Source organism: Methylotenera sp. (assembly GCF_029946165.1).
Classification (GTDB): Bacteria; Pseudomonadota; Gammaproteobacteria; order Burkholderiales; family Methylophilaceae; genus Methylotenera.
This window is the reverse complement of the sequence record NZ_JAQSDZ010000018.1, coordinates 57,672-115,342: the sequence shown is the minus strand read 5'-3', so window position 1 is coordinate 115,342 and position 57,671 is coordinate 57,672. Positions and strand designations below refer to the sequence as shown.

57 protein-coding genes and 2 tRNA genes (1 of these 59 only partly in view) are annotated in these 57,671 nt (G+C 41.7%); 23 read left to right on the top strand and 36 right to left on the bottom strand.

The annotated features are described in order from the left end of the window. The 3 genes from PSV17_RS10135 to PSV17_RS10125 all read right to left on the bottom strand — a co-directional run. Positions 1-35: the beginning of a VIT family protein gene (locus tag PSV17_RS10135; RefSeq protein ID WP_300482201.1), read on the bottom strand. 658 nt of this gene lie to the left of the window's left edge; 35 of the gene's 693 nt are visible here — the first part of the coding sequence; its start codon is at positions 33-35; the stop codon falls past the left edge of the window. A gap of 148 nt (positions 36-183) precedes the next feature. Next, on the bottom strand, positions 184-2,217 hold the full coding sequence (locus PSV17_RS10130; protein ID WP_300482199.1) for a sodium-translocating pyrophosphatase: 2,034 nt from the start codon (positions 2,215-2,217) through the stop codon (positions 184-186). Between the two features lie 300 nt (positions 2,218-2,517). Beyond that, positions 2,518-2,934, bottom strand: coding sequence for a DciA family protein (locus PSV17_RS10125; protein WP_300482197.1), 417 nt, complete (start codon positions 2,932-2,934; stop codon positions 2,518-2,520). A gap of 41 nt (positions 2,935-2,975) precedes the next feature. Between PSV17_RS10125 and PSV17_RS10120 the strand changes: the two genes are divergently transcribed. The 3 genes from PSV17_RS10120 (at position 2,976) to PSV17_RS10110 (ending at position 7,077) form a co-directional block, all read left to right on the top strand. After that, entirely contained in the window at positions 2,976-3,935 is a 960-nt protein-coding gene (locus PSV17_RS10120; protein ID WP_300482196.1) for a M23 family metallopeptidase, read from the top strand. A gap of 153 nt (positions 3,936-4,088) precedes the next feature. Further along, the gene (gene secA, locus PSV17_RS10115; RefSeq protein ID WP_300482194.1) at positions 4,089-6,812 is read left to right on the top strand and encodes a preprotein translocase subunit SecA; all 2,724 of its coding nucleotides are present in this window, start codon (positions 4,089-4,091) and stop codon (positions 6,810-6,812) included. A gap of 67 nt (positions 6,813-6,879) precedes the next feature. Beyond that, the gene (locus tag PSV17_RS10110; RefSeq protein ID WP_300482192.1) at positions 6,880-7,077 is read left to right on the top strand and encodes a DUF1289 domain-containing protein; all 198 of its coding nucleotides are present in this window, start codon (positions 6,880-6,882) and stop codon (positions 7,075-7,077) included. A 41-nt stretch (positions 7,078-7,118) separates the two neighbouring features. On the opposite strand, the gene PSV17_RS10105 is transcribed toward PSV17_RS10110, so the two are convergent. The 14 genes from PSV17_RS10105 to rsxA form a co-directional block, all read right to left on the bottom strand. Then, positions 7,119-7,880, bottom strand: a complete 762-nt coding sequence (locus PSV17_RS10105; RefSeq protein WP_300482190.1) for a putative DNA-binding domain-containing protein — start codon at positions 7,878-7,880, stop codon at positions 7,119-7,121. Beyond that, on the bottom strand, positions 7,877-8,740 hold the full coding sequence (locus tag PSV17_RS10100; RefSeq protein WP_300482188.1) for a DUF692 domain-containing protein: 864 nt from the start codon (positions 8,738-8,740) through the stop codon (positions 7,877-7,879). Before PSV17_RS10100 ends, PSV17_RS10105 begins: the two co-directional genes overlap by 4 nt. 50 nt (positions 8,741-8,790) lie before the next feature. Beyond that, entirely contained in the window at positions 8,791-9,168 is a 378-nt protein-coding gene (locus tag PSV17_RS10095; protein ID WP_300482186.1) for a hypothetical protein, read from the bottom strand. A gap of 44 nt (positions 9,169-9,212) precedes the next feature. Further along, positions 9,213-9,473, bottom strand: coding sequence for a zf-HC2 domain-containing protein (locus tag PSV17_RS10090; RefSeq protein ID WP_300482184.1), 261 nt, complete (start codon positions 9,471-9,473; stop codon positions 9,213-9,215). An 18-nt stretch (positions 9,474-9,491) separates the two neighbouring features. Beyond that, positions 9,492-10,049 (bottom strand): sigma-70 family RNA polymerase sigma factor, encoded by a 558-nt coding sequence (locus PSV17_RS10085; RefSeq protein ID WP_300482328.1) that lies wholly within the window; start codon positions 10,047-10,049, stop codon positions 9,492-9,494. 11 nt (positions 10,050-10,060) lie between these two features. Beyond that, positions 10,061-10,504, bottom strand: a complete 444-nt coding sequence (locus PSV17_RS10080) for a DUF1841 family protein (RefSeq protein ID WP_300482181.1) — start codon at positions 10,502-10,504, stop codon at positions 10,061-10,063. 64 nt (positions 10,505-10,568) lie between these two features. Further along, positions 10,569-11,657, bottom strand: coding sequence for an FIST C-terminal domain-containing protein (locus tag PSV17_RS10075; protein WP_300482179.1), 1,089 nt, complete (start codon positions 11,655-11,657; stop codon positions 10,569-10,571). Beyond that, positions 11,654-12,316, bottom strand: coding sequence for an endonuclease III (gene nth / locus PSV17_RS10070; RefSeq protein ID WP_300482177.1), 663 nt, complete (start codon positions 12,314-12,316; stop codon positions 11,654-11,656). Before nth ends, PSV17_RS10075 begins: the two co-directional genes overlap by 4 nt. A 28-nt stretch (positions 12,317-12,344) precedes the next feature. Then, on the bottom strand, positions 12,345-13,025 hold the full coding sequence (locus tag PSV17_RS10065) for an electron transport complex subunit E (RefSeq protein ID WP_300482175.1): 681 nt from the start codon (positions 13,023-13,025) through the stop codon (positions 12,345-12,347). Continuing rightward, positions 13,022-13,693 (bottom strand): electron transport complex subunit RsxG, encoded by a 672-nt coding sequence (gene rsxG, locus PSV17_RS10060; protein WP_300482173.1) that lies wholly within the window; start codon positions 13,691-13,693, stop codon positions 13,022-13,024. The genes PSV17_RS10065 and rsxG overlap by 4 nt, the downstream gene beginning before the upstream one ends. A 17-nt stretch (positions 13,694-13,710) precedes the next feature. Continuing rightward, positions 13,711-14,730, bottom strand: coding sequence for an electron transport complex subunit RsxD (rsxD, locus tag PSV17_RS10055; protein ID WP_300482171.1), 1,020 nt, complete (start codon positions 14,728-14,730; stop codon positions 13,711-13,713). A gap of 29 nt (positions 14,731-14,759) precedes the next feature. Next, positions 14,760-16,673 carry an electron transport complex subunit RsxC gene (gene rsxC / locus PSV17_RS10050; RefSeq protein WP_300482169.1) on the bottom strand — a complete coding sequence of 638 codons (1,914 nt, stop codon included), beginning with the start codon at positions 16,671-16,673 and terminating at the stop codon, positions 14,760-14,762. Positions 16,674-16,722: 49 nt separating this feature from the next. Continuing rightward, complete coding sequence (gene rsxB, locus PSV17_RS10045; protein ID WP_300482167.1) at positions 16,723-17,295, bottom strand: electron transport complex subunit RsxB; 573 nt, start codon at positions 17,293-17,295, stop codon at positions 16,723-16,725. Positions 17,296-17,345: 50 nt separating this feature from the next. Beyond that, complete coding sequence (rsxA, locus tag PSV17_RS10040; RefSeq protein WP_300482164.1) at positions 17,346-17,939, bottom strand: electron transport complex subunit RsxA; 594 nt, start codon at positions 17,937-17,939, stop codon at positions 17,346-17,348. A gap of 306 nt (positions 17,940-18,245) precedes the next feature. Here rsxA and dapA point away from each other — a divergent pair, with 306 nt between their 5' ends. Genes dapA through PSV17_RS10025 form a run of 3 tightly spaced genes read left to right on the top strand, consistent with a single transcriptional unit; the run spans position 18,246 to position 21,281 of the window. Further along, a complete protein-coding gene (gene dapA / locus PSV17_RS10035) occupies positions 18,246-19,139 on the top strand; it encodes a 4-hydroxy-tetrahydrodipicolinate synthase (protein WP_300482162.1) in 894 nt (297 codons plus the stop codon). A gap of 46 nt (positions 19,140-19,185) precedes the next feature. Next, positions 19,186-20,457: an outer membrane protein assembly factor BamC gene (bamC, locus tag PSV17_RS10030; protein ID WP_300482159.1), complete on the top strand. Its 1,272-nt coding sequence runs from the start codon at positions 19,186-19,188 to the stop codon at positions 20,455-20,457. A gap of 44 nt (positions 20,458-20,501) precedes the next feature. After that, on the top strand, positions 20,502-21,281 hold the full coding sequence (locus PSV17_RS10025) for an MBL fold metallo-hydrolase (protein ID WP_300482157.1): 780 nt from the start codon (positions 20,502-20,504) through the stop codon (positions 21,279-21,281). Positions 21,282-21,358: 77 nt separating this feature from the next. Here the strand turns inward: PSV17_RS10025 and PSV17_RS10020 are convergent, their stop codons facing one another. From PSV17_RS10020 to PSV17_RS10005, 4 genes are all read right to left on the bottom strand, one after another. Beyond that, the gene (locus PSV17_RS10020) at positions 21,359-21,586 is read right to left on the bottom strand and encodes a hypothetical protein (protein WP_300482155.1); all 228 of its coding nucleotides are present in this window, start codon (positions 21,584-21,586) and stop codon (positions 21,359-21,361) included. A gap of 201 nt (positions 21,587-21,787) precedes the next feature. Then, positions 21,788-22,642 (bottom strand): secretin N-terminal domain-containing protein, encoded by an 855-nt coding sequence (locus tag PSV17_RS10015; RefSeq protein WP_300482154.1) that lies wholly within the window; start codon positions 22,640-22,642, stop codon positions 21,788-21,790. Next, entirely contained in the window at positions 22,639-23,145 is a 507-nt protein-coding gene (locus tag PSV17_RS10010) for a hypothetical protein (protein WP_300482153.1), read from the bottom strand. The genes PSV17_RS10015 and PSV17_RS10010 overlap by 4 nt, the downstream gene beginning before the upstream one ends. Before the next feature lie 41 nt (positions 23,146-23,186). Next, a complete protein-coding gene (locus PSV17_RS10005) occupies positions 23,187-24,365 on the bottom strand; it encodes a cupin domain-containing protein (RefSeq protein WP_300482152.1) in 1,179 nt (392 codons plus the stop codon). Between the two features lie 141 nt (positions 24,366-24,506). On the opposite strand from PSV17_RS10005, the gene PSV17_RS10000 reads away from it, so the two are divergent. Next, positions 24,507-26,639 (top strand): molybdopterin oxidoreductase family protein, encoded by a 2,133-nt coding sequence (locus PSV17_RS10000; protein ID WP_300482151.1) that lies wholly within the window; start codon positions 24,507-24,509, stop codon positions 26,637-26,639. Positions 26,640-27,105: 466 nt separating this feature from the next. Beyond that, entirely contained in the window at positions 27,106-27,354 is a 249-nt protein-coding gene (locus PSV17_RS09995; RefSeq protein ID WP_300482150.1) for a hypothetical protein, read from the top strand. Positions 27,355-27,817: 463 nt separating this feature from the next. Here the strand turns inward: PSV17_RS09995 and PSV17_RS09990 are convergent, their stop codons facing one another. Beyond that, positions 27,818-29,023: a diguanylate cyclase gene (locus PSV17_RS09990; RefSeq protein WP_300482149.1), complete on the bottom strand. Its 1,206-nt coding sequence runs from the start codon at positions 29,021-29,023 to the stop codon at positions 27,818-27,820. A gap of 119 nt (positions 29,024-29,142) precedes the next feature. Here PSV17_RS09990 and PSV17_RS09985 point away from each other — a divergent pair, with 119 nt between their 5' ends. Continuing rightward, the gene (locus PSV17_RS09985; protein ID WP_300482148.1) at positions 29,143-30,159 is read left to right on the top strand and encodes a quinone-dependent dihydroorotate dehydrogenase; all 1,017 of its coding nucleotides are present in this window, start codon (positions 29,143-29,145) and stop codon (positions 30,157-30,159) included. Positions 30,160-30,183: 24 nt separating this feature from the next. After that, a complete protein-coding gene (locus PSV17_RS09980; protein WP_300482145.1) occupies positions 30,184-30,786 on the top strand; it encodes a glutathione S-transferase in 603 nt (200 codons plus the stop codon). Positions 30,787-30,822: 36 nt separating this feature from the next. Here PSV17_RS09980 and clpA read toward each other — a convergent pair whose 3' ends face one another. From clpA to tgt, 7 genes are all read right to left on the bottom strand, one after another. Beyond that, positions 30,823-33,096: an ATP-dependent Clp protease ATP-binding subunit ClpA gene (clpA, locus tag PSV17_RS09975; RefSeq protein WP_300482143.1), complete on the bottom strand. Its 2,274-nt coding sequence runs from the start codon at positions 33,094-33,096 to the stop codon at positions 30,823-30,825. 63 nt (positions 33,097-33,159) lie between these two features. Continuing rightward, positions 33,160-33,486, bottom strand: a complete 327-nt coding sequence (clpS, locus tag PSV17_RS09970) for an ATP-dependent Clp protease adapter ClpS (RefSeq protein WP_300482140.1) — start codon at positions 33,484-33,486, stop codon at positions 33,160-33,162. Between the two features lie 197 nt (positions 33,487-33,683). Then, a complete protein-coding gene (locus tag PSV17_RS09965; protein WP_300482139.1) occupies positions 33,684-34,955 on the bottom strand; it encodes an HlyC/CorC family transporter in 1,272 nt (423 codons plus the stop codon). A 116-nt stretch (positions 34,956-35,071) separates the two neighbouring features. Beyond that, on the bottom strand, positions 35,072-36,040 hold the full coding sequence (gene secF, locus PSV17_RS09960; protein WP_300482137.1) for a protein translocase subunit SecF: 969 nt from the start codon (positions 36,038-36,040) through the stop codon (positions 35,072-35,074). Between the two features lie 33 nt (positions 36,041-36,073). Continuing rightward, positions 36,074-37,918 carry a protein translocase subunit SecD gene (gene secD, locus PSV17_RS09955; protein WP_300482135.1) on the bottom strand — a complete coding sequence of 615 codons (1,845 nt, stop codon included), beginning with the start codon at positions 37,916-37,918 and terminating at the stop codon, positions 36,074-36,076. A gap of 55 nt (positions 37,919-37,973) precedes the next feature. Continuing rightward, on the bottom strand, positions 37,974-38,291 hold the full coding sequence (yajC, locus tag PSV17_RS09950) for a preprotein translocase subunit YajC (RefSeq protein ID WP_300482133.1): 318 nt from the start codon (positions 38,289-38,291) through the stop codon (positions 37,974-37,976). A 98-nt stretch (positions 38,292-38,389) separates the two neighbouring features. After that, positions 38,390-39,496 (bottom strand): tRNA guanosine(34) transglycosylase Tgt, encoded by a 1,107-nt coding sequence (gene tgt / locus PSV17_RS09945; RefSeq protein WP_300482130.1) that lies wholly within the window; start codon positions 39,494-39,496, stop codon positions 38,390-38,392. 133 nt (positions 39,497-39,629) lie between these two features. On the opposite strand from tgt, the gene PSV17_RS09940 reads away from it, so the two are divergent. The 6 genes from PSV17_RS09940 to PSV17_RS09915 all read left to right on the top strand — a co-directional run bounded on the left by PSV17_RS09940 (position 39,630) and on the right by PSV17_RS09915 (position 45,839). After that, on the top strand, positions 39,630-40,235 hold the full coding sequence (locus tag PSV17_RS09940) for a lysophospholipid acyltransferase family protein (RefSeq protein ID WP_300482128.1): 606 nt from the start codon (positions 39,630-39,632) through the stop codon (positions 40,233-40,235). Positions 40,236-40,261: 26 nt separating this feature from the next. After that, positions 40,262-41,254 (top strand): phosphatidate cytidylyltransferase, encoded by a 993-nt coding sequence (locus PSV17_RS09935; RefSeq protein ID WP_300482125.1) that lies wholly within the window; start codon positions 40,262-40,264, stop codon positions 41,252-41,254. A 53-nt stretch (positions 41,255-41,307) separates the two neighbouring features. Continuing rightward, positions 41,308-42,117, top strand: coding sequence for a CDP-diacylglycerol--serine O-phosphatidyltransferase (pssA, locus tag PSV17_RS09930; RefSeq protein WP_300482123.1), 810 nt, complete (start codon positions 41,308-41,310; stop codon positions 42,115-42,117). Between the two features lie 366 nt (positions 42,118-42,483). Then, positions 42,484-44,046 (top strand): 2-isopropylmalate synthase, encoded by a 1,563-nt coding sequence (locus PSV17_RS09925; protein ID WP_300482325.1) that lies wholly within the window; start codon positions 42,484-42,486, stop codon positions 44,044-44,046. 174 nt (positions 44,047-44,220) lie between these two features. Continuing rightward, positions 44,221-45,111, top strand: a complete 891-nt coding sequence (yedA, locus tag PSV17_RS09920) for a drug/metabolite exporter YedA (RefSeq protein WP_300482323.1) — start codon at positions 44,221-44,223, stop codon at positions 45,109-45,111. Between the two features lie 56 nt (positions 45,112-45,167). Next, positions 45,168-45,839: an HAD family hydrolase gene (locus tag PSV17_RS09915; protein ID WP_300482121.1), complete on the top strand. Its 672-nt coding sequence runs from the start codon at positions 45,168-45,170 to the stop codon at positions 45,837-45,839. A gap of 15 nt (positions 45,840-45,854) precedes the next feature. On the opposite strand, the gene ccsA is transcribed toward PSV17_RS09915, so the two are convergent. After that, positions 45,855-46,661: a cytochrome c biogenesis protein CcsA gene (gene ccsA / locus PSV17_RS09910; RefSeq protein ID WP_300482118.1), complete on the bottom strand. Its 807-nt coding sequence runs from the start codon at positions 46,659-46,661 to the stop codon at positions 45,855-45,857. Positions 46,662-46,742: 81 nt separating this feature from the next. On the opposite strand from ccsA, the gene ffh reads away from it, so the two are divergent. The 7 genes from ffh (at position 46,743) to PSV17_RS09875 (ending at position 51,998) form a co-directional block, all read left to right on the top strand. Beyond that, on the top strand, positions 46,743-48,107 hold the full coding sequence (gene ffh / locus PSV17_RS09905; RefSeq protein WP_300482115.1) for a signal recognition particle protein: 1,365 nt from the start codon (positions 46,743-46,745) through the stop codon (positions 48,105-48,107). A gap of 259 nt (positions 48,108-48,366) precedes the next feature. Beyond that, positions 48,367-48,442, top strand: a tRNA-Lys gene (locus PSV17_RS09900). Between the two features lie 136 nt (positions 48,443-48,578). Beyond that, positions 48,579-48,654, top strand: a tRNA-Lys gene (locus PSV17_RS09895). A gap of 261 nt (positions 48,655-48,915) precedes the next feature. Then, a complete protein-coding gene (locus tag PSV17_RS09890) occupies positions 48,916-49,221 on the top strand; it encodes a DUF4031 domain-containing protein (protein WP_300482112.1) in 306 nt (101 codons plus the stop codon). Between the two features lie 49 nt (positions 49,222-49,270). After that, positions 49,271-50,260, top strand: coding sequence for a thymidylate synthase (locus tag PSV17_RS09885; RefSeq protein WP_300482110.1), 990 nt, complete (start codon positions 49,271-49,273; stop codon positions 50,258-50,260). Beyond that, the gene (locus PSV17_RS09880; protein WP_300482108.1) at positions 50,253-51,059 is read left to right on the top strand and encodes a hypothetical protein; all 807 of its coding nucleotides are present in this window, start codon (positions 50,253-50,255) and stop codon (positions 51,057-51,059) included. Before PSV17_RS09885 ends, PSV17_RS09880 begins: the two co-directional genes overlap by 8 nt. Beyond that, the gene (locus PSV17_RS09875; protein WP_300482105.1) at positions 51,060-51,998 is read left to right on the top strand and encodes a hypothetical protein; all 939 of its coding nucleotides are present in this window, start codon (positions 51,060-51,062) and stop codon (positions 51,996-51,998) included. On the opposite strand, the gene PSV17_RS09870 is transcribed toward PSV17_RS09875, so the two are convergent. The 6 genes from PSV17_RS09870 to PSV17_RS09845 form a co-directional block, all read right to left on the bottom strand. Beyond that, positions 51,979-53,085, bottom strand: a complete 1,107-nt coding sequence (locus PSV17_RS09870) for an ImmA/IrrE family metallo-endopeptidase (RefSeq protein WP_300482103.1) — start codon at positions 53,083-53,085, stop codon at positions 51,979-51,981. The genes PSV17_RS09875 and PSV17_RS09870 overlap by 20 nt on opposite strands. Further along, on the bottom strand, positions 53,078-53,410 hold the full coding sequence (locus PSV17_RS09865) for a hypothetical protein (protein WP_300482102.1): 333 nt from the start codon (positions 53,408-53,410) through the stop codon (positions 53,078-53,080). The genes PSV17_RS09870 and PSV17_RS09865 overlap by 8 nt, the downstream gene beginning before the upstream one ends. Positions 53,411-53,511: 101 nt before the next feature. After that, the gene (locus PSV17_RS09860; RefSeq protein ID WP_300482100.1) at positions 53,512-55,314 is read right to left on the bottom strand and encodes a replication endonuclease; all 1,803 of its coding nucleotides are present in this window, start codon (positions 55,312-55,314) and stop codon (positions 53,512-53,514) included. A 1-nt stretch (position 55,315) separates the two neighbouring features. Then, on the bottom strand, positions 55,316-55,519 hold the full coding sequence (locus PSV17_RS09855) for a helix-turn-helix domain-containing protein (RefSeq protein ID WP_300482099.1): 204 nt from the start codon (positions 55,517-55,519) through the stop codon (positions 55,316-55,318). Positions 55,520-55,646: 127 nt separating this feature from the next. Next, positions 55,647-56,324, bottom strand: a complete 678-nt coding sequence (locus tag PSV17_RS09850) for a hypothetical protein (protein WP_300482097.1) — start codon at positions 56,322-56,324, stop codon at positions 55,647-55,649. Continuing rightward, positions 56,317-57,552 (bottom strand): integrase family protein, encoded by a 1,236-nt coding sequence (locus PSV17_RS09845; RefSeq protein WP_300482095.1) that lies wholly within the window; start codon positions 57,550-57,552, stop codon positions 56,317-56,319. Before PSV17_RS09845 ends, PSV17_RS09850 begins: the two co-directional genes overlap by 8 nt. Positions 57,553-57,671 lie beyond the last annotated feature (119 nt).

The window sequence follows — 57,671 nt, the reverse complement described above, 5'->3', positions numbered from 1 at the left end:
ATATGATGTGAGCGATGATATTCAGAATGTCTCAAGTAGTTTTCCTAATTTAACGGTGATGACGTTATGTGCATCATCTTTCATTCAATGCTATCGATTAGCCATTTTATCGTAGTCTATTAAAAAGGCGACCGAAGCCGCCTTTTTATTAATCAATGATTTTATTGACTACAGTTAATTAACTTACATATGTAGCAATGGCACAATTAATAAAGCCACAATATTGATGATTTTAATCAACGGATTTATTGCCGGGCCAGCTGTATCTTTGTAAGGGTCGCCAACAGTGTCGCCAGTCACAGCCGCTTTATGTGCTTCTGAACCTTTGCCGCCGTGGTTGCCATCTTCGATGTATTTCTTGGCATTATCCCAAGCACCGCCGCCAGTACACATTGAAATCGCAACGAATAGCCCTGTCACAATTGTACCCATTAATAGACCACCTAATGCAACAGGGCCAAGCAATAGACCAACAGCCACTGGTACAGCGACTGGTAAGAGGGATGGAATCATCATTTCTTTAATCGCGGCAGTGGTGAGCATATCTACGGCTTTGCCGTATTCTGGTTTAGCTGTGCCTTCCATAATGCCCTTGATTTCGCGGAACTGGCGGCGTACTTCTTCAACCACAGCACCCGCTGCGCGGCCAACGGCTTCCATCGCCATCGCAGCGAACAAAAACGGGATTAAACCACCAATAAACAAGCCAATAATCACCATTGGGTCGCTTAGGTCAAACTTAACGTCTATGCCTGAACCTTGTAGTTTGTGCGTGTAATCTGCAAACAACACCAATGCTGCTAAGCCAGCAGAGCCGATTGCATAACCTTTAGTCACGGCTTTGGTCGTATTGCCAACCGCATCTAAGGGGTCAGTCACATCACGCACTTCTGGAGGTAGGCCAGCCATTTCAGCAATGCCACCTGCATTGTCGGTGATTGGGCCATAAGCGTCTAACGCTACAACAATACCTGCCATGCTGAGCATGGAAGTTGCCGCAATTGCGATGCCGTATAAGCCACCTAAATAATGTGACACAAAAATCGCCACGCAAACTGAAAGTACTGGCCAAGCAGTAGACTTCATGGAAACACCAATACCCGCAATGATGTTTGTCGCGTGACCAGTTGTTGAAGACTGTGCAATGTGTTTAACCGGCGCGTAATCAGTACCAGTGTAATATTCGGTAATCCACACTAACGCGGCGGTGAGGACTAAACCTACTGCACAAGCACCAAATAATTGATTTGCAGAGATAGCTAAATCGCCAGCCATTAAGCCTTCAGGGAACATTTTCATTGTTACAAAGTAAAATGCAGTCAAAGATAAAGTGCCCGCTACGGCTAAGCCTTTATATAAAGCTGGCATTACATTTTTCATACCAGGTGAGGCTTTAACAAAGAAGCAACCAATGATAGAAGCCACAATAGAAACAGCCGCGAGCATCAAAGGGTAGAGCGTGCCATTGGCGCCAGCGTTACTGAGTAGTAGGCTGCCTAACACCATAGTCGCGATTAAGGTCACTGCATAAGTTTCAAACAAATCGGCGGCCATGCCTGCGCAATCGCCCACGTTATCACCCACGTTATCCGCAATCACTGCTGGGTTACGCGGATCGTCTTCTGGAATACCTGCTTCCACTTTTCCCACTAAATCCGCGCCCACATCAGCGCCCTTGGTAAATATACCTCCACCAAGCCGTGCAAATATGGAGATAAGTGATGAGCCAAAAGCTAAACCAATGAGCGGATTCAGGTCTGTTGCAGCTTCGCCACCCAAATACCAGTAGAAGCCTGCCACGCCAAGTAAGCCTAAACCAACTACCAACATACCTGTGATTGCGCCGCCTTTAAATGCTACATCTAGTGCAGGTGCAATTCCGCCAGTCGCGGCTTGTGCTGTGCGCACATTAGCTTTTACTGACACGTTCATGCCGATGAAGCCGCAGGCACCAGATAAAAAAGCACCGATAACAAAGCCAATAGCCGTGGTGATATTAAGAAATACGCCAATTAAAATGGCTAGAATAATGCCGACGATAGTGATGGTTTTATATTGGCGAGCTAAATATGCCGCTGCCCCCTGTTGAATTGCGCTTGCGATTTCTTGCATACGCGCATTGCCTGCTGGTAAATTACTAATCCATTTACTCATTACTACACCGTATAACACCGCTAGAATAGCGGCACCGACGGCAATCATTAGTGGTGCTGACATGACTTCTCCCTATCTAAATTTTTATAAATCGCTAACTTAAAACAATATTTAAAAACTAAATTTAAAATGTTAAAAATAAAACAAATACAAATTTAAGACTAAGTGCCAAAAACCTTACCAAAACTGATGCTGCAATTTACTTCAATCAAGTGACATTTAAATAATGTAAATAATTTGTAACAACGGGCCATTATTGCACTATTAAGCGCGGCTAACAACCTATAGATTTAAGACGATTTTTTGGCTATTTAGAGATGGGAAAGGGGCGGGGAAAATTCTAGAAACTGGGTGATTAAACTTTCACTTAGCTTTTGTAGCTAATCTGGCTAGCGCCTCACCAAGCGGGGTGCCAGATAGCTTTTCTGAGAGTTGATTTAGCTCTGTTGCCGCATGCGAACTCAGCTTCTTAATGCGTTTTGCTTTAGGAGGCGGGGTAGATTTTACTTGCACTTTTACCTGAATTGAAGTAACTTCACACCCTTGGTTTTCTAGCTTAATCAATAGGCTAGGTATAAAAAGTTTAATTTTTGCAGCAACTGCATTGTTGTCAGCAAATAAATTAAATTGTTTATTTTTAATGCTGCTTGCATGGCTGAATTGGGCCAAATTATCAGGCGCAACCGCTTTCCAGATTTCTTGTGCAGCTTGAGCCTCTAAGTTGCGCGCATTTAAAGCAATTAGCTCGGGTTGTTTAAGTAAAGAGTTAAACTGACGCATTATGATCGGTACGAGTCACTGGAGTGGTAATTAGGGCTGCTATGAATATCATTTTTGTCTCAAATAACATGGCGAAAGCAAAAACGCTATCAACGCTACATGTAGGCTTGTTAGCGCTGTTACTGATATCGTTACCAGTATTGATCATGCTATTCCTGATTGTGCCACAGGAGCCTGCAACGCAACAAGGGGATAAATCATTGATCCCCTCAAAACTTAAGCTTGCGTTAGGCATTAATAATCCACAAAAACATTTAGATGCCTATGCGCTACAACTAGGCGAGTTGCAGGCACGTATTATGCGCCTAGATGCGCAAAGTGAACGCCTTGCTAAAATGGCGGGTGAAAAAAAGCCTGCATTAGAAAAAATAATACCCATAAGCCATAATCTAGACACCAATAGCTCAAACTCCAATAATTCAAACTCTAAGAATAGTAAAGCTGACCCTGCTAGCCGCGGAGGGCCGTTGGTGCTTAATGCACCAATAACTGAGTTAGATTTACAACAAAAAATTACCGAAACTATGGCTAAGATTGATTTTGATACAGAATATCTAAGCGATATAGAAGCGAAATTATTACAACAGGGCGTTTTAAAGGACATGTTACCAAACAGAAGCCCTGTGAATGCGGTATTTAATTCGTCAAGCTATGGCTGGCGTATCGATCCATTCAATGGCAATAAAGCTTTTCACGAAGGCTTAGATTTCTCCGCAGAAGTGGGTACTCCTATCTATGCGGCAGCAGGGGGAATGGTCACAACTGCAGAACGTACATCAGATTATGGTAACATTGTCAAAGTTGATCATGGGTCTGGTTTAGAAACCCGTTATGCCCATGCTTCAAAACTTATGGTTAAAGTTGGTAGTCGTGTTGAAAAAGGCCAGATTGTAGCATTGGTAGGAAGTACAGGGCGCTCTACAGGGGCGCATTTACATTATGAAATTAGGTTAAATGGTAATGCGCTGGATCCTAGAAAATATCTTAAAGCTAGCAATTGAATTTATAAGAATAAGCCCCATATATGACGCAGTTAACTGTTAACAAAGTATCTTAAAACTAAAATAAAGAAATTGCACTTTGCTGTGCAGCTTACAAAAAATATCCTTCATTAAAAAAGCAATTATCCTCTCAAGTCGAAAGTCACTCATTTCATGATATCTACGTTGTTCAAAAAATTATTTGGTAGCCGTAACGACAGGTTGGTTAAGCAGTACGCGCAAAAAGTACAGCAAATTAATGCGCTAGAGCCTGCCATGCAAGCTTTATCAGATGAGGCTTTAAAAGCTAAAACTGAGGAGTTTAAGCAGCGTTATGCCAAAGGTGAGACTTTAGACCAATTAATGCCAGAAGCGTTTGCCGTGGTGCGTGAGGGTGGTAAACGTGCGCTCGGTATGCGTCATTTTGATGTGCAAATGATAGGCGGCATGGTGCTTAATGCAGGCAAAATCGGCGAGATGCGTACTGGTGAAGGTAAAACTTTATGTGCGACATTGCCAGTTTATCTCAATGCATTAGCGGGTAAGGGCGTTCATGTAGTGACGGTGAATGACTATCTGGCTAAGCGGGATGCCGAGTGGATGGGCAAGCTTTACAACTTTGTAGGTCTTTCAATCGGCATCAATTTATCGCAAATGCCAACGGACTTAAAGCGCGCAGCTTATGCGGCGGATATCACTTACGGAACTAACAATGAGTACGGTTTTGACTATCTGCGCGATAACATGGTGCACAGAAGTGAAGATCGGGTTCAACGCGGTTTAAGCTATGCCTTGATTGATGAAGTTGATTCGATTTTAATCGATGAAGCACGCACACCGCTGATTATCTCAGGTCAAGCTGATGACAGTATTGCGCTTTACAATCAAATTAATGTGGTTGCAGCTAAACTAGTTGCACAAACTGAAGAAGAGGGCGCTGGCGATTTCTGGGTAGATGAAAAAGGCCAAAATGTCGTCATGTCTGAAGAAGGTCATGAGCACGCTGAAAACCTTCTGACAGAAGCTGGTTTGCTCGCCGAAGGTTCAAGTTTGTATGAAGCTTCTAACATTACTTTAGTCCATCATTTATATGCATCATTGCGTGCGCGTAACCTTTATCATAGAGATCAACATTATGTTGTCCGTGATGGTGAAATTACGATTGTGGATGAAATCAATGGCCGTATGATGCCAGGTCGTCGCTGGTCAGATGGCTTGCATCAAGCGGTTGAAGCAAAAGAAGGCGTTGAAATTCAAAAAGAAAACCAGACGCTGGCTTCTATCACATTCCAAAACTACTTCCGTATGTATACCAAACTCTCTGGTATGACAGGTACTGCGGATACAGAAGCTTATGAATTTAATCAGATTTATGCGTTAGAAACAGTGGTAATTCCAACGCACCGCCCTATGTTGCGTAAAGACAATATGGATAAAGTATATCGTACCGCGCAAGAGAAATATGCTGCGGTTATTTTAGACATTAAAGACTGCCAAAGTCGCGGTCAACCCGTGCTGGTAGGTACAACTTCTATTGAAAACTCAGAGCTGATTTCTAAGTTATTGAATGCTGAAAAGTTAGAACACCAAGTGTTAAATGCGAAACAACATGAGCGTGAGGCGCATATTATTGCCCAAGCTGGTCGTGCTGGTGTGATTACGATTGCCACTAATATGGCTGGTCGCGGTACCGATATTGTTTTAGGCGGCAATCCTGAGGCTGACATAGAAGCAGTTAAGCACGATGCAGCGATTAGCGATTCTGAAAAAGAAACTCGAATAGCGCAACTTAAAGCAGAATGGCAACAACGCCACGAAGCGGTTTTGGCTGCTGGCGGCTTACATATTGCAGGTACTGAGCGTCATGAGTCACGTCGTGTAGATAATCAGTTGCGTGGTCGTTCTGGTCGTCAAGGGGATGCGGGTTCAAGTCGTTTTTACCTTTCATTAGAAGATCAATTACTACGCATTTTCGCTTCTGATCGCGTTTCAGCGATTATGGAAAAACTCAATATGCCTGAGGGCGAAGCCATTGAGCATCCGTGGGTCACGCGTGCGATTGAAAATGCACAGCGTAAAGTTGAAGGTCGTAACTTTGATATTCGTAAGCAATTGCTTGAGTACGATGATGTGGCCAATGATCAGCGTAAAGTGATTTACGAGCAACGTAATGAGTTATTAGAAGCAGCTGACGTTGCTGACACCATTAAAGCGATGCGTGAAGACGTGCTTACCAGCTTGATTGCAACCCACATTCCACCGAATAGCGTTGAAGAACAATGGGATATTCCAAGTCTAGAGCGTGAACTAAAAGCAGAGGCAAATTTAGATATTCCTTTACAAAAAATGCTGGAAGAAAACCCAGATTTGCATGAAGAAACTCTACGTGAGCGCGTAATTGAAACAGCAAATAGCGCCTACGTTGAGAAAGAGCAACAGGCAAGCCCAGATGTAATGCGTCAATTTGAGCGTTCTGTGATGTTACAAAGCTTGGATAATCATTGGCGTGAGCATTTGGCTGCACTAGACCATTTACGTCAAGGTATTCATTTGCGCTCATATGCCCAAAAAAATCCTAAGCAAGAGTATAAGCGTGAAGCATTTGAGTTATTTGAAGGTTTACTCAATACAGTGAAGAGCGAAGTTACCAAAGTGACTATGCTTGTTCAAGTGAAAACTGAGGCTGATGTTGAGGCGGTAGAAAACCCAGTGGAATTAGAAAACGTACATTATCAGCACGCTGATTATGACGAAGCTTTAGCAAATTCAGACGACAATGAAGCCCAATTAGCTAGCGGTCAGCCAGTTATTCGCGATGGGGTGAAAGTCGGCCGTAATGACCCATGCCCATGCGGATCTGGCAAAAAATATAAACAATGTCATGGCATACTGAGTTAATTAAAAGTTAAGTTAATCAAAGTTAAGTTAATCACAGCCACTCAAAATACTGAAAAGCGTTAAATTTATGTCTGATAATATACAAGCAGAAGTGAAATCACCGTGTATTGGCGTTTGTGCAATGGATGAGGAAAGTGGTTTGTGTCATGGCTGCTACCGCACTATCGATGAAATTAAAGCTTGGTGGGATATGGGACAAGCAGCGCAAAAAGACTTGCTGGTGACGCTTGAAGAAAGGCAGATGCAGCAAGTGAGCTTTGATTAGTTAGGCTTTTACATTTTAGTTAATTATAAGTCTCAACTATTTCAATACACACCTAGAATCACACCTTGGCTTCTTAAATCTTCCAATATATCTAAGCCAAACTGAATAATACTTTCAGTTTCGGCTGGATTCATCTCTCTCGCAAGCACAGTGAGTGCTTGCTCACAATTCAGCTTATCTTGCTTTAGTAATTCTATTAACCTGTACGTAATGGTATTAAGCTCTATAAACTTCACTTCAAAGTTTGTATTTCTAAAGACTAAAAGTTGTGAGTTCACTTTGTCTTTTGGCTTATAGCGTGGCGATATTTTTTGCACAGCATATTCGTAATTGAGTAGCTGCATTGTCTGTGCAAATGCAGGCTGACTCAACCGTAAATCACCTATTGCATTGATATTACGTTGATCTATTTCTTCCTTCATCGTTGAAACAAGCAACTCAACCCATTCGTAATGACAAAGGCTAATTAAATAAACCGGGAAACTTTCTGGCGTAACTGCGTTAACTTTAGACAAGTACGCAAGGAACTCTTCGGGAATCTTTCTAAAAATGGGTGTAGCTGAAGAGTGATCACTAAAGAACCCGCGGATTAACTTGTGCCATCCACGCTTGCCGATGACCTTTTGCGCGACAGGAAAACAAGCTGAAACTGATTCAAAGAGGTTGTTGAATACAATCTCTTTATACACATCCATGCCATTGGCTTTTACATTTTTTGGCCTAGGTTGATTGAGTGGGTCACGGATATGCGAAGTGAATGCTAGTTGGTAATGCTGAAAACTAAGCAGGTCTTTAGTTGTCATTTTGCATGCCGTTGATAGTCAGCAATTTTGTTCACTTCACGCATTAGCACTGGCAAAGGTGGAATATTATTGTCGCGTTCTAAACAAGTGGGGAATGCGCCAAACAGTTGGTAAGCTTCTTCAAGTAATGCCCATACGGGGTCTATCACGTCGGTGCCATGGGTATCAATCAATAAGTCTGGCGCTTGCTGATAATGCCCCGCCATGTGCGCGTAAATGATACGTTCGCCTGGTATGCCGCGCAAAAATTCATGTGCATCAAAGCCGAAATTAACGCTATTCACGTAAATATTATTGATGTCTAAGTGTAATAAACAGTCAGCCTCAGTCAACACGGCTTTAATAAAAGTCAATTCATCCATCGTTGATATCGGTGCTTGAACATAAAAAGAAGCATTTTCTATGGCGATGCGCTGACCAAGGATATCTTGAGTTTGACGTATGCGTTTAGCAACATAGTGCACGGCTTCTTCAGTAAACGGGATTGGTAACAAGTCATATAGATAGCCTTGCTCACCTTTGTAGCCGTCAGTTGAGTAGCTTAAGTGTTCGGTATAAAGCGGAATATGATATTGCGATAGAAATTGCTTCACTTGGGTTAAGAATTTAGTGTCGAGTGGCGCTAGGCCGCCAAGAGAAAGGCATAAACCATGGCAAACAATTGGGTAGCGTTCAGCAAACCAATCAAGTTGTTTGGCTGCTTTGCCACCAATATCTATCCAGTTTTCTGGCGCAATTTCAACGAAATTTAGATTGGCAATGGAGATATCACCAAAAGCGGCTTGGATTTGAGGAATAAGCTCGCGCTTTAGCCCCACGCCCACGCCGTTAATACTGTTGTTGATTGATTGATTAAACATAAAATATTAACTGCTGAAACAACTAAGTTTCAGCAGTTAATAAATCAATATTATTTTGCTTTGTTTTTCATTTCAGCACTACAGTTACCATCTTTCATTTTTTCAGCGCTACAAGAACCCTCATGAGCTTTTTCTGCAGAAGCTTTCATCTCAGCACTGCAATTGCCGTCCTTCATCTTGTCAGCACTGCATGAGCCTTCTTTTGCTTTGTCAGCTTCTGTCTTTTTCACTGATTTTTTGCTGGCCCCACATTTACCAGTACTACATTTGCCATCTTTCATTTTGGTATCGGCCTCAGCCACTTGATAACCAGATGATAATGATTTTGCCGCAAATGGATTTTGCGCTGCAGCCACTGAAGTTGTTGCGATTGATAAAGCGAATGCGCCGCTAAGTGCAAGAGCGATGGTTTTTTGTGTGTTGTTCATGATAATTCCTTTAAAAATTAAATGATAAAACTTAAAATAAGCGTTTAAAGATGATTAGAATTAATTGCCTGATTAATTCTGGCTTTTGCATCTACAGTAAGTTGTACAGAGGTGTCATTTTCAGTTTCATGTCTCATGCGACGAATTGAACTTTTAATTAATCGTAATTGCCGATTAAAGTTAGTGCAAGCATCACACATCAAAAGATGAAACTTCAATTTCATGCGGTCTGACCATGACAATGGGTTGTCTAATGATTGCGAGATAATCTGGCTGGCTTGTTTACAGCTAAGCATTAATTTCATTTTATGATATCCATAAGACTAGCTAGTAATCCAATTTATTTCCAAACATTTCCTTAACCCCATTCGAGCTCTATACAACATCACCCAAGCATTGGTCGCGGTAATATCAAGTTCCTTACAAATATTTTCATTTTCCACTTCATGCACATCACGCATCATAAAAATAGCCGCTAATTTAGCAGGCAGTTTGTCTATACAGCCACTTAGAATACTAAGAAATTGTTTTTGCTCAAGTGCATTTTCTGGCATATCTAGGGTTTGAGGTTTATCCAGCCAATGACCGCTCTTGTCAAAAAAGTCATCCATACTGGTGTCTGACGCATCTAAATCTATTAAGTCTGAAAGCGGTTGTTCGCGAATTTGTTTACGTTGCAAATCAATGATTTTATGTTTAAGTATGCCCGTCAACCAAGTTCTAGCGGATGAATCACCTTCAAAACTATTACTCTTAATCGCAGCTAGCAAGGTTTCTTGTACCGCGTCTTCAGCCTGATGAGGGTCGCGTAGCCTTGCTAAGGCAAAGCGATATAGATAATCGCCATGGTCATTTAGCCAGTCATTGACATTTTTATTCATTAAGTTTTCACTCATGTCATTAGTCCTGACCTTTGTTTGAGCAATTTCAGATAATGTTCGGAATCTAAAGCTTGATTATTCCGCTGTGAATGCCAAATGGTTTCGGCTAGGCAATCAATTAAGTCATGATACGCAAGATGCGTATCGTTGTGTTGCTGACGTAATTTATCATAAATCTGCGTGATGCCTATAGGCTGGTTGATGCTAATTTGTTCTATCACGGACAAGTGCAGGGTGATATGCAGGAAAGGATTGGTCTCGCCCATTTCAGGAAAATATTGTTGGTGCATGAAGCGCTCTGGCGAATCCAATATCACATGATATTCAGGATGCATTTGTATGACTTCTACCGCGATTTTTTCTAAATCGGTCAGGCTTAATTGCTGCTTGAATTTGGACCAAGCATCAAACAAAAATTGACGGGCTTGATCGCGGGTAGGGTTATATAAACTCATAAAATTTTAAATGTGACTGTGAAATAGGCTTTTTATAAATTACATTTATAGGCATAGACTTAAACTAGGAGCCTGTGTTTTCTGCAAACAAACTGAGCACAGCCGAGTATGGCAGAAGTTGGTTTTTACCAGCAATATTAGCAATCTCACCGTTACCATAAAACCCTATCAAGGGCATATTGGGTAGTTGTTGGGCAATCACTCTTAAGTCATGATCTACGCCATCGTAAAAAGGTCCGCGACCTAAACAAGAGAACAATAACCCAAATGTTGGCGTCGTGCCTAGCGCTTGAGTTAATTGTTGCGTTGTTAATACTAGATCAGCCTCAGCAACTCCTTGGTCGCGTATACCCCAACTTAAAAATTGCCCTGTGTTAAGTGGCTGCGCTAAGGTAATGCAGCCAGTATTTTCATCAATACTGATTAAGTTGGTTTGGTCAAATTCACCCTGGTTAATGGCTTCCGCATCTTCAGCATAAACGGCCATCATTAAGTGTAGCGGGATTGGTTCATTGCCTTTGCTATGCGTCTTCCACGCGTTTTTTAATGAGGTTAGCGGTGAATGATTGTCTATCAGTGCAATGTCAAAATCATTAATTTTCTGAATTTGCTTAGGCTCAGTGAGTATTTTAAAACCATGAGAGGCTTTGCTTACTAGTTTCACACCTGAAATGAAGGCGTCGACTTTACCTGTATTACCACCTTTAGCATTTTGCCAGACCGAGAAAGGCCCTTGCCCGACAGCATCACCAGATATTCCGCCATAACGTGCATTACCATCATTTAACCACGTGCTATTAATCGCATTTGGCGCGCTGATGGTTAATAAAGTTTGTTCTGGCTGATGATGCTTTGCAGTTTGTATACTCACATCACCCCCAAACACCATGACAGCAGCTGCGGGTGAATCTAATACCCAATCCTCATCTGTGAATATCCCTGTGGCTGAGCAGCCAAACACCTGCGTGCAGTTTGCGGCTTTGGCTGCGGCAGTAATAGCGGGTTGTGGGTCATCGGCAAATTCAGAAGTTAATAGTAGCAACACACTTGAGGCAACGGTAATGTCCGCCTTTAGCATTGCTTTGGAAACGGCTTCAGCCACCAAAGCAGGGCTGGCTTTATTGCCGAGTACTAGGCTGGTGGCGACTTTCATGGCTGAATTATATATGCTGATGAAGGAGCATATTCTTTAGCTTCGTATTCGCATAAGTCTTGAATACAACACTCGGCACATTTTGGTTTACGCGCCGTGCAAACATAGCGCCCATGCAAGATGAGTAAATGATGGGCATCGTGCATAAATTTTTTAGGTATTGTTTTTAGATACTTCATTTCAACTTCTAAAACAGTTTTCCCCGTTGCCAGTTTAATGCGATTCCCCAGTCTGAATAAATGCGTATCTACGGCTATGGTAGGCTCGCCAAAGGCAGTATTTAGAAGGACATTGGCCGTTTTTCTACCTACACCAGGCAAGGCCTCTAAAGCTTTACGATTATTTGGTACTTGCGAAGCATGCTGTGAAATAAGCATTTGGCAGGTTGCAAGCACGTTCTTTGCCTTGGCGTGATACAAACCTATCGTTTTAATATAATGCTCTAAGCCATCTACACCTAAGGCTAGAATACTTTCTGGGGTATTGGCAACGGCGAACAATTTATCAGTGGCAAGATTTACACCTTTATCAGTCGCCTGAGCAGATAATATCACCGCAATTAGCAACTCAAAGGTAGAGCTATGTTTAAGTTCAGTAGATGGGTTCGGTATAGCTGCACTTAGGCGCTTAAAAATTTCAAAGCGTTTTTGCTCGTTCATAAATTAATGCTAGTAATTGCTTGTGTATCTAATGGCTAAGTGCAGGTTTTAGATTGAGCTTAGGAGTACTCACATTGGCTGCTTTTCTAATTTCAATCCAATTTCGTAACGCAATCAATATACCTAAACCTAAAAAGGCGCCAGGTGGCAACACGGCTAATAATAGCCCGTGGTAGTCAGGGAGAATGTAAAGATGATTAGGCATGGTGCTGAATATTAAATCCAAGCCAGATAATATCGTGCCTTTACCGACGAACTCACGCATAGCTCCTAATAAACCGAGTACGAAAGTCAAGCCAATGCCCATCATAAAACCATCCAGTATTGATGGCACAGGTGCGTTTTTAGCGGCAAAAGATTCAACCCGAGCCAATACTATGCAGTTCACTACAATGAGTGGAATAAAGATGCCTAATACTTTGTGCAATGGGTGGGCAAAGGCGTTAATGGATAAATCAATCACGGTTACGAGTGCTGCAATGACCAAAATAAAAACTGGTACGCGGATTTCGTTAGGTACAAATTTACGCACTGGAGAAACCGAACCATTGGACGCAGCCATGACTAATGCGGTAGCCAAGCCTAAACTTATTCCATTCACAGCGCTCGTGGTCACGGCTAAGGTCGGGCATAAACCCAGCAACTGCACTACGCCAGCGTTTTGCTTCCATAAACCATTGATGGTGATTTCTTTATAGAGGTCGCTCATGGCTTATCCTTAATGATCTTTAATTGATCTTTTGATTCAATTTTAGCAACTGCAAAAAGTGTTGTTTTATTCGCCTCATAAAATTGCAACGCTTTATAAACAGCTTTCACAACTGCGCGCGGTGTGATGGTTGCACCGACCATATAATCAAATTTACCACCATCTTTTTTCACTTGCCATTGGTTGTCCGCTGTGTTATTGACCGATTCATTATCGAATAGTTTTATCCAGTTGCCATGAGCAATGTCGATATAATCCCCTAATCCAGGGGTTTCTTTATGCGTTAATACGCGCACTCCGCTGACTGAGCCATCTGCACGAATCGCAATCAGTAGCTTAATGTCACCAGCATAGCCATCGTGCGCAATTGCTTCTAATATGACGCCAGCTGTTTGGTTGTTGAGTTTTGCAATGTTAGCCACCGTTGGTTGATGATTGCCCAATAGTGTATTAGGCGCAATTTCAACACTATCTTTTAATAAATCATTATCGTAAGTACCTTCAGGCAATATTTGTTTAAACAGTGCCAAGCGTGCTTCTTTTTCGCTTGCTTCGATAGGCGCGCGTGTAATATCAAATACAAAAGCAAGCATTGCAGTGCCCACAAAGGCAAAAGCCACCAACGTGATGGCGGTTTTAACTGCATGTTTAAAGATGGTTTCTTGCATACTGTTTTATGCCCAGACTATTTTTTATGACCAAAGACGCGAGGTTGTGTATGTGCATCAATCAATGGAACGCACATATTCATTAATAGCACCGCAAACGCCACACCATCTGGGTAACCACCGAATACGCGTATTAAATAAGTAAGTGTGCCAACCCCTGCCGCAAAGTAGAGCTTGCCACGCGGGGTTGTTGGCCCGCTGATTGGATCGGTAATAATGAAAAACGCACATAGCATAGAGGCGCCGCTCATTAAGTGAAATAGAGGGTCAGCATAATGAGCAGGGTTAATGGCATAAAACGCCAGTGAGATGGTCGCTAAAGCCCCTAGAAATGCCGTCGGTAAGTGCCAGCTAATAATGCGTTGCTGTATTAAGTACAAACCTCCAAGCAAATAAGCGCCTGTTACAATCTCGCCACCTTTTGCGCCAAATTGGCCAAATATAGGCGCTTGTGTAATGCTTGCCACTTCATGCTTGAGCATCAATTGCGTTTTTAAGTAGTCAAGCGGTGTGGCGGAGGTTATCGCATCGACTTTAATCTCATTTGGCAGCACTTGGCTAAAGATATAATTCAACTGCTGCATAAAACTTAGCGGATGTTCTGCTAATAATAAGGGTGCTGGCCACTTAGTCATAATCAATGGAAAAGAAATTAGCAATACCGCATAGCCGACCATAGCAGGATTAAACGGGTTGTAACCTAAGCCGCCGTATAGTTGTTTACCGACAATAATCGCAAAAAGGGTACCGACAACGACTAACCACCAAGGCGCTAATGGTGGCAATGCCAGGGCTAATAACCATGCAGTTACTACTGCACTCATGTCCATCAAATAAGGTTTAATTGGGCGTTGGCGAACTTTAAGCAACACGGCTTCTGCCACTAAAGCCGTGCTTGTCGCAATAGTAATTGACACTAAAATGCCACCGCCGTAAATCCATGTGTAGGCAATAATACCTGGCACCAGCGCCAGCAGCACTTTGAGCATAATCATGCTGACAGAGGGTGAGTCGGTAATGTAGGGTGAGCGGTTCAAATGATTATCCTATTAATTCTGGCTTTTGCTTATTCAGACTTTTTAGTTTCGGTAGTCAGTTTTACTTTTTCGCGGATTGCATCAGTTTCATTAATTTCTGCCTGAACAGCCGCACTTACGTTTTCTACATTTTTAGGTGCTACGCCAGCTTGAACAGCCGCTAGTTTTTGCGCTTTTGCGCGTTCAATCGCAGCGGCGATAAGTGCTTGCTTATCCTGTTTGGCTTTCAGTTCTGCGGCTTCTACCTCTGGCGTTTTCTCTACTTCAGTGGGCGCCTCTTTCTGTTTTGGCGATTCTACTGCATTCGCTGAGGCTAATTTCTGCGCTTTAGCACGAGCAATCGCTGCGGCAATGGCGGCTTGTTTATCAGTGGGTGCAGTGGTATTCGCTTCAGCATTCTGATTTTCTAAAGGCTTCTCTTTAGTGGTTTCCACTGAAGAGGGTTCACTCGATTTAGCTTCCGCTTTGCCAGCTTGCGCACGTTCAGCATGTTTTTGTGCGCGCTCTAATTTTTCACGTTCAATTCTCGCTAATCTAAAGTCATTGCGCTCGCGTGCTAAATCGGCGGCTTCTTTGGCTTTATCTAAGGCAATAATTTCACTTTTTGCATAGCGATAATATTGTACTAATGGAATATCACTTGGGCATACATAAGAGCAGCAGCCACATTCTATGCAGTCAAATAAATTATAGTCGCGTGCTTTTTCAAAATTATCTGCCTTTGAAAACCAATACAACTCTTGCGGTTGCAGGTTAACTGGGCACGCATCTGCACAACGCGCACAACGTATGCAGGGCATAGCTGGTGGTGGTGGTGCAAATAAATCTGGTGCGGCAGCAATAATACAGTTTGCCGCTTTAGTAATTGGCACTTGCTCGTTAGGTAAATCAAAGCCCATCATTGGGCCGCCCATGATGAAATGCGTAGTATTAGATTTAGCACCACCAGCCGCGGCTATCAATGAATGCAGTGGAGTACCAAATAACACCTCAAAATTTTGCGGTTTAGCAACATTGCCAGTTATCGTCACTATGCGCTTAATAGATGGCTCACCAAATTCAAAATAGCGATAAATCGCCAACACTGTAGCAATGTTAAATACCTGTATGCCAACATCCGTCGAGCGTTTGTCGTTCGGAATTTCAATATCAAGTAGCAAATGAATCAAACGTCGCGCATCGCCACTCGGATAAAGCGTGGGCACCACTTTAACTTGCATACTTTTACCAACGCAGGCATTTGTCATTGCGCTGGCTGCTTGAGATTTATTATCTTCAACGCCGATGATGCATTTCTCCGCGCCTAGCAAATGCTGTACGATTTCAATGCCTACGACCACTTGGTCTGCACGTTCGCGCATCAGCATGTCATCACAAGTGATATAAGGTTCGCATTCAGCTGCGTTAATCACTAAAGTATGTACGTTAGACTTGCCGTTTGTAAGCAATTTAATGTGCGTCGGGAACGTTGCTCCTCCCAGCCCTACAATGCCCGATGAACGTAGGCTATCAACCAATAATTTTTTGTCGGTATTTCTCCAATCCAAAGGCTGTAATTTCGCCCAAGTATCTTTGCCATCTGGCGTTAGCGTGATACACATATCAGGCAGACCAGATGGATGAGGAATAATTTGTTCGCTTATAGCGGAAATCGTGCCAGAAGTAGGCGCATGAATCGCGGCAGATACCGTACCTTCTGGTTCGGCTAGCATTTGACCTTTTAGGACAAAGTCGCCTACTTGCACCAAAACTTTAGGAATATAGCCTACATGCTGGCGTAACGGTAATACAAGTTGTTCCGGAATGGCAAGCTCGGCGATAGGCAGCGTGGTTGACTCCGCTTTATGATCCTGCGGATGCACGCCACCATTGAATTTAAAGACATCTTTATTGCTAGAGACGCCGCGAATTAAATTGCTCGCAAAGTTGATAATTGCATTCATGCTTAGTTTTATTTGTATTTTCTGGTATTAATTTCTAATGATTGCAGTTTTAGTTGGCGTTATTCGCCCCAAAAGGCACGGCTATAATTGGTATTACAGGATATTTCCATTTCCAATTATCAGGATTTTCAGCAATTGGTTCCATCGAAATGCAATCCACTGGGCAAGGCGCTACACACAATTCACAACCAGTGCATTCGGATGCGATGATGGTGTGCATGTGTTTCGCTGCACCCAAAATTGCATCTACAGGACAAGCTTGTATGCATAAAGTACAACCGATACAGATATCTTCATCAATGAAGGCCACCGCTTTAGGCTTCTCTACACCATTGGCAGCGTTAATAGGTTTGTATTCCACGCCCATTAAATCGGCCAATGCATGTGCGCCAGCATCACCGCCTGGTGGGCATTGGTTAATGTCAGCCTCACCCGCGGCAATTGCGGTAGCATAAGGCTTGCAGCCCGGATAGCCGCATTGTCCGCATTGGGTCTGTGGCAGAATTGCGTCGATACGCGCGACCAACGGGTCGCCCTCTACCTTGAATAGCAAAGCGGCAATGCCTAATAAAGTGCCGAGCACCAAAGCAAGGCCAAGCATAATGTAAAGTGAAATTAACATGTAGATATTTTTAAGTACTTGGTTTTTAACTGATATTTAGCTTAATTGACCTAATATTTATCTAGCCCAGCAAAACCCATGAAAGCTAAACTCATTAAAGCAGCAGTTACCATGGCAATTGCAGAACCTTTTAAAACAATCGGTACATCCGCTGCTTCCAGTCTTTCACGCATGGAAGCAAATAAAATAAGTACCAGTGAAAATCCAATGGCGCCGCCCAAACCAAAAAGTAAAGATTCGAGGAAACTATGGCTAGCTTGAGCATTCAATAATGGAATGCCCAGCACCGCGCAGTTGGTGGTGATTAAAGGTAAAAATATACCCAAGCCCTGATAAAGCGGCGGGAAATTTTTTTCCATAATCATTTCGGTAAGCTGCACCACGCTAGCGATGATGACAATAAAAGAGAGCGTACGCAGGTACTGCAAATTGTTTGGTTCAAGTAGGTACTGATTAACGCCCCAGCTGGTCATGGAGCCTATACTTAATACAAATGCGGTCGCACCAGCCATACCTATTGACGCTTCAAGTTTTTTTGAAACGCCCATAAATGGACAAAGCCCTAAAATTTTAACCAGTACAATGTTGTTTACAAGCACTGTACCAATCAAGATCATAATGTAATGGTGGAAATCAAAAGTCATGTGAGCTTCTGTGCAATACTAAATAAGTGAATCTGAGTATTAATAAAATGAGTGCGAATTATACCTCGTTTAGGCCTTGTTCGTGCACCGTAAAGCGGTTGCTAAAACAGCGGTGTCGCTAATATGACGACTAATATAGCGCTAAGTTTTGCGATTAACAAAGCATCAGTAATTATACAGATATAACGATATGGAATAATTATTAGCAATCAGCAAATTAGCGGGTAAATAAGTTTGCATATAGAAGCTGTTTATTTACTGAACTTTTAAGTTAAAATACTGAATTACTAATAGTTTAGGTTTGCTATGCTGCAAGGTAGTTCAGTCGCTCAAGGTAGTCTAGTTGCTATCGTTACGCCTATGTTCGAAGACGGGCGTTTAGATATACCTTCTTTGAATGCGTTGATTGATTATCATATTGATCAAGGTACAGATGGTATTGTCATTGTAGGCACTACAGGTGAATCACCTACGGTAGATTTTGATGAACACTGTTTGCTGATAGAAACGGCAGTAAGCCAAGTGAATGGTCGAGTGCCAGTCATTGCTGGTACAGGTGCAAATTCAACTAAAGAAGCCATTGAGCTCACCCAAAAAGCCAAAGAGCTTGGCGTAGATGCATGTTTGCTGGTTGCGCCTTACTACAACAAACCCACGCAAGAAGGCTTATATCAGCATTTTATGGCCATCGCCAATGCCGTGGATATTCCGCAAATTCTATATAACGTGCCAGGTCGCACGGGCTGTGATATTGCCAATGACACAACAATTCGTTTAGCGACGCATAAAAATATTATCGGTATTAAAGATGCCACAGGTGGCATCGAACGCGGTACGGATTTAATCTTACGCGCGCCAAAAGACTTTGCTGTGTTAAGTGGCGATGATGCTACAGCGATGTCTTTAATGTTGCTTGGTGGCAAAGGTGTGATTACAGTCACTGGTAACGTAGCGCCCAAGTTAATGCACGAAATGTGTGTTGCAGCTGTGGCGGGAGATGCAATCACAGCGCGCGAAATTAATGCTAAGCTATTTCCCTTACATCAAAAATTATTTATTGAGGCTAACCCTATTCCAGTTAAATGGGTATTAGCACAAATGGGCTTAATTAAAATGGGTATTCGCTTACCTATGGTGCATTTGTCAGCGCAATATCATGATGTTTTACGCAATGCCAGCAAACCATCCGGTATTTTATAAGAAATATTTTTTACATAAAGCAAAATCGTTTTCTCAAGAGGTCTGAATGAAACAAATGCATATCCAGCGTACAGCCATTTACTTGCTACTCACTGCCACTTTAGTCGGCTGTGACTCTATTCCATTTATCAATAACGAGTCAGATTATAAGGGTGCCAGCAGATCTAAACCATTAGAAGTGCCGCCAGATTTAACAGCTAGCCCAGTCAGTGATGCATATTCTATTCCTGGCAATACTAGCTATTCAGCTTATAGCCAAGCACAAGATAGCCAAGAAGTGGGGGTTGAAAAGGTCTTAACGAATCCTGATGGAGTGAGATTAGAAAGAGCTGGTGCGCAGCGTTGGTTAGTCGTCAACGCACCTGCTGAAAAAATATGGCCAGTAATACGCGAATTCTGGACCGACCAAGGATTTGCTGTGCGTTCAGAAGATGCACAAATTGGTGTGATGGAAACTGAATGGATTGATGCGGACGCCATTAAAAAAGATGATTCAGGCAATATGGGTGAAAAATTTGATAAATGGCTAGATAGACTTTCTGGTTTAGCGGATAAGAAAAAATTCCGTACACGTTTAGATAGGGGTGATGAATCAAATACCACTGAAATCTACATGACTCATCGTTCAGTGAATGCTGCGCCTGATGATGGTAAGAATCGTGTGCAAACGCAACTAGGTGAAATTGACACTGGTTATAGAGCTGATGCAAAATCTGCAAAATCTGCCCCTACTGCCGATGCCAGAGATGCAGAATTAGATGCCGAATTATTAAGACGCTTAATGGTAAAACTTGGCGTTGAAGAACAAAAATCCAAAACTATTTTGGCGCAAGCTAGCACACCAAAACGTGCTAGTGTGGTAAAGGAGCCTGATGGTAGCGCAACATTAAACTTAAATGACGCTTTTGACCGCGCATGGCGCCGAGTCGGTTTAGCTTTAGACAGAGTGGGTTTTGTCATTGAAGATAAGGATCGTTCGAATGGTTTGTTCTTTGTACGTTATGCTGATGTAGATATCGACGATACGCCAAAGCAAAAGAAAGGCTTGTTCGAAACCTTGAAGTTCTGGGGTGACGATGAAAAAGAAGCTTCAGGGGCTACTAAAGAGGCAAAAGAAGAAAAAAGTATGGTTGAAAAACTAAAGTTCTGGGGTAATGATGATAAACAAAAAACTAACCCAGAAAAACAATACCGCATTTATGTAGCTGATGCTGAAAATGCTGGTACTAAGGTAACAGTAGTGGATAAAGACGGTGGGCGAGTTAAAACGACTACAGCTAACCGTATTATTGCGCTAATGTACGAGCAGTTGAAATAGCTTTATCAGGATTCTGTCCTCGATAAAGTTCTGATAAATAGACGATGCGCTTTGCTTCGCTGGGTAGCGGCAGTGCTGGCAATGCGCTAGTCGTAGAAATCAATCAAACTAGACTCATGTTGGATTGTGGGTTTAGTATTAAAGAAACGCTCGCTAGATTAACGCGCTTAAATCTACAACCAGATGATTTGGCTGGCATCGTCATTACCCATGAACATGATGACCACGCTGGCGGCGCGTTTAAATTTGCCGCTAAGTACAAAATTCCTGTGTGGCTCACTTATGGCACACTCAAAATGTCTACTCGATATATCCCCGCACAACATGATCTTCAATTAAATGTTGTGGATAGCCATAGTGAGTTCTCTATAGGTGATATTCATGTTCTGCCATACCCCGTGCCGCATGATGCGCGTGAACCAATGCAATGCGTATTTTCTGATGGTAACCACAAGTTAGGCGTACTCACAGATGTTGGTCGCACCACGCCGCATATCACTGAAAAATTAAGTGGTTGTAACGCGCTAGTGCTGGAATGTAACCATGATGCCAGTATGTTGCAATCTGGGCCATATAGCTGGGCGCTCAAAAAGCGTGTTGGTGGTGATTTTGGACATCTTGAAAATCAAGATTCGGCAAATTTATTATCAAAATTAGATAATAGTCAGTTACAGCATATTTTGGCTGCACACCTCAGTGCAAAAAACAATACACCAGCACTTGCTAAATCTAGCTTGGCAAATGTATTAGGTTGCCAAGACGATTGGATTGGAATTGCTGATCAGGTACAAGGTTTTAATTGGCGAGAGATTATTAAGAGCTAAAGAGCGTAAATACAGAAACTATAATCACAAAAAAGCCGACTAAAAGTCGGCTTTTGTCACTTCTGACTAGAAGCTAATTACTTAGCAGCTTCGGCAGCAGCAGCTTCAGCAGCAGCAGGAGCTGCAGCTTCAGCGGCAGCAGGTGCAGCTTCAGCAGCAGCTTCAGGAGCAGCAGCTTCAGCAGCAGCAGGTGCGGCCGCTTCAGCAGCAGCTTCAGCTTCAGCAGATGGAGTTTCAGCAGCTTTTTCGCCACAAGCAGTTAAAGCAAGAGCTAATAATGCAGCAAGTAAAATAGAACGTGTCATTTTTATTCCTTAAGGTTTATAACTAGTTAAAAAACTTTTTTCGATAACCGCTTAAAAGTTTTACCTAATTAGCTATACCGAGTGGCACAAATTTTACCAGTTTTTTTTTAAAAAACCAGTGTCTTTCAATAAGAAAACGACAAAATTTCCAACAAAATGTATTATTTTCACAACATTTAATAAATTTGTATCTATTTTTCCCTATTCAACACGAATAGACAATGCATTGCTCTGAGATTGACCTATATTTTGTTTACTTAAAATAGTTCGACTCACTTCATCTTTTTGTTGCATGATGCCACCTAAATCCAGCCATTCACCACGATTTACTCTTACAATGGTACTGAGCTCCTCAAAGTCTATGTAACTATTTTGGTTGAGTTGCGCAATTCTTGGTGTGATTTGTAATTCGATTTGATTCCCAATGCTACGAGGCCGCACAGAAAACCCAGTGCTGATGTCTACAAATTCGGTGGTACGTTGGATGCTTGCATAGCGTCGCGTGAGTGTGATCCATTCTTGAGTATATGGTATAGATTGCCCAACTCGTATAAACGCGCTCCCCCCATCCAGCACATTAATAAACTGGTTGCCGTTTTTGCGAATGCTGCTTTGATTGTTTTCAATATCAAGCTGAACGCCATCCGCAGTATTTCTGGGATATCTATTTGTGCCTATGGTCGCGTTACCTATGCGTTTGCGACCACTCACAGCAAAATTTTCATCGTTAGTTTGGAGATTATTTTGGTGGCTTACGGTAATTTTCAGATTCTCACGCTCAACATCCAATGTAGAGATCATTTGTTCTATTTCTATCATCTTCTCTGGGCTAGCCCGAATGATTAAGTGGTTTTGCATGCCAGTTGCCGTACCATCACTACCAACTAGAGGTTGAATGATAGGCAGAATATCTTCTGCAAAATGATGTTGTAAGTCAATAATCTTAAACTCGGTTGCAGCGAATGCATTGAGTGAGAACAATGAGAGCGTTAATAAGGAGCTCGCAAGCGAAAGAATTCGAGCGCATTTGCCAGTTGCTAAATTAAGTAGTTTCATAAACCCAGCCTTGAAATAGTGACGACATCTTGCGTAGCTTCAAGCAACTCTTTAAATCTAGTATTGAGTAAGCTTGCGGTCGCAAGGTCATCCAAGCTATATCGAAAGCGGGCTTGGTCGATATGAATGCGTTTAACGTAATGTTTATCATCCGCCAATATGAAACAGTCTTTAGCATGTTTTGCCGTTTGATTAGTTTCGTACACGGTCATTTTGTGTCCGTAAATGGTGAGTAAATCTAGCAAACGAGGGCATTTATTCTGAAAAAATCCAGTGTCTTGTAAAACAATCGTTAATTGATTGCTTGGGCTTTTATTTAAGAACTGCTGAAACAACTCATGTTTTTGTTTGCTGGCAAAATCTCCATGACTGAGATCTTGGTCAAAAATCAATAGTTCGTGCTCTGCAGTGGCTAAAATAAGATTAATGGCTTCAGCGTAAAGATGTTCGCCGACTATAACCTGATCGGGAGTGAGCTCGATATTAATATTGTTAATCGTCATAGGTTTAAATGTCTTAATTTGCCTGAGTTAATTTGAATAACTTATAAATAATCAAAACTCAGGTAACCAGCAATATACCAATCATAAAGTTGTTGTAGCAATGGCGCATCTTGAATATTGCTAGCTTCAAGATGACGGTTGTCGGCAAGCTTGGTTAGAATGCTTGCTGGCTCGCCAGTCCATTTGCTAGCTTCGCCATTGAGGTAAAAGTTATCTGCGGAAAATAGCATTTGGCTTTTTAAATCCAGCGAGATGCCAACTTTGGCTAGTTTCTCACTAAAGTTACGCATAGACATTTTTTTATTCGGTTCAAACATCACATCAACTTTAGGTTCAGAAAGATAGGTCCCTAGAAAGTCAGCAATTACTTGATCTGACCATTTAATTTTACTTAAATTCTCACTGACTTTCACAATCATTTCTTTGCCGATTTCGGCAGCATGGTCTTGTAGTTTTAAATCAGCATCATCATAAATGCCATCTAAAACTAGCTTATCCTGATTCAATTGGTCTTGCATAAAACCTAAAAACTCTGTGGCAAGTTCTTGATTTTTTGGGGCGCGAAAGCCTATGGAGTAAGTCATACAGTCAATGCCATCCGCTGTGACCGCAATGCCCCAATGTGCGAGATGTGGCGGCAAATATAATAGGTCGCCAGCTTCAACTAGCCACTCTTGCGCAGTATCGAAATTTTTCAAAATACGTAATGGCGCGCCTTCTACTAAACTTAAATCCGTTTGCTCGCTAATACGCCAAATGCGCTTGCCTTGACCTTGCAATAGAAACACATCATAACTATCAAAATGCGGGCCTACGCCGCCGCCATTGGGCGCGTAGCTCACCATTAAGTCATCAAGCCTAGCATGTGGAATAAAATCGAACTGCTGCAATAACGCAGCGCCTGCGGGTAAGTGATGGTTTACGCTTTGTACCAGTAAAGTCCAATTGTTTTCAGGCGTTGGTTTTTCAGTTAAGTTAGCAAAATCATCTTCATCAAATGGACCAAAGTCCGCAAGCCATTTCCCTTTTTTATATTTAACAATGCGAGATTGCACCTCGTCTTCGCAAGCCAAACCAGCAAGTTCATCAGGCGTTAGTAAGCCCGTGAAGTTTGGAATGGCATTTTTAATGAGCAAAGGTTTTTTTTGCCAATATTCTGCTAGAAATGCCTCTGGCGTTAAGCCACCCAATAATTGCAATGGATTGTTTTTTGTTTTCATTTGTATAAAGTTTACTTAATTATTTAGTTGATAATTATGCCATTGCATTGCTATACAGGTTGGTATATATTGACTGAAATGCAAAAATAAAAGTGATTAAATCTTAGCAAGTTGCCTGACATAATCTTTATGGAGAGAAGTATGAACGCACCAGCAGATGTATCAACTAAAACCTTTCACGGCGGTTGTCCGCACGATTGCCCAGACACTTGCAGCATGGTCTATACCGTTAAAGATAACAAGCTTATCTCAGTCACAGGCAATAAAGACCATCCCATGACGCGCGGTGGTTTATGCGTCAAACTCAAAGATTACGAAAAACGTCATTATCACCCAGATCGTTTGCTCTACCCACTTAAACGCACAGGCGCTAAAGGTAGCAAGCAATTCAAACGCATTACTTGGGATGAGGCGCTGACTGAAATTACCAGTAAATGGAAAGCGATTATCGCCACCGATGGCCCACACGCCATTATGCCCAACAGCTACTTGGGCAATCAAGGATTAGTGCATGGTCTCAACGGTGGCGATGCCTTTTTTAACCGCATGGGTGCAACTGTTTGCGAACGCACTTTTTGCGGTGAAGGTTCCTGTACGGCATGGTTATTAACCGTTGGTCCAACTGCCGGCGTTGACCCTGAAAGTTTTAGCCATTCTAAATATATTGTTATTTGGGCGTGTAACTCAGTAAGTACTAATTTACATCACTGGCACATTATTCACGAGGCGCAAAAGCGTGGCGCCAAAGTCGTGGTGGTTGATTCTTATGCGTCTAAAACTGCAAAAGAAGCTGATTGGCACATTGCGCCAAAACCTGGCACAGATGGCGCACTCGCTATGGCGATGATGCACGTGATTATTGCAGAAGGTTTAGTTGACCAAGATTACGTGGATAACTACACCGTGGGTTACAAAGAACTGGCTGAACGTGCTAAAACACGTACGCCAGAATGGGCGGCAGAAATTACTGGGATTTCAGCGGATGATATTCGTAAATTTGCACGAGAATATGCCACCACGCCACCAGCGGCGATTCGCTTAGGCGTAGCGCTTGAAAGAAGCTACGGCGGTAGTCAAGCCATTCGAGCGGTCACATGCTTACCCGCATTGATAGGCGCATGGCGTCACGTGGGTGGTGGCGCTTTGCAGTTCCCCGTATGGGAGCATCCCTATAAGTTTGATGTGATTTCTCGCCCAGACTTAATCCCGGAAGGCACGCCAGTTGTTAACAATTTACAGTTAGGTCGCGTACTTACTGGTGAAACCAAGCTTAATACGCCGATTAAATCGATGATGGTATGGAATACCAACCCCATTACCCAAGCGCCCGAAACCGATAAAATCATTAAAGGTTTAGAGCGTGAAGATTTATTCACTGTGGTCGCAGAACATTTTATGTCTGACACCGCAGCCTATGCCGATATTGTGCTGCCAGCCGCGATGGGTGCGGAGATGGAGGACATGGTGCTGTCATGGGGGCATTTATACTTAACTTATAATGAAAAATGCATAGACCCACCGGGCGAGGCGCTTCCTAATAATGAAATCTTCAGGCAGCTTGCTAAGCGCATGGGCTATGAAGATGATAATTTCAAATGGAACGATACCGAATGCCTAGAAAACTACGTGGATTGGGCTTCACCCACCTGCGAAGGCATCGATTTAGATTATCTACGCCAACATGGTTTCGCACGTCTAAAAGCCTTCGGTGATAAAGATACGCGTGCGCGGCATGCCAAAGGTGAGTTTCCAACGCCTAGCGGTAAATGCCACTTCATTGCAGAAGGCGCTAAAAACTTTGTAGCAGGGCCCTTCCGTCAAATGTACGAAGGCTTTCAACCAGGTGAGGATATAGACCCATTACCTGATTACGTTGCATCGCGCGAAACGCCAGCCAGCAACCCAGCATTAGCGGCTAAGTATCCTTTGAATATTATTTCGCCTAAAAGTCATGGCTTTTTAAACTCATGCTATGCCAATGTGGCGGAGAAAATTAAGGGGCAGGGTGAGCAGTTCGTCATGATTAATCAGCAAGATGCTACGGCACGTAATATTAAAGCGGGTGATGTGGTGAAGGTGTTTAATGACCGAGGTGCGTTTGAGGGCTTGGCGAGAATTTCGGATGATGTGAATGCGGGGATTATTGTGGCAACGCTTGGATATTGGCGTCAATTGAATAATGGTACGGTGAATTGTATTAGTTCAGCGGAGTTTGGGGATATGGGGCATTCGACTACGTTTAGTGATAATTTGGTGGAGGTGGCGCTGGGGTAGGAAAGCGGGCTGATTAAGCCCGCATCGTTCAACTTACCTAGAAACTAGGTGCTGAGCGCCAGTGTTGGCAAACATATTCTAACTTGCCGAAGCGAGTTCTTACATATTGGCATACTGGAATTATTTTGCTTTTTTGCATTGTAATCTCCTTAAAAAGCTAAGGACAAATTGGCTTGTATTTTGAAATCAATGGTGTAACATTGATTTCGCGTTAGTACAATGCGCTGGCAGTCCTAGAACCAGCTATTAATACAAAGGTTCAGAGCTTTGTATTAATCCAGCCTAAGCTATTTCATGATGGCTTAGGCTTTTCTAAATCTCCTTCATTTAAAAAATCACTGGGTAAATCAATATCTTGTGTAGTGCTTACAATTTATGCCTTTATATTGTGTACGTCAATGGTAATTTATCAAATAATATGCACTATTTAAGAGCATTATTTAGCTAAGGAAAATGCAATACTCAATTGGAATATGTCGCTTTCGCGCGACTAGCGAGTTTCTTTCTTTTGCGTAGCCAAAAGAAAGAAACCAAAGAAAAGGCTACCCCCTCCCGCTTAATTCCTGTTCTGCTGAGCTTCATGGGCGGCAATCGGAAACTCGCTGCGCTCAAACAGCCGCTTGCCGAAAGCTCCCATGAAACTGAGCAGAACAGGCGCGGTAGCATGGGATTTAAGGTAAAAATCATGAGGTTGTGGATTTATTTGAATTTCTGAAACCTCGCCATTTCATTGTATTTCCCCTTTACGCCACGCTGAGCAACGCAGACATAAAGGGGCATTCAGCAAGCGGCTGTTTGAGCGTAAGCTAGTTTTCACATCAGAACAATTGCTTTAGCAATTCGTGATGATGGGGATGACCTTTACGGTTACCGATTGCTGCCTTTGTGTTGAGTAGCGCAAGGAAGCCTTTAGGCAGTGGTGTTGGGGTGCCGTTTTCTTGGGTTACTTTTGGCGCCAAGGTCGCTGTGTAACAGCGGGCACTTGGCGGACATGCCAAGTACTGGTACTTTTTAGGCAGTTAAAAGAAAGTGACTAGCTGTCGGGCTACCCCCGACATGGTTCAATCAGTTCGAAATATTGCAAAAGCCACTGGATTTTTTCCTGCTAGGAAATGTCAGTAAGTGTTTGCGCTACTCAGTTGGCTGATATTTGGTGCATCTTAAACATTCCGTCATTCTTAGTGGTGTGCGGAATCTAACGGCTTGTAGTTCTGAGCTGCTGCTTTATTTAAGAATACGACTTTATTCTTACCTGAATTTTTGGCGTGATACATCGCTTTGTCAGCGGCCATCATGAGCTTTTTAGGAGTGAATGCATCTGAGCGGTGAATGGCGACGCCGATACTTACGCCTACTGATAACATGGAATTTTCAACTGGAATCGGGTTTTTTAATGCATTGATAAGTCGGTTGGCTAATGTTTCTAGCTCGTCTTTGTCTTTGAATTTTGGCACGATTAAAGTAAATTCATCGCCGCCTAAGCGCGCTAAAGCGTCTTGTTCCCTTAAACAACTTTGGAATAGTTGGCTGACGGTAATGAGAAGTTGGTCGCCGATTTCATGGCTGTATTGGTCGTTGACGGTTTTAAAATTATCTAAGTCCATGTAGAAAATGGCATATTTCTGTTTTTCAATAATGGCATTATCGTGAATGTGATGTAGCTTGTTTTCAAATCCACGTCGGTTTAATAAATTAGTGAGTGGGTCATGGGTGGCTTGATGGCTGAGATGATCAACCTTGTTTGAGCTAGATAAAATAACTTTAAATAGGTGTAGTGTATGTAAGTATGAAAATAATAAAACACCAAAAATCACTAGCGCCAGTGTTACACCCGCAATGATGCTGTCACGGATGGTCGTTTGCATGTGTATATTAAGTACATTTCGACGTTCTAGCAGAATTACATCTGCTTTCATCAATGCTAGGCGGATGTTATCCATGACTACTCTGCCACGGTCTTTAGATAAGCTGAGGTGCGAGGCGTAAGATCCTGCATTCAATTGTACTGAGGTGCTAGCTTCTATAATGCTAAATTTGTCATCAGACAGTCGCTGAATTTTCTCTACAATTGGTGTTAGCGCAGGGAACTCGTGACCGTCTTTAGTCAGGTCATCTATAGTTTTATACGCTTGAATTTTACTTTCTTTGTAATGCTCAAGAAAGGTGGCATTATTTGTGATTAAATAGCCGCGCTGGCTGGTTTCAGCATCTAATATAGCGCTTCTTAAAGTGATAATATTGAAGCGTTGCTTGTCGATAAAATCTTTATTCTTTTCGATTCTATTCAAATTGTACATCGTATAAAAAAGACTGAGCATGACCACACTAATTAATAGTGACGCTGCAAGAAGCGGGTAGATGATCTCTTTCTTATAATTCAACATGAGTAACTTGGGAAGTTAAGGTTAGCATTTCAGTAATTTTAATTATAATAGCGCTTAGCTAAATGTGATTTCCCTGATATCAGCAATTTTACCTATCAATTCATGAGATTAAGCACAATATGAACATATACGCCATGGCAAAACCTTTGTTGTTTTGCTTAGATGCCGAGGTCGCGCATGATCTCACTATTAAGAGCTTAAAGCTAGCGAGCAAATTACAGTTAACGCAATGCTTAAATCAGGCGACTATATGCCAGCCAAGATCAGTCATGGGACTTACATTCCCTAATCCTGTTGGCTTGGCCGCGGGTTTGGATAAAAATGGTACGGTGGTTGATGGAATGGCAGCCTTAGGCTTTGGTTTTATTGAAGTGGGTACGGTGACACCACGCCCGCAACCAGGTAACCCTAAGCCACGTTTGTTTCGGGTAAAAGAAGCGCAAGGTATTGTGAACCGCTTTGGTTTTAATAATTTGGGCGTGGATAACTTAATTGAGAATGTTAAGGCCGCTAAATACAAAGGCGTGCTCGGCATTAATATAGGTAAAAACTTTGATACGCCGATTGAAAATGCCGTGGATGATTATTTGATTTGCATGCGTAAAGTCTATGCGCATGCGAGTTATATCACCGTGAATATTTCATCACCAAACACAAAAAATTTACGTGCTTTGCAAGAAAAAGAGGCGCTATCTCAGTTGCTGGCTACGCTCAAATTAGAGCAAACCAAGCTTGCAGATCAGCATGGCAAGTATGTGCCTATCACCTTAAAAATTGCACCAGATTTAGAGCTTGAACAAGTAAATGAAATTGCTGATTTGCTGATACAACATAAGATCGACGGCGTGATTGCCACTAACACCACTTTATCTCGCGAAATGGTGCAGGGCATGGAACATGCTGATGAAACAGGGGGTTTATCTGGTGCGCCAGTACGTGAGAAATCAACGTTGGTGATTCAGCAATTATCGCAACGCTTACAAGGAGCTTTGCCGATTATTGGCGTGGGTGGCATTTTGAGTGGTGCTGATGCGGTTGAAAAAATCGCAGTGGGGGCAGATCTAGTGCAAGTGTATAGCGGGCTGATTTATAAAGGGCCTAGGCTAGTGCATGATATTTGCAGAACACTTGGTTAACTTACTGCAACATTTAAAAGTGTAATGGCTCTACCAATATTATATTCATACCGCCGTTGCCCTTACGCCATGCGTGCGCGTATGGCACTTAAGCTGGCTGGAGTTAATGTTGAGATTCGTGAAATTTCACTACGTGACAAACCAGCACACATGCTGCAAGTTTCACCTAAAGCCACCGTGCCTGTATTGGTGCTACAAGATGGCACCGTGATTGAACAGAGCTTGGATATTATGCATTGGGCACTGCAGCAGCATGCGCTAGGAGCTAATGTTTATGCGGGTGCTGACGCACTTATTTCGCAGAATGATACGGCGTTTAAACAGGCTTTGGATGCTTACAAATACCCTGAGCGTTACCCAAGTAAAACGCAGATAGAGCATCGGGCGGATGGTGAAGTTTTTTTGTTGAAGCTTGAAAATTTGCTGCTTGAACATCTTTATTTATTTTGCGAAACGCCTAGCTTGGCCGATATTGCAATTTTCCCCTTTGTTCGGCAGTTTGCTGGGGTTGATACTGCTTGGTTTGAAATGGCGCCTTACCCAAAACTGCAGCTTTGGCTGAACAGACTCGTTCAATCTGAATTGTTTATTAGCGTCATGGAAAAACAGCCAACTTATATTGAATAAGTTGGCTGTTATTTTTTTGCTAAAAGTTAAGTAAAACTAAACTTCGGCTAACGCACTTTCTGAAGGTGTTTTATCATCAACAAAGATTAATTTCACTTCATCTTTGCTGTCAATATCCACATGCACGCTGCCGCCGTTAGCTAGTTTTCCAAACAATAATTCGTCGGCAAGCGCCTTGCGAATCGTATCTTGAATCAATCTAGCCATTGGCCTTGCGCCCATTAATGGATCAAAGCCTTTTTTGCCTAAGTAAGCTTTCAAGGCATCGCTAAAAGTCACTTCTACTTTTTTGTCGTGCAATTGGTCTTCTAATTGAATTAAGAATTTATCAACAACACGAATGATAATGTCTTGTGATAAGCCAGCAAATGACACGGTTGCATCTAAACGGTTACGGAACTCTGGTGAGAATAAGCGTTTAATATCTGCTTGCTCATCGCCTGCTTGTTTGGCATTGGTAAAGCCAATATTCGCTTTAGACAAGTTCTCAGCACCAGCATTAGTGGTCATGATAATCGTAACGTTTCTAAAGTCAGCTTTGCGACCGTTGTTATCAGTGAGCGTGCCGTTATCCATCACTTGCAACAGAATGTTGAAAATATCAGGATGTGCTTTTTCAATCTCATCAAGCAACAATACGCAATATGGATGCTTAGTTATCGCCTCGGTCATCAAGCCGCCTTGCTCAAAACCTACATAGCCAGGAGGAGCACCAATCAAGCGGCTCACGGCATGGCGTTCCATATATTCACTCATGTCGAAGCGAATCAACTCAATGCCCATGATATAGGCTAACTGTTTAGCTACTTCGGTTTTACCCACGCCAGTCGGGCCACTGAATAAGAAGCTACCAACCGGTTTATTATTGCCACCTAAGCCGCTACGTGCCATTTTAACGGCTGATGTCAGTGCTTCAATGGCTTTATCTTGACCAAACACTACGGCTTTCAAATCGCGCTCTAAAGTTTTAAGTGCGCTTCTGTCATCCGCAGAAATATTTTTGGGCGGAATACGCGCAATTTTCGCGATAATATCTTCAATCTCTTTGATACCAATCACTTTTTTCTGTTTAGATTTTGGCAAGATACGTTGCGCAGCGCCAGCTTCATCAATCACATCAATGGCTTTATCGGGCAAGTGACGGTCATTAATGTATTTAGCAGAAAGCTCTGCGGCTGTAGTTAATGCAGAAGCAGAATATTTCACGCTGTGATGTTCTTCAAACCTTGATTTCAAGCCTTTTAGAATCTCAATAGTTTCAGCCACACTAGGTTCCGTCACATCCACTTTTTGGAAGCGGCGTGAGAGCGCATGGTCTTTCTCAAAAATACCGCGATACTCTTGGTAAGTGGTTGCGCCTATGCACTTGAGCGAACCATTTGATAAGGCTGGTTTTAACAAGTTGCTGGCATCTAAAGTGCCGCCGCTGGCTGAACCTGCGCCAATCAATGTATGAATTTCGTCAATAAACAAAATCGCATCTGGGTTTTCAGCAAGCTGCTTCATGACTGCTTTTAAGCGTTGTTCAAAGTCGCCACGGTATTTAGTCCCAGCGAGTAAAGCGCCCATATCCAAGGAATAAACAGTGGCATTAGCCAATACTTCAGGAATATCTTTTTCCACTATACGACGCGCTAAGCCTTCAGCAATCGCAGTTTTACCTACACCAGCCTCACCCACTAATAATGGATTATTTTTACGGCGACGGCATAAGGTTTGTACAACACGTTCAAGTTCTGGTGCACGGCCAATAAGCGGGTCAATTTTGCCTGCTGCCACTTGTGCATTTAAATTGAGTGTGTAATTTTCAAGCGCGCCAGCCGGCGAAGCCTCAACATCAACTTCAGTATCTGCGCCTTCAGGTTTAGCAGTTTCGCCAATTTTAGATACGCCATGTGAAATGAAATTCACCACGTCTAAACGCGTTACGCCTTGTTGATGCAAGAAAAATACCGCATGGGAATCTTTTTCACCAAAAATTGCGACCAACACGTTTGCGCCAGTCACTTCTTTTTTACCAGAAGATTGTACGTGTAACATTGCACGCTGAATCACGCGCTGAAAACCTAAGGTAGGTTGTGTATCAACATCCTCTTGGCCGTCCACAGTTGGCGTGTGTTCTTCAATGTATTGGTTTAGTTCGGTGCGTAGCACTTCTAGCTTCGCACCGCATGCCCGCATCACTTCGGCTGCGGTTGGGTTGTCAATCATGGCAAGTAGCAAATGCTCAACCGTAATGAGCTCATGACGCTTTTGTCTAGCGTCCATAAATGCCATGTGAAGGCTTACTTCTAACTCTTGAGCAATCATTTCATAACCCTCTAATTTTAAATTCCATAAATCAATTTGCAGTGTCTTGCTAGAAAGTAGATGCTAAGCTGGCTCTGTTACGCACTGCAAAGGATGTTGCTGGTCTCTTGCGTAGCTAAGAACTTGGTTCATCTTGGTTTCTGCAATATCTTGTGTGTATACTCCACACACTGCTAAGCCTTCTGTATGTACTTTGAGCATAATTTGCGTCGCTTGTTCACGACTTTTGTTAAAAAATCGTTCTATACATTCAACGACAAATTCCATAGGGGTATAGTCATCGTTTAACAGTAAAACATTAAACATTGGCGGCAACTTTGGCTTTGCCACCTCAGGTTTAAGTGCAACATCATTTTCAAAGGGGTTAGCGCTTTTTTGTAGCTTTGTCATATGAATCTATTTTGTACCAAACCACAGAAATTTCAAGCCCAATTTCATTAGGGTTATCTTAAATCATTAAATAAAATTCATTACATGGAATAAACATGCTAAATAGGGGCTGATTGCAAGCCATTAATTTATGTAAATAGATGAGCTGGTAGAAGTGCTGAGCGGGGTAGTGAGAGATAAGTGAAATAAAAGATGGATTAAGGGTAAATTTTAACGCTTTTAACAATGCGGTCTTGCGTTTGGATGATTTCAATCACATGCGTACCAACTTTAAAACTGGTGTTAGATTCTGGAATATCCTCAAAATGCTCTAGAATGAGTCCATTAAGCGTGCGCGGGCCTTCAAGAGGTAGGTTTAGATTTAGTTTTTTATTCAGGTCGCGTAGCGAGCTGCTACCGTCAACTATCCATCCACCATCTTCATCTTTGCGGTAACTGCCTAAGCGAGAAGGCGATTGCGTTGTAAAGTCGCCTATCATTTCTTCTAAAATATCTTCTAGCGTCACTAAACCTTTAAATTCACCATATTCATCTACCACCAGCGCTACGCGTTGTTGTTTTTCTTGAAATTGTTGTATTTGCGTATAAAGCGGGGTGCCTGAAGGCACAAAGTAAGGTTCAGTAATCACTTCGCGTAATGTTTCTTTATCAAAATCATCACTCTCATGGTGCGAACGCAACTGTGACATTACTTTACGCAGATGCAGTATGCCAATAATCTCTTCTTGCTCACCTTGTCGAACGGGTAAGCGCGTATGTTGGCTGTTCGAAATCTGCTGCATAATTTGATCTAGTGGAGCATCAAAATCAATACTTTCTACCATTGTATGAGCGGTCATCACATCGTCGACGGTAATTTTTTCTAAATCGAAGAGGTTTAATAAAATCGATCTATGCTTTTTAGGAATGAAGTGACCAGCATCAGTCACAATGCTACGCAACTCTTCTGTTGTGACAGCGTGATGGACTTCTGCAAAATTGGCTTTCATGCCCAATAAATACATAAAGCCCCTAACAAAAAGATTAACGAACGAAACGATAGGGTTAAATAGCCAAAGCAAAGGATAAAGCAAATAGCTACAAGCAAACGCAAATTTTTCAGGATGGGCAGCGGCAATGACCTTAGGGGATATTTCGCTAAACACTAATATGATGAATGTTATGGCAAGTGAGCCCACTGCAAGCACATATTCGCCCTCCCCAAACAACTTGTGACTGATGACTACTTCTAAGGCGGATGAACCTACAATACAAAGCGTATTGCCTAATAGAATGACGCCTAATAATTTGTCCGTTTTGGACAGTAAAACGCTAGCTAGCCGTGCGCCACGATGACCTTGTCTTGCCAAATGCTTCATCCGATAACGGTTGACTGACATAAGGCTGGTTTCTGAAATTGAGAAAAAAGCACTACAAAGCAGTAGCAATACTAGAATGCCAAACTGCGAGCTTAAGGAAATATTATCCAAAGGGATCTACCAAAGGGTGTCTTTTGAGTGGGAAAAGAGAGTGTATATGGCGGGGGGATAAGAAATCAAGTGCAATTTTTCTGCACTTGATTGTTTATTTAAAGTTTATAAAAAGCTTAGGATGCGAATTCAGAAGGATCTGGCTCAACTACTACTTCTTTTTTTGCGCCTTCTTTTTTCTCAACATCACCAATTAAGTTGGCACGATTAACGCCTAACCACATGGCGATTGGGCAAGCAACCAATACTGATGAGTAAATGCCGAACAAAATACCAATTGTTAGTGCTAATGCAAAGTTATGCAAGACTTCGCCGCCGAACAATAGCATTGAGCCAACCATAGTCTGTGTCATGGTGTGAGTAATAATTGTACGTGACATCGTGCGAGTAATCGCGTTATCAATGACTTGAACCACGCTAGCTTTACGCATTTTGCGGAAGTTTTCGCGTACTCGGTCAAACACCACGACTGATTCATTCACTGAATAGCCTAGCACAGCAAGAATCGCGGCCAATACCGTTAGGTTGAATTCCCATTGAAAGAACGCAAAGAAGCCTAAAATAATCACCACGTCATGCATGTTAGCGATAATCGCAGCCACCGCGAAGCGCCATTCAAAACGTAACCACAAATAAAGCATGATGCCTAAGCTGACGAAAAATAGTGCTAACGCACCGTTTTCATAAAGTTCATCACCCACTTGAGCGCCCACAGCTTCTACACGGCGAATTTCAGCAGTAGCATCTGCTGCTACTAATGCCGTTTTCACTTCCTCTGAAAGTTTAGCCACTGAAACGCCAGCTTTAGCAGGTAAGCGAATCAATACATCATGGCTTGAGCCGAAGTTTTGTACTGTGGCTTCTTTTAAACCTATGCTATCTACCGCTTTGCGAACACTATCCAAATTCGCCGCTTTCGGATAGTTCACTTCCATTACCGTGCCGCCAGTGAAATCTACGCCAAAATTTAAGCCGCGAGTGGCTAAAAATAAAACGGCCAATATGAAAGTCACTAATGAAATTGCGGTCGTTAGGCGACCGTAACTCATAAAGGGAATATCTTTTTTGATTCTAAATAATTCCATAGTATTTACTCTAATCTTTTAAAAAGTTTGCGCTTAAGCTTTGTAGATTTGACCAATTGACAGCTTGGTAAGCTTACGGCGATAACCGTAAATGAAGTTTACCAATGCACGAGATACCAGCACAGCACTAAACATGGAAGTCAAAATACCCAACACGTGAACTACCGCAAAGCCTTTAATTGGGCCTGTACCAAACATGAATAAGGCCAAACCTGCAATCAACGTCGTTACGTTTGAGTCTAAAATGGTATCCCATGCGCGCTCGTATCCAGCATGAATGCTAGCTTGTGGCGTGTTGCCATTACGCATTTCTTCACGAATACGTTCGTTAATTAACACGTTAGCATCAATTGCCATACCAAGTGCTAGGGCAATCGCCGCCAAGCCTGGCAGGGTAAGGGTTGCTTGTAACATAGATAAAATCGCAACCAGAAGTAGCAGGTTAATCGCTAGCGCTGTTACTGAAACTGCACCAAATGCTAAGTAGTAAACAATCATCATCACTGCAATTGCGGCAAACCCCCATAGCGTTGAATGGATGCCGCGAGTGATATTGTCTTGTCCCATACTAGGGCCAACGGTACGTTCTTCAACGATATCCATAGGCGCTGCAAGCGCACCAGCACGCAGCAGTAAGGCAACGTCAGTAGCTTCTTGTGTGTTTGCCATACCTGAAATTTGTACACGACCACCACCAATTTCTTCGTTAATTGTTGGAGCGGTAATCACCTCGGTACTGCCTTTTTCAATTAGCAATATCGCCATGCGTTTGCCCACGTTTTCACGAGTCACTTGCTGAAAAATACGTGCACCGCGAGCATCTAAGGTAACATTAACGGTTGATCTGCCTGATTGACCATCTACGCCTGGGCCTGCATCAGTAATGTAATCACCAGTTAGTACTACGTTCTTTTTAACCAAAACTGCGCGACCATCACGATCTTTAAATACATCGTCCCCTATCGGAGCTTGACCTTTTTCAGCTTTTTCTAATGTAGCCGCATCGCTTTTTTCTTCATCAACCATACGAATTTCTAGTGTCGCAGTACGACCTAAAATTTCTTTCGCTTTTGCAGTATCTTGTACGCCAGGCAACTGGACAACTACGCGGTCAGCACCTTGTTGTTGAATGATGGGTTCCGCTACCCCTAATTCGTTGATACGATTATGTAGTGTTTGAATATTTTGTTTAATAGCAAAATCTTGAATTGATTTTTGCTCAACTAAATTAAGTGAAGCCTTTAAAGTTTTTTCTTCGCCAATGGTTGATTCTTCAAGTGTTAAGTTAGGATATTCTTTTGCAATCAGTGCTCGGGCTTTAGTTAACTCATCCGTGTTATTAAAACGAATTTGCACTGTCTCACCTTCGCGCGATACGCCAACGTAAGAAATACGCTCTTTACGCAGTGCAATTTTGAAATCACCTACAAAACGTTCAGCCGCTTTACTTAATGCGGCTTTCATATCTACTTGCATTAAAAAGTGCACGCCACCACGTAAATCTAAACCCAAGTACATAGGTTTAGCACCCAAGCTACGCAACCAGTCTGGTGATCGAGAAAGTAAGTTTAACGCAACTGTGTAATCAGAGCCTAAATTTGCTTGAAGCACATCTTTAGCGCGGATTTGAGTATCGGTGTTATTAAAGCGGGCTTTAACACCACGTGCATCTTGATATACGCCATCGTATTCGATTTTCTCTTGCTTAAAAATATCCTCAACTTTGCTCAGTAAAGCTGAATCAAGCTTGGTGGTACTTTTGGCAGGAGTGATCTGTACGGCTGGAGATTCACCAAAGAAATTTGGAATCGTGTAAATCAGCCCAATCAAAATCATGACTGCAACAAGGATGTTTTTCCACATTGGATAGCGGTTCATAGTTAGCTCTATTTAATAACGTTGTGGTGTTGAAAAAGGCTTAAATCTGTAGTGGTTAAATGCTCTTAATCGTACCTTTTGGTAGAGCGCTTTGTACCGCTTGTTTTTGCACAGTAATTTCAGTATTAGCGGCAATCTCAAGGCTCACAAAAGACTCGGTTACTTTAGTCACTTTGCCTACAATGCCGCCGCTGGTTACCACTTCATCACCTTTTTGCAAAGCGGTAATCATTTCGCGCTGTACTTTTGCTGCTTTCATTTGCGGACGAATGATCATGAAGAAAAACAATACAAAAATAACAACGAGTGGAAGAAAACTCATTAAATCGCTACCTGTTGTAGCGCTTGCTGCGTATGCATTTGAAATAAACACGTTGAACTCTCTTTAAAAATGAACTGGATATTGTAAAAATTAGCTTCGGATTTTAGCACAGACTGTTATTTATTGCAGACTCGTCACTCTAGCGTTATTTAGGTATTGAGCTGAGTGCGCTTAATTGCAAATTCTGTTTTAAATGCCTCAAATGTGCCAGCTTCAATCGCGCTACGCATACTTTGCATCAGCACTTGGTAGTAATGCAGATTGTGTATGGTGTTTAAGCGTGCGCCTAGAATTTCACCTACTCTGTGTAAGTGGTGCAAATAAGCACGGCTAAAGTTTTGGCAGGTGTAGCAAGTGCAATCAGCATCTAAGGGTTGGGTGTCAGTTTTATAGCGAGTATTTTTAATTTTTACGTCGCCATATTGCGTGAATAGCCAGCCATTGCGCGCGTTGCGAGTTGGCATCACGCAGTCGAACATATCAATCCCTTGCGAAACTGCTGCGACTAAATCTTCAGGTGTGCCTACACCCATTAGGTAGCGCGGTTTGTTTTGCGGCATTTTAGGCGCGGTGTGCGCGAGAATGCGCAACATATCTTCTTTAGGCTCGCCTACGGATAAACCGCCAATAGCAAAGCCATCAAAATCAATTTCAGTTAAACCAGCTAGCGAAACATCGCGTAACTCTTCGTACATGCCGCCTTGAATAATACCGAATAGTGCGTTGCTATTGCCTTGGTGTGCGTCTTTGCTGCGTTTTGCCCAGCGCAGCGAAAGCTGCATTGAATCGTTAGCTTCTTTTAATGTCGCTGGAAACGGCGTGCATTCGTCAAAAATCATCACGATGTCACTATTTAACACTTTTTGAATGCGCATAGACTCTTCTGGCGTTAAAAAGCAGGTATCGCCATTGATTGGGCTTTTAAACTTTACGCCTTCTTCAGTGATTTTACGCATCGCGCCTAAGCTGAATACTTGAAACCCGCCAGAATCGGTCAGTATTGGGCCATCCCAGCCCATGAATTTATGCAATCCGCCATGCGCTGCAATCACTTCTAGGCCTGGGCGTAGCCACAGGTGAAAAGTGTTGCCTAAAACGATGTGCGCATCAATTTCTTCAAGCTCGAGTGGTGACATAGCTTTAACCGTGCCGTATGTGCCCACTGGCATAAAGGCTGGGGTTTGCACATCGCCGTGCGCTAAGTGAACAGTGCCGCGGCGGGCAAGGCCATCTTGTTTGTGTAAGGTAAATTGCATGGTAAGGCTATATTTGAACCGTCTTTTAAGAACCCGCGATTTTATCACAAGCCTTTGCTATACTCATTTTTGTATCAATAAACCACAATAAAAAGCTATAAAAATTCAATGTTGATTCATTAACTTAGCCAATATGCTCATAAATATTACCCGATTAGCCATGATAGCTTTAGTTAGGCTATTAGTCGGCGCTCATCCGCGCTGGGTGGGTGCTGCGCCTAGTTTTGCACAAAGTATTTATTTTACTAATCACACTAGTCATTTAGATACACTGGCTTTATGGGTCGCATTACCTGCAAATATTCGCGCAAAAACCAGACCAGTAGCCGCTAAGGATTACTGGGGGCGCGGCAAAGTTAAACAATTTATTGCATTAAAAGTGCTGAATGCAGTGTTAATTGAGCGGGAAGTTTCGCGCCATAGTGATCCATTAGCGCCGCTACTAGCCGCACTTGCAGCGGGTGATTCTTTGATTCTTTTTCCAGAAGGCACTCGTAAGGCGCAGGCTGAACCTAGCGATTTTAAAGGTGGTTTGTATCATTTGGCAGAGGCCTTTCCTGAGGTGAAACTCATCCCTGTTTATTTGGATACACTGCATCGCAGCATGCCTAAGGGTAGTTATTTACCGGTACCGTTAATTTGTACGGTGCGTTTCGGTGCCACTCTTACATGGCAAGCAGATGAGCATAAAAAGACATTTTTAACGCGCGCTCGTGCTGCAATACTGAGTTTGATTTAGGGTAAATTATTTATGAGAGTAGAAATATGTTAACTGAGCTTGCTAACACGCTTGTAACGCTAGACCCAACACATAAATTTTATTGGCTTATTAGTGCGGTAGCTACATTATTGCTTGTTGCTTCCATTATTGGTTGGGCGCTAAAGCGCAAGACATTAGCCAAAAATAACCCGTTAGAAAAATCTTTAAAGCTGATTAATAACCTTGTTTCTAGGGTGAATGCTTGGTGGGTAATGGTGGCAATTCTTGTTATAGCCTTTTTGGCAGGCAAGTTGGGCACCATTATTCTATTTGGTTTTATTTCGTATTTTGCACTGCGTGAGTTTATGACACTTACACCAACGCGCGCAGGCGATCATCGCACCTTATCGTTGGCTTTCTTTCTGTTAATACCTTTACATTATTATTTGATTTACTCCGATTGGTACGGCTTGTTTAGTGTGCTGATTCCGGTTTATGCTTTTTTATTGATGCCTTCAATTTCAGTGCTAGCGCAGGACACTGAGCATTTCTTAGAGCGTGCAGCCAAAATTCAATGGGGCGTGATGATTGCCATATATTGCATCAGCCATGCACCCGCCTTGCTTTTGCTAACAATTACAAACTTTGAAGGTCAAAATACCTTACTGTTGTTTTACTTTTTGCTAATCGTTCAATTGAGCGATGTGTTGCAATATGTCTTCGGTAACTTGTTTGGTAAAACAAAAGTTGCACCTATCGTTAGCCCGAATAAGACGCTGGAAGGTCTGATTGGCGGGGGTTTATCTACGATTTTAGTCGGAACTGGTTTATGGTGGATTACGCCATTTACACCAATACAAAGCGCAGGCATGGCTACGGTTATCGTAACGATGGGCTTTTTGGGCGGCTTAGTAATGTCTGCCATTAAACGAAGTTTAGGTGCTAAGGATTGGGGTAATATGATAGAAGGTCACGGCGGCATGTTAGATAGAATGGATTCAGTGAGTTTTGCTGCGCCAGTTTTCTTTCACTTAGTGCGTTATTATTTTACGCCTTAAGTAAAAAGTGTTTATTATTACAACTCAACTTAATTTATTGAAGATTTCCACGCATGGCTGAACCTAACGACAAGATTGAATATAGCGAGAAAACAAAGCGTAGAGACAGCGATAGCGCCACATTGCGCCAACGCGGCATTTATTTATTGCCAAATTTGTTTACTTCCGCTGCACTGTTTTCAGGTTTTTTTGCCATTGTGCAGGCCATGAATGGAAACTTTGAGCTTGCCGCAATTGCGGTATTTGTAGCGATGGTATTAGATGGCCTAGATGGTCGTGTAGCCCGCATGACTAATACTCAAAGCGCTTTTGGTGCAGAATATGATAGCCTTTCAGATATGGTGTCTTTTGGCGTGGCACCTGCACTTATTCTATATATATGGGCATTAAAGCCGTTGGGTAAACTGGGCTGGCTTGCGGCTTTTACTTATTGTGCTTGTGCTGCCTTGCGATTAGCTAGATTTAACACTAAATTAGAAGATGATAATCAAGATAAACGCTATTTTCAAGGCTTACCAAGCCCTGGCGCAGCTGCGTTGCTGGCTGGCTTTGTATGGGTTTCATACGAATACGGCGTGAGTGGCCGCGATGTGTTCTTTGGTGTATTGCAATGGAAATGGATGGCTTGGGGTTTAACTATATTTGCTGGCCTTTCTATGGTGAGTGATTTACGCTATTACAGTGGTAAAGACATCAACCTAAAAGAAAGCGTGCCATTTTTTGTTATTTTGGCCATTATGTTGGTGATAGTGTTGATTTCATACAGCCCGCCAGAGGTCTTGTTGTTCGTGATGGCCTCTTATGCGTTGTCAGGTTACGTCATGTGGGTAATGGAAAAATTTGAGAAAGTTAAACCTGAGTAAATCGTTAGCTACGTATTTTGGGATTTCGCAAAACACTAGTGATTTGAACTTGAGTCAGTCAAATTAATCACTTGCACAACTTTGTAAAAAATACTATATTTCTATCACTATGTTTATTTCACATATTTCATCAGTTATTTATGCGGCTAGCGTTATCGCTAGCGCATTGTTATTGCGTAAACTTTTTGCGTTACGTACTGCTGCGCTCCGTAGCAACAACCTGCGCTAGCGCGCAAACTAAACCCCCACACCCCATTGTATTAAATGCCGTTGCGTAATAATCGCAGCGAAATGCTATTATTTGTGCTCAATGCATTTGAGTTAAATAGCGCTAAAATTAAACAGAATAAAAGATAGGTAATGACCATGAACACAGCGATGAATCAAGTAGCTAAACAAGATCAAATTATTATTTTTGACACCACTTTGCGCGATGGCGAACAAAGCCCAGGCGCCGCAATGACCAAAGAGGAAAAAATCCGTATTGCGCGTCAACTTGAAAAATTGGGAGTTAACGTGATTGAAGCAGGCTTTGCCGCTGCAAGCCCAGGTGATTTTGAATCGATTTCTGAAATCGCCAAAATCATTAAAAACTCAACGGTTTGTTCTTTGGCTCGAGCGAGTGAAAATGATGTGCGACGTGCAGGCGAAGCGATTAAACATGCCGCAAGTGGCCGCATTCATACATTTATTGCTACCAGCAAAATTCACATGGAAAACAAATTGCGCATGACAGAAGACCAAGTGGTCGAGCGTGCCGTGCAAGCTGTTAAATGGGCGTTGGAGTATACCAAAGACGTAGAGTTTTCAGCCGAAGATGCAGTTCGCTCAGAGATGGACTTTTTAGTACGCGTGTTTGATGCGGTTATTGAGGCGGGTGCAACGACTATTAACGTACCAGATACAGTTGGCTATTCAATCCCCGCACCTTGGGGCGAGCGCATGGCAACATTAATTAAGCGCGTGAAAAATAGCGACAAAGTGGTGTGGTCTACGCATTGCCATAACGATTTGGGCATGGCTGTGGCTAACTCATTGGCCGCAGTAATGAATGGTGCACGCCAAGTGGAATGTACCATTAACGGCTTGGGTGAGCGCGCGGGCAACGCCAGTTTAGAAGAAGTTGTGATGGCGATTAAAACCCGTAGTGATGTTTTTAATTTAACTACGCGTATTGATGCAACGCAAATCGTAGCAGCTAGTAAATTGGTTTCAAGCATTACAGGTTACCCTGTGCAACCAAACAAGGCGATTGTGGGTGCAAATGCCTTTGCCCATGAAAGCGGCATCCATCAAGATGGCGTGTTGAAGCACCGCGAGACTTACGAAATTATGCGTGCGGAAGATGTGGGCTGGAATGCTAATAAATTAACCTTGGGCAAATTGTCTGGCAGAAATGCTTTTAGAACTCGCTTGAAAGAATTGGGCATTGAGTTGGCCAGTGAAGACGCTTTAAATGCCGCTTTCGCAAGATTTAAAAATTTGGCCGATAAAAAATCAGAAATATTTGATGAAGACTTGCACGCCTTGGTGAGCGATGAGTTTGTTCAAGAGGCCTCAGAAAATTACAAATTAGTTTACTTACAAGTGACTTCACAAACAGGAGAAGTGCCTCATGCTTTTGTGACCATTTCAGATAATGCTACAGAAAAGAAAGCCGAAGCCGACGGTGGCGGCCCTGTAGATGCAACCTTTAAAGCCATTGAAAATATAGTGAATAGTGGTGCAGAGTTGCAGTTATATTCAGTTAATAACATCACCAGCGGCACGGATGCGCAAGGTGAAGTGACAGTTCGTTTGGCTAAAGGAGGGCGTATTGTAAACGGGCAGGGCGCCGATACGGATATTGTGATTGCCTCAGCGAAAGCCTATTTAAATGGCTTGAATAAACTTTACACGAAATCTGAGAAACTTAATCCGCAGTTGTAACGAGGGTTTAGTACGAGCATAGTGTTTGTTGTAGGCGCTTGCTGTATCAATAAGTAATGTTTACGGTTAAGCGCCTTGTCTTTGCTCTGGTTTAGCATTCAGTACGTGAATAAAGTTTCCATGCTATATGCACCTATCAAATTTATTGGTAGGAATATTTTGAAAAAAATCGATTTGTCTTATAAAAATCAAACCTTATTAATCATATCTAGCCTCTTTTGTACCTACTTTTTCTGGGGTGCAACTTATCTTGCTATTCGCTTTGCCATTGAAAGTTTTCCACCATTTCTAATGGTGGGGCTACGCTTTACCTTGGCTGGTGCAATATTGTTTGTGGTGATGCGTTTGTTAGGTAGCCCAATGCCCACTTTAGGCCAATGGCGTGGTGCGGCAGTTATAGGTCTTTTGCTACCTGTGTTGGGTAATGGTACGGTGACACATGTTCAATTAACCGTATCTTCCAGCGTTGCGGCGCTTTCAATTGCCACTGCGCCTATATGGATGGCGATTTTCTCATCATTTTTTGGGCACAAAATTACCCGTCAGGAATGGCTTGGCATTGCAGTCGGCTTTGTCGGCATCGTGTTATTAAACTTGGGCGGTAGTTTTAAAGGCGATATTACGAGTGCCTTGTTATTAATGTTTGCTGCGGCGAGTTGGTCTTTTGGTTCTGTATGGGGTAAGCGCTTACCTATGCCACAAGGCTTAATGGGCGCGGCTTGCCAAATGCTATGTGGTGGGTTAATCGCCTTTGCGCTAAGTTTAGGTTTTGGTGAAACTTGGCCAAATCACATAAGTGATAAATCATGGTTAGCCATGTTATTTTTAGTGGTGTTAGGCTCTTTGGTGACGTATAGCGCTTTTCAATATCTACTTAAAACAGTGCGCACCTTAGTGGCGAGTAGCAATACTTTTGTTAACCCTGTAGTGGCGTTCATTGTTGGTATTTGGTTTGCGAACGAGCAGGTCACTACCAATGAATATATAGCGCTGGCAATTATTCTGGTTGGCGTTTTCTTAGTGCTTTCTGCAAGCAGTGAATCGGAAACTAGCAAAGAAGTTTAATTAGCCTTTAGCTTATAAAATTTAATTTACAAAGATTTTTAAAAAAGACCTTAAATATGAAACAAAATTTAGCACTATTTGATTTAGACAACACTTTGCTTGCAGGCGATAGCGATTACAACTGGAGCTTATTTTTAATCAGTGAAGGTTTGCTTGATGCAAAAACACATCAAGATCGTAACGAGCAGTTTTATCAAGATTATAAAAATGGCTCCTTGAATATTACAGAATTTTTAGCATTTCAGTTAAAGCCACTTTCAGAGCATTCTAAAAAATTCTTAGATGAACTGCATGTGAAATATATGGATAAAGTGATTCGCCCAATGATGACAAAGAAAGCGCAAACCTTGGTAGATAAGCATAAAGCCGCAGGTGATTTGTGCGTAATCATTACCGCCACCAATAGCTTTGTCACAAAACCAATCGCCACAGCTTACGGCATTGAACATTTACTTGGCAGCGACCCTGAAATGGTGAATGGTGAATATACGGGTGGCGTAACTGGCGTGCCGACTTTCAAAGAAGGTAAAGTCATTCGCCTTAATCAGTGGTTAGAGGCGCGCGCTAGCAAATTAAGCGATTACGAAGTTAGCTATTTTTACAGTGATTCGCACAATGATTTACCATTGATGCAGTTGGTGACCAACCCAGTTGCGGTAGATGCAGACGAGATATTAACAGCATATGCAAAAGAACAAGCTTGGCCAGAGATCAGCCTGCGTGACTAGTTGTTAATCAGCATATTATCTACCAAGTACCACTTCAAGTATGAATTTACTGCCGACATAAGCCAGTACTAGCAACATAAAGCCAGTTAAGGTCCAGCGGATAGCTTTCATACCACGCCAGCCATAGTTGAAACGCCCATATAAAAGGGCGCCATAAATAATCCAGCTGGCAATTGAAAATACGGTTTTGTGATTAAACTGCATTGGTTTGCCAAAAATCTGCTCAGAAAATAAAATACCGCTAATGAGCGTAACCGTTAGCAGAATAAACCCTAAGGTAATGATTCTAAATAACAAAGTTTCCATTACCATTAATGGTGGAAAACTCGGAAATTTGAATAGGGTCGGCTTGTTATGCAAAGCACGTTCGGCAAATGTCATGAGCAAAGCATGAAATGTGGCGAATGTGAAAAGGCTATAGGCCAGTAGCGCAATCGCGATATGGGCTAAAAATAAGGGAGACTCAGCCACTGGCATGAAATGACTTACAGAATTGGTAGCTGGTAAAACTGCGAAAACAGCTGCGGGTGGTAAAACAAATGCTTGCAAACTGGTTAACTCATGTTTCAAATCAGCTAGCCAGTAAATTAATACAGTTAACCAAGCAATGGCTGACAACATATTAAAGAAACCTAAATTGAAGTATTGTTCAAAAATCACCTGATAGATCAACCATCCATGAATGATTAATCCTAGCGTTATCATGGCTGAATGCAGCTTAAGAGATTGTGAATTGTCTGTTGTTTTGGCGGTGCGCCAAAAGTCAGCTGCTACCGCGATATAAATAACGAAAACGACTAAATATGGAATTAAATTTTGCATAACGTGATTATGGCGCAAATATGCTGTAAATATAATAGGTTGATGTAAAATCGAGTATCTAATGATTTGTAAGAGAATGCAATGCTAGAAAATCTAACCGACCGCCTACAGGGCGTCATCAAAAATTTACGTGGTCAAGCTAGGCTCACAGAAGAAAACATCACCGACGCGATGCGTGAAGTGCGTATGGCGCTGCTCGAGGCCGATGTTGCCTTGCCTGTGGTTAAAGAGTTTATTGCACAAGTTAAACTACGCGCGCAGGGTCAAGAGGTATTGCAAAGTCTAACGCCAGGGCAGGCAGTTATTCAGGTAGTACATGACGAACTTACTGAGTTAATGGGTAAGGCAAATGTAGGCTTGAATCTAGCAGTGGTTGCCCCAGCAATTATTTTGATGGCTGGTTTGCAAGGCTCAGGTAAAACTACCACTTCAGCCAAGCTTGCAAAATTACTAAAAGAGCAAAAAAAGAAAGTGCTACTTGCCAGTGCTGACGTATACCGCCCAGCTGCGATAGAGCAGCTTAAAACGTTGGCCAAGCAATTAGAGGTTGATTGCTTTGACAGCAATGCCACTCAAAAGCCAGCAGATATTGCTACCGCGGCCTTAGATTTCGCTAAGCGCGGATATTACGATGTCATTATTTTCGATACCGCAGGTCGCTTAGGTATTGATGAAGCCATGATGGCGGAAATTAAAGCGCTACACACATTACTTAACCCGATTGAAACGCTGTTTGTGGTCGATGCCATGCAGGGTCAAGATGCCGTCAATACTGCTAAAGCCTTTGGCGACACATTGCCGCTGACGGGTGTCATACTCACCAAGTTGGATGGTGACTCACGCGGCGGTGCTGCTTTATCTGTACGCCACATAACGGGCAAGCCAATTAAATTTGTCGGTGTAAGTGAAAAGGTAGATGGACTAGAGCCGTTTCACCCAGAGCGTATGGCGTCACGCATACTGGGCATGGGCGATGTGCTGAGCTTAATTGAACAAGCGCATAAAAATGTCGACATGGCGGAGGCACAAAAACTCGCCGATAAAGTTAAATCTGGTAAAAACTTTGATTTGGATGACTTTAAGGCTCAAATGTCACAAATGCGTAAAATGGGTGGCATGGGCGCACTGATGGATAAAATGCCCGCGCAGATGGCGGGTATGGCGAATAAAATGAATCCAGACGATGCAGATAAAGCAGTTCGCCGCATAGAGGGCATTATTAACAGCATGACGCCCCTAGAGCGCCGCAAACCAGAGCTGATTAAGGCAACCCGCAAGAAACGCATTGCAGACGGCTCAGGCGTGCAAGTGCAAGAAGTGAACCGTTTGCTCAAACAGTTTGAAGAAACGCAAAAAATGATGAAAATGTTCGCAAAAGGCGGCATGGCTAAAATGATGCGTAGCATGGGAAATTTAATGGGCGGAAAAATGCCCGGCATGCGATAGCCAGCAATAGTTAACTATACGTTAGAAATTAGAGCAAATATCATGCGATATTTGCTCTAAACGTATATTCGGCGGGGTTTATGGCGTGGTTCTCATTAATAATATAAAAAGTTTACATAAATTGCTAATTTAGCATTGACCAAGTACTAAGTTTCTAGCATAATTGCGCCCTTTCGTAAGTGATGCTTTATTAATAACAAAGTAGCTCTGAGAAATACCAGAAACACAGAATTACCCATTAAGTAGTTAGTTTCACAATGGGGCGTTAGCTCAGCTGGTAGAGCAGCGGACTTTTAATCCGTTTGTCGTGGGTTCGATCCCCGCACGCCCTACCAATTCAAAGCCTAGTCAGAAATGACTAGGCTTTTTTGTTATGCAGATTAGGTTTGTTAATAGATATGCTATTAATATCTTATGCAAACAGTTAACTTCTAATTTTGGTATAATGCCAGCTGGTTTTAATAGTTATTTGGGGTGTTAGCTCAGCTGGTAGAGCAGCGGACTCTTAATCCGTTTGTCGCGAGTTCGATCCTCGCACGCCCTACCAATAAAATCAATAAGTTAGCTTTTAATTGGCCTTCCATTTTATTTTCTAGTAGCCACATAGTAGCCTAAATTCTTTAGGCTGCTATACGTTATCTTTTGCAAATAAATTTCCCCGTTAAACTCAAGATCTTCGTAAAATTATCAATAATGCAGCTCTTGCCAAAATGCTTGATATTAATTAATGGAATTGGAACTCATATAGCAGGCTAGAAGTATGGATATGTTAAAGTTACTTAAGAATAAGAATAAAGAGAGTTAATCAATGGCTATATATATTGATAATGTTCAAATTAAATGGCGTGGTAGGAAGTGGTGTCATATGGTGGCGGATTCAATTGATGAACTTCAGTCTTTTGCAAAAGCCCTTAGTTTGAAACCTGAATGGTTTCAAACTGATGCATCTTATCCCCATTATGATGTCACAACTGAAACTCGCATTTTCGCATTAAAGCTAGGCGCAATAGAAGGTGAAAGAAAGGATATTATTAGATGCGCTAAGCTTCTTAAATTTGAGCAAGATCAAACAAGAGTTGCGACGCCTCCGCCATTTCAAGAAATGCTATTTTAGTAAATTTTACGTTTCCATCAATATGAACACAATAATAAAGACATCATGAATGTTCAATAAGGCCAAAATTTTAGATGATTTAATGAGGGAAACTTTTGAACTTTTATTAAAATCAAGAAGTAAAATAAAAGCCACCAAAGGAGAAACTCATGAAATATCAGGAATACTTCTTCAACTTGACAATCCAAATGCAAGAATAAGTCGGACAGAAATTAAAGGTACAATATTTAGCTGTCTGGGAGAGTTGCTTTGGTATCTTTCAGGTACTAATGACCTTGGATTTATAGAGTACTACTTATCTATCTATCGAAAGTTTTCTGATGATGGGGAAACTTTAAATGGAGCGTATGGGCCAAGAGTTTTTGGGAGTGATAGAAAAGGACAATTTTTTTCAGTTTTAAATCTGCTTAGTAAGAAACCAACAACTAGACAGGCTGTTATACAAGTTTTTGGATTTGGTGATCTAGTTGGTAACTCTCTGGATATCCCATGTACATGCACACTCCAGTTCCTCATTCGAGATGAACGCCTACATTTGTCCGTTACAATGAGATCAAATGATGCATATAAGGGTCTTCCACACGATATTTTTGCATTTACTATGTTTCAAGAAATCATGGCTCGCTCATTAGGACTTCCAGTTGGCCAATATAAACATTATGTAGGTAGTTTACATTTATATACTACGGATTTTGAAAGCGTTCATAAGTATATTGCAGAAGATTGGCAATCAAATGTTCCCATGCCTAGAATGCCTGAAGGCAACCCTTGGACTTCAATAGAAAAGCTTCTGGAAATTGAAAAAGCCATAAGACTGGGTGTACCTTTTGACGACAAGGTGCTTGATGAGCTTGATAATTACTGGGCTGATTTTGCTAGGATTCTGATTATATTTAGGCTAACAAAAACTGCGGGTAGTATTATGGTTGCTCGAAAATATATAAAAAATATGTCATCAGATGTTTATTTAACCTATTTGAAGAAGAAAGTTGATAAGTTAGAACAAAAAGGAGATACACAAAGTGATCTCTTTGTATGAAAATAATTGGGAAGGTTTGCTCCAGAAGCTAACATATCAGCTCACAGATGAGTCAGTAAAAGAATTATCAATTATTCCATTCGCATCCCCTATTATTTCTTTTGGAGACTATAAGAGTTCAATTGTTGCAACTATGGGGTTAAATCCAAGTGATAAAGAATTTTTAGATGCACTTGGGGGAGAGCTTTCTGGAATTGCTAGAAGGTTTCATACTCTAAGCTCACTTGGCTTAAATCATTGGGGTGATGCATCATCTGAGCATCTCACTCTAATACAAAATTCTTGTGAGAGCTACTTTTCAAACAATCCCTACAATATATGGTTTCGAGATATGGAAAACATAATATCTGGAACTGGCTTTTCACTTTATAAAAATAAAGCCTGTCATCTTGATTTGATACCATACGCCACTTACCAAAAATGGGGAAAGCTCGGTAAAGAAAAAAAGAACTCGCTATTAGGCCTTTCTAAAGTATTTCTTGAGAATGTTCTGGTCGGCTCTAGCATCAAGTTAATCGTACTTAATGGACAGAGTGTGGTGGATGGTTTCCAGAAGTTGGCAAATATTCAATATGAAACTAAGTCTATGTCTGATTGGACGCTATATCAAAAGAACAATAAATATGTAAATGGTGTATCGTTTAGATCTAAAATTAACAACTGCAACTTCCCAACCTTAAATAGAGAAATACTTGTTCTCGGGTTTAATCATAATTTACAAAGTAGCTTTGGAGTATCTTCACAAGTTAAGGCGTCGATAAAAAACTGGATTACTGAATCATTTAAAGAAAGCAAATAGATGAGAAATAGAGATATACCTTTATATCAAGAATTAAGTAATTCTCTTAATCTTTTTGAGGCGGAAAAACAATTGTTGGAGGGAATAGTTAGTCAAGAAAATAGACACGCTTTTTTGCTTCAAATTATAGATAGTATACGAAGAGTTAAATACTATCAGTATATACAATCCCGGACTATGTCAGCTAGTCAAGCATCGTTTAGAGAGGATTTTGATCCATTAAAAGCGGCTGTTTACCACTCCCAATCTGGTAATTTAGATGAGGCATTTTGGTTGATTTTTTTAGCTACCCATTTTGGAAAGAATGGACGTACGGCTTGGAAATTGATTAGAGATGTTTATTGGGCATTAGGTGAAGGATATTGTTGGAGCTGGCAAAGGGTTAGTCAAAATCCTAATTACTTTACTGATTGGCTTAGAAGTAATTATGACAATTTAAAAAATGATGGTGTAGCAAGAAATTTTGGTAATCATCGTAAATATGAAACGCTTAGGCCAACATCTGCTAGATCTACATGGAGAGTAGTTAATAGTTATATTAGTTGGATTGGGCAAACAAGATCTCATCAAGCATTTTTAGAGGTTTTTTATAATTCGGTTGGTAACGATAGTAAGCAGTTATTTCAAGCTATGTATAACTCAATGAGTTCAGTACTATCCTTTGCAAGGACAGGGAAATTTGATTTTCTAACCACATTGTCCAATTTGAATATTGTTCCAATTACAGCTGATTCTACTTACTTGAAGGGGGCGACTGGTCCGCTAAGAGGAGCAAAGCTACTTTTTGGAGGCTCAGTTTTGTGTAATTTACGCGCTGGCGAACTCGAGGTAATGAACAATAGCTTAGATGAGTACTTAGGTGTTGGAATGCAGGTGCTAGAGGATTCAATGTGTAATTGGCAAAAAAGCCCAAGTCATTTTATTGCATTTCGTGGTTAGGTGAATCACCAAACCAATTGTACTTAATTTTAAGGTTGTTAAATTGACCAAATCTTAACTTACCACTCTTCTGAAGTTGACCTACAACTATTCCTCTAGATATATTTAATTTTCTGGAGTATCTAATAATTGCTATGTGACTTGCAGATATTTTTTGTAACTCATCCTGATGTTCTTTAGGAATTAAAGTTTCATATGCAAAATCATTTGCTTCAGTTTCTTGAGCAGATAAATTGTCATTCTCGAAAATTATTTGATTTCCATGAAGTATTAAATGGCCAGCCTCATGAAAAAAAGCGAACCAAAATTGATCATCACTTAGGTATCTGAAACTAAGGATTAAAATTGCTTTGTTAGGATTGATTATTTTTGCAGCACCGCTAGCTCGACAGCCTTTTGGAGTCTTTACAACTGCAATCGCTACTCCACAAGAAGCAGCAATCTCTCTTAATTTAGGTAAAAAAATTTGTGGATTTGGCTCTCTAGTTAATTCCTTGATGTCAGATAACTTTTTATGAAATAACTCTAAATCTAAATTTTCTGTTTCTATTTCTGAGGCTATTATTTCTGCTTGTATAAGCCACGTTGCAGTCGCCCCAAATTCTTGCTTATGAGAATTTGACTTTTTGAAAGCATATGAAGCTAATTTTTCCTCGCTGGCTTTAGTCCATTCAGCAATATTTTCCACATTAAAAAGTTTTAAGCAGGCTCTTATCTTATCTGTTGTAGTGCTTACATTACTAATCCAGCCCTTAATGACTAAATCATCAATTGGTAAAGTTTTTAACCAATCAGATTCTACTTTTGAGTTTATTTTTGCGACTTGACGTCTAGCGAGATCCTGTCTGAACTGTGACTCTCTATTTATCCAAAAGCTCTTACTAGCCCCAATAGTTGCAGAAAGTATTTCAGCCAATTCATCGGTCAAGGCGACTTCACTTTGAATCAATAAGTTGGCCTCAGAAATGCTAAAACCAATTTTAGATGCAAATGCACTAATGGTAATATTTTTTGATTCAAGGATATCTAAAATTGTATTCCCAGTCGGAGATATCCAGTCATTGTTAAATACAACACTTTCAGTCATGGCAGTTTCCTTCTGTTATGCTTATTATTTTAATTCGGCTAACCCGCGCCCAATCAATTTCAGTATTATTTGTTAGTGGATTTGAGGAATGATTAGCTTTAATTATTAATTTTAGCTTTTTATCTAAATCAATTGAAAATTCTGATTTACTTATTTTAGTAGGATTGCCCGCAACTACATCGTAGATTGTTTCAGCTGCTTTCAAGTCTGAAAGTCTTGAAAATAAAATCTTTGAACATGCCTCACCAAAAGTTTCTGTTGCTTTGGTTTCATTTTCACATATGTCTCTTAATTGCCTTTCAGCAAAACTGATTTCTAAGCCCATATTAAAGATATTTATTATTATTTAAATTATTACTAAATAATACACTCTAACTGTTTTATTTGCGTATATATCTACTCTTATATTTTATCAAATTCGTACAGTTATTGACAGAACTCCAAGGGGGCTAAGGAGGTATCCAATGGAGAAGTATCTATTAGATAGTGTATGGAATTAGAGGGGTCTATATGAGGGGGTCTAGACCCCTCTATAACACCCTTATGATCTTTCTGTTTTGCTTGATAAGTAACCGTCCATTGATGCAGTCTAGTGGGTACTAGCACGTTGCCATAATTAACCCCAGTGATTTTAAACCCTTTAGGCTCTAAATAACGATTAGGTTCATCACTCCATAAGCGAGCCGTTTTTAATGGGCAATCCTTACGGCTAATATTTGGGCCACCCATTAATTTAATAAATGTTTCCCAATCCCCCTTATCTGCAGCTTGCCACGCCTCCAATAATAGACCGCTTAGCTCATTGCCTTGAATACGGCGTAACTCTCGATAGAGCGTCACAGGCGGCCCTCCTAGCTGCTGAAACTGCCTGATACCCCATATAGACGCCCATGAACTAATGCGCCTTGCAGAGTCCTTAGCATCATACCCATACAAATCTTCATCAATCCCATACCCATCAATACTTTTAGAAATGTATTTAGCGATATAACCCGTCGCGCTGCCTTTTTTAGGATCAACTTTGACTGCGGTAAATCGGTGTTTAGATGCGCCTCGTTCATTACTATCTTCACGCATGGCATAAGTGCGTAATACGTTAGTCACTAATTTCATCGATGGTTTTGTCATGAATAGCAGCAAATGCCAATGCGGCGTTCCATCATGATGCGGTTCCACGACTCTAAACCCATAATACATCACCCCATCACGGGCCAATTGCGCGCGTATTTGCGCCCATAACTTAGTAAAGTACTTTTGCACCTCTAGTGGGGTAGTGCCATCGTATTTAGGATACGGCTCACCTGACTTAGACCGTCTTGCATGCATGCGAGAAGGTGCCGTGATCGTATACAGTACCGCCTTATGTCCAAGGCTTTTGGAGACTTCTTCCGTACCACGAATTCTGACCATTAACTCAGCACGTCGATTGGCTGGATTAGCCAGTGAATGCTCTGCAAGTTCCAGTAAGGTATATTCCTGACCTAATTCATTGGTTAACAGGCAGCTTTCCATTGCACGCTTATTACGGCGCTTTTGCTGGCGTCGTCTTTGCATTGATTCTTCGCTAATATAGATTCCAGCGTAACGATGGACTAAGCCTAAATCAATTGAGTACTTCTCTACGTTACGTGACGTGATGTTACGTAACATACGACGCCACCAATACTCATCGCAAAAGCGATTAAGCATCCCTTCGATCGATACCGTTACGTTACGTACGATCGTAAGTTTGTCTGTAACGGTATCTGTACCCGCAACGGTGCTATTTTCGTCTGTAACGGTTACAGGGATTTTAATCGTTTCAACTGTGTAGAATAGGGGAGGGTTTATACTGTAACGATTACTGATATAGCTAATTAGAAACTCATAAGCGGCTTTTGATTCTTTCAAGACCTTACGATGATAAGCACATCGAGTTGCGGCTGATTTAGCGTAACTGATTAAATCATCATCACTGGCAGATAACGATAATGCAAACTGTGATAAATCGTCTTGCGTATCTAATAAATAAGTATTCGCATCGAAACGACTTTCAGTACTATGAATTTCTGTATAACGCTTAGCGACTGGAATCGCAAAACGATCAGGGAGTGCATTCAAAATAGGGCGCCTAAACGTCCAGTCACAAACCCCTTCTTGATCGGCTTGATGGGCTATTTTTTCAGCTTGTGATGCGGACTCTGGGAATGGCTTAAAGGGATCAAACCTATTTGATTTAGCGAAGGCCATCCTAGCTACGACCAAGATCGCTAGTAGATTTGCGAATACGTGATTCGATGTATTTTTCTAAATCGTCTAAGCGATAACGCACAGCACGAGTGCTGATTTTAATAAATGGTACTTTTGCGCCTGCCCAGCGATCACGTTCGAGAAAGGCTTTGCTGAGGCTTAAATAATTAGCGGCCTCTTTTGTATTTAGTAGTTTGACTTGCATCGTTTGTGTCCTCGTATTGTTTGATAACGTGGACACAGTTTGAAGAGATTGGCTAAACTAAAAAATTAACGTGAATTCCATAAATGTATTTTTTTGGCTTAACGTGTATTTTTGACCCGCATAGATACTAGCTCTCGGATTTTTTCGGGCGTCCCTTTTTGCCCTTAACGTTTTCAGGCGCAACCTCACTTAGCCAGTCTCTGAGTGTATGAGCACCTTTGTATATTTTGCCATTGCCATATTTTTGAATTGCTTCATGCATACACATGGCAGCGATAGTCATGTTCGGGTACATATCCCACAATGTTCTGCCTATAGCTTGACAGGCTATTTTGTCAGCCTGACTAGGGCGTAGGTTTATATCTAATTTGTTATCCTTATCGACAACATTTACAGTGAGAGTTTTTTCTTCAAAGTCGAATGGTTTCCAGCCATTCGGGAACCAGAATGTAGGTAATGGAATATTTTTATTGATACACCAGTTTGCAAAATGTTCATCTTCAATAAAAACAGTCTCTAGAAACTCTTTATCAAAGCTCTCTTTTTCATAACAGTCATTAATTTTTGAATGTATGTCTTTAGGGTCATATCGTTTATGCGTTTTTGGATGGAATGCGCTGTGATTCTCAATTCCATTCGAATTTAATACGCTCATTTTTTCATCGTAATGAGTGGCGCGCGCAATCGACTTAAGTGCATCTTTTAACTTTAGAGGCAGATTTTTAATATCAACCATAGATGGATCTAGATCATTTGATCGGCAAGCAATTTCCCAAATGCTTTGGCGGGGTAATGTATTAATCATTCTTCTTTTGCTCCATAGCGTTTAGTAGGTAGTTGGTAATTCTTTGCATAGGCTCTCTTAATCGTTCTGGATCTACAATGATATAACCCGCAGTAATATCATTTGCCATTTTATGATTAAGAAGGCTTTTTAATGCGTAGGCTGATATGTCCAGACTTTCAGCAATCGTGATAAATGTCCTTCGTAAATCATGTGGTGTAAATTGCACACCTGATATTTCAATGACTTTTTTCATCAACTTTTGTGGATCATCCATATAGCCCTTTTCGCCCGTTCCTGGAAAGACAAAAGGACTTTCATCCTCACCTTTTTCTGCAGCATCAATTTTATTTTGTGCTTTTCGTGCTTCGAGTAAATTAAATAAAAAGTCACTTAATGGCAATGTGTGGGTTTGTCTATTTTTAGGATCTGGAATAGTGAGTGTTTTGGCCTTAAAGTCGACTAGCTTCCATTGCAGGGCTAGTCCTTCCTCACGCCTAAGCCCTGTAAAAATAAGTAGCAATAGAAAGTCTTTCGCAAGATGTTTGTTGCGTCCTATGGCGATGTCTGGAAGGCTATTGACGGCTTTAAACCATGCTGGCAGGTCGTGAGCCTTAATAACGGTCTGGCGACGCTCCACGCGATACCATGAACGGGTTTGGGATAGTCTTTTGATAGGATTGTCTGAAATAATTGGATTGCCAGCGGAATCCTCGTATTGACCAAGTGCAAAGTTAAATATGGCCCGCATAAAACGCATCGCTAGATTTGCTTGAGCTTCGCTACGCTCTCCAATTTCGCGATGCTTGCGTTCGATTAAATCTTTATTGATCTCTGCTAATGGCTTAGTTTGCCATTCTTCAAAGTAGGCTTTCATACATCGGTCGTAATCTTGGATCGTACGAGGTTTAAGACTATTACGCGCTTTAAGATAAGCGGTATAGACTTCGGCTAAAGTCACACTTTTAGCCTTTTTGGCTTTATCTGCATCATTGGGATTAATGCCGCGGGCAATCATGCCCAAAATGCCTTTTGCCTCAGTGCGTGCTTGCTCAGGTGCAAATACGCCATGATGACCTATTGTTACCCGCACTGTTTTATTGTCGACCTTGCCCTCTGCAAAGTAAACCTTGCTGCCAGTACCTACCCGCAAGCCAAACCCTTTGAGTTCGGTGTCACGATAGAAGTTTTGTCCAGTATCTGGAAAGGGGATATTATCGACGAAGGACTTTGTTATTTTGTTTGCCATCTTTAGCCTACTAATCATAATTTAGTAGCCATATAGTAGGCCAGATATTTAAAACAACGTCAAGCGTATTAAATGTTATTAATATAAATATACAAATAAAACAGTAAGTTATAAAACAT

What these genes read in the sequence shown, in the direction of transcription:
- PSV17_RS10130 (WP_300482199.1), bottom strand. Translation starts at nt 2,217, where the DNA reads ATGTCAGCACCACTAATGATTGCCGTCGGTGCCGCTATTCTAGCGGTG.
- PSV17_RS10125 (WP_300482197.1), bottom strand. Translation starts at nt 2,934, where the DNA reads ATGCGTCAGTTTAACTCTTTACTTAAACAACCCGAGCTAATTGCTTTA.
- PSV17_RS10120 (WP_300482196.1), top strand. Translation starts at nt 2,976, where the DNA reads ATGAATATCATTTTTGTCTCAAATAACATGGCGAAAGCAAAAACGCTA.
- secA (WP_300482194.1), top strand. Translation starts at nt 4,089, where the DNA reads ATGATATCTACGTTGTTCAAAAAATTATTTGGTAGCCGTAACGACAGG.
- PSV17_RS10110 (WP_300482192.1), top strand. Translation starts at nt 6,880, where the DNA reads ATGTCTGATAATATACAAGCAGAAGTGAAATCACCGTGTATTGGCGTT.
- PSV17_RS10105 (WP_300482190.1), bottom strand. Translation starts at nt 7,880, where the DNA reads ATGACAACTAAAGACCTGCTTAGTTTTCAGCATTACCAACTAGCATTC.
- PSV17_RS10100 (WP_300482188.1), bottom strand. Translation starts at nt 8,740, where the DNA reads ATGTTTAATCAATCAATCAACAACAGTATTAACGGCGTGGGCGTGGGG.
- PSV17_RS10095 (WP_300482186.1), bottom strand. Translation starts at nt 9,168, where the DNA reads ATGAACAACACACAAAAAACCATCGCTCTTGCACTTAGCGGCGCATTC.
- PSV17_RS10090 (WP_300482184.1), bottom strand. Translation starts at nt 9,473, where the DNA reads ATGAAATTAATGCTTAGCTGTAAACAAGCCAGCCAGATTATCTCGCAA.
- PSV17_RS10085 (WP_300482328.1), bottom strand. Translation starts at nt 10,049, where the DNA reads ATGAATAAAAATGTCAATGACTGGCTAAATGACCATGGCGATTATCTA.
- PSV17_RS10080 (WP_300482181.1), bottom strand. Translation starts at nt 10,504, where the DNA reads ATGAGTTTATATAACCCTACCCGCGATCAAGCCCGTCAATTTTTGTTT.
- PSV17_RS10075 (WP_300482179.1), bottom strand. Translation starts at nt 11,657, where the DNA reads ATGAAAGTCGCCACCAGCCTAGTACTCGGCAATAAAGCCAGCCCTGCT.
- nth (WP_300482177.1), bottom strand. Translation starts at nt 12,316, where the DNA reads ATGAACGAGCAAAAACGCTTTGAAATTTTTAAGCGCCTAAGTGCAGCT.
- PSV17_RS10065 (WP_300482175.1), bottom strand. Translation starts at nt 13,025, where the DNA reads ATGAGCGACCTCTATAAAGAAATCACCATCAATGGTTTATGGAAGCAA.
- rsxG (WP_300482173.1), bottom strand. Translation starts at nt 13,693, where the DNA reads ATGCAAGAAACCATCTTTAAACATGCAGTTAAAACCGCCATCACGTTG.
- rsxC (WP_300482169.1), bottom strand. Translation starts at nt 16,673, where the DNA reads ATGAATGCAATTATCAACTTTGCGAGCAATTTAATTCGCGGCGTCTCT.
- rsxB (WP_300482167.1), bottom strand. Translation starts at nt 17,295, where the DNA reads ATGTTAATTTCACTTTACATTATGCTTGGCCTTGCTTTGGTGCTCGGC.
- rsxA (WP_300482164.1), bottom strand. Translation starts at nt 17,939, where the DNA reads ATGACTTTTGATTTCCACCATTACATTATGATCTTGATTGGTACAGTG.
- dapA (WP_300482162.1), top strand. Translation starts at nt 18,246, where the DNA reads ATGCTGCAAGGTAGTTCAGTCGCTCAAGGTAGTCTAGTTGCTATCGTT.
- bamC (WP_300482159.1), top strand. Translation starts at nt 19,186, where the DNA reads ATGAAACAAATGCATATCCAGCGTACAGCCATTTACTTGCTACTCACT.
- PSV17_RS10025 (WP_300482157.1), top strand. Translation starts at nt 20,502, where the DNA reads ATGCGCTTTGCTTCGCTGGGTAGCGGCAGTGCTGGCAATGCGCTAGTC.
- PSV17_RS10020 (WP_300482155.1), bottom strand. Translation starts at nt 21,586, where the DNA reads ATGACACGTTCTATTTTACTTGCTGCATTATTAGCTCTTGCTTTAACT.
- PSV17_RS10015 (WP_300482154.1), bottom strand. Translation starts at nt 22,642, where the DNA reads ATGAAACTACTTAATTTAGCAACTGGCAAATGCGCTCGAATTCTTTCG.
- PSV17_RS10010 (WP_300482153.1), bottom strand. Translation starts at nt 23,145, where the DNA reads ATGACGATTAACAATATTAATATCGAGCTCACTCCCGATCAGGTTATA.
- PSV17_RS10005 (WP_300482152.1), bottom strand. Translation starts at nt 24,365, where the DNA reads ATGAAAACAAAAAACAATCCATTGCAATTATTGGGTGGCTTAACGCCA.
- PSV17_RS10000 (WP_300482151.1), top strand. Translation starts at nt 24,507, where the DNA reads ATGAACGCACCAGCAGATGTATCAACTAAAACCTTTCACGGCGGTTGT.
- PSV17_RS09990 (WP_300482149.1), bottom strand. Translation starts at nt 29,023, where the DNA reads ATGTTGAATTATAAGAAAGAGATCATCTACCCGCTTCTTGCAGCGTCA.
- PSV17_RS09985 (WP_300482148.1), top strand. Translation starts at nt 29,143, where the DNA reads ATGAACATATACGCCATGGCAAAACCTTTGTTGTTTTGCTTAGATGCC.
- PSV17_RS09980 (WP_300482145.1), top strand. Translation starts at nt 30,184, where the DNA reads ATGGCTCTACCAATATTATATTCATACCGCCGTTGCCCTTACGCCATG.
- clpA (WP_300482143.1), bottom strand. Translation starts at nt 33,096, where the DNA reads ATGATTGCTCAAGAGTTAGAAGTAAGCCTTCACATGGCATTTATGGAC.
- clpS (WP_300482140.1), bottom strand. Translation starts at nt 33,486, where the DNA reads ATGACAAAGCTACAAAAAAGCGCTAACCCCTTTGAAAATGATGTTGCA.
- secF (WP_300482137.1), bottom strand. Translation starts at nt 36,040, where the DNA reads ATGGAATTATTTAGAATCAAAAAAGATATTCCCTTTATGAGTTACGGT.
- secD (WP_300482135.1), bottom strand. Translation starts at nt 37,918, where the DNA reads ATGAACCGCTATCCAATGTGGAAAAACATCCTTGTTGCAGTCATGATT.
- tgt (WP_300482130.1), bottom strand. Translation starts at nt 39,496, where the DNA reads ATGCAATTTACCTTACACAAACAAGATGGCCTTGCCCGCCGCGGCACT.
- PSV17_RS09940 (WP_300482128.1), top strand. Translation starts at nt 39,630, where the DNA reads ATGCTCATAAATATTACCCGATTAGCCATGATAGCTTTAGTTAGGCTA.
- PSV17_RS09935 (WP_300482125.1), top strand. Translation starts at nt 40,262, where the DNA reads ATGTTAACTGAGCTTGCTAACACGCTTGTAACGCTAGACCCAACACAT.
- pssA (WP_300482123.1), top strand. Translation starts at nt 41,308, where the DNA reads ATGGCTGAACCTAACGACAAGATTGAATATAGCGAGAAAACAAAGCGT.
- PSV17_RS09925 (WP_300482325.1), top strand. Translation starts at nt 42,484, where the DNA reads ATGAACACAGCGATGAATCAAGTAGCTAAACAAGATCAAATTATTATT.
- PSV17_RS09915 (WP_300482121.1), top strand. Translation starts at nt 45,168, where the DNA reads ATGAAACAAAATTTAGCACTATTTGATTTAGACAACACTTTGCTTGCA.
- ccsA (WP_300482118.1), bottom strand. Translation starts at nt 46,661, where the DNA reads ATGCAAAATTTAATTCCATATTTAGTCGTTTTCGTTATTTATATCGCG.
- ffh (WP_300482115.1), top strand. Translation starts at nt 46,743, where the DNA reads ATGCTAGAAAATCTAACCGACCGCCTACAGGGCGTCATCAAAAATTTA.
- PSV17_RS09890 (WP_300482112.1), top strand. Translation starts at nt 48,916, where the DNA reads ATGGCTATATATATTGATAATGTTCAAATTAAATGGCGTGGTAGGAAG.
- PSV17_RS09885 (WP_300482110.1), top strand. Translation starts at nt 49,271, where the DNA reads ATGTTCAATAAGGCCAAAATTTTAGATGATTTAATGAGGGAAACTTTT.
- PSV17_RS09875 (WP_300482105.1), top strand. Translation starts at nt 51,060, where the DNA reads ATGAGAAATAGAGATATACCTTTATATCAAGAATTAAGTAATTCTCTT.
- PSV17_RS09870 (WP_300482103.1), bottom strand. Translation starts at nt 53,085, where the DNA reads ATGACTGAAAGTGTTGTATTTAACAATGACTGGATATCTCCGACTGGG.
- PSV17_RS09865 (WP_300482102.1), bottom strand. Translation starts at nt 53,410, where the DNA reads ATGGGCTTAGAAATCAGTTTTGCTGAAAGGCAATTAAGAGACATATGT.
- PSV17_RS09860 (WP_300482100.1), bottom strand. Translation starts at nt 55,314, where the DNA reads ATGGCCTTCGCTAAATCAAATAGGTTTGATCCCTTTAAGCCATTCCCA.
- PSV17_RS09855 (WP_300482099.1), bottom strand. Translation starts at nt 55,519, where the DNA reads ATGCAAGTCAAACTACTAAATACAAAAGAGGCCGCTAATTATTTAAGC.
- PSV17_RS09850 (WP_300482097.1), bottom strand. Translation starts at nt 56,324, where the DNA reads ATGATTAATACATTACCCCGCCAAAGCATTTGGGAAATTGCTTGCCGA.
- PSV17_RS09845 (WP_300482095.1), bottom strand. Translation starts at nt 57,552, where the DNA reads ATGGCAAACAAAATAACAAAGTCCTTCGTCGATAATATCCCCTTTCCA.